The 56,018-nt window shown below is 68.6% G+C and carries 51 protein-coding genes, 11 tRNA genes and 1 other RNA gene (2 of these 63 only partly in view); 36 read left to right on the top strand and 27 right to left on the bottom strand.

The genetic code is table 11. The features are described 5' to 3' along the window. From mutS to F0415_RS03390, 3 genes are all read right to left on the bottom strand, one after another. Positions 1-678: the start of a DNA mismatch repair protein MutS gene (gene mutS, locus F0415_RS03400; protein WP_149859785.1), read on the bottom strand. The gene continues 1,905 nt to the left of window position 1, outside the view; only the first 678 of its 2,583 coding nucleotides appear in the window; the start codon lies at positions 676-678; the stop codon falls past the left edge of the window. Between the two features lie 83 nt (positions 679-761). After that, a complete protein-coding gene (locus F0415_RS03395; RefSeq protein WP_149859784.1) occupies positions 762-1,889 on the bottom strand; it encodes a TonB family protein in 1,128 nt (375 codons plus the stop codon). Then, entirely contained in the window at positions 1,879-2,247 is a 369-nt protein-coding gene (locus F0415_RS03390; protein WP_149859783.1) for a BlaI/MecI/CopY family transcriptional regulator, read from the bottom strand. The genes F0415_RS03395 and F0415_RS03390 overlap by 11 nt, the downstream gene beginning before the upstream one ends. Positions 2,248-2,682: 435 nt before the next feature. Between F0415_RS03390 and F0415_RS03385 the strand changes: the two genes are divergently transcribed. Further along, positions 2,683-2,904, top strand: a complete 222-nt coding sequence (locus F0415_RS03385; protein ID WP_149859782.1) for a hypothetical protein — start codon at positions 2,683-2,685, stop codon at positions 2,902-2,904. 51 nt (positions 2,905-2,955) lie between these two features. Here the strand turns inward: F0415_RS03385 and F0415_RS03380 are convergent, their stop codons facing one another. From F0415_RS03380 to F0415_RS12845, 16 genes are all read right to left on the bottom strand, one after another. Continuing rightward, positions 2,956-4,044: an IS5 family transposase gene (locus F0415_RS03380; RefSeq protein WP_149859781.1), complete on the bottom strand. Its 1,089-nt coding sequence runs from the start codon at positions 4,042-4,044 to the stop codon at positions 2,956-2,958. A 149-nt stretch (positions 4,045-4,193) separates the two neighbouring features. Continuing rightward, positions 4,194-7,346, bottom strand: coding sequence for an efflux RND transporter permease subunit (locus F0415_RS03375; protein WP_149859780.1), 3,153 nt, complete (start codon positions 7,344-7,346; stop codon positions 4,194-4,196). A gap of 1 nt (position 7,347) precedes the next feature. Then, a complete protein-coding gene (locus F0415_RS03370; protein WP_149859779.1) occupies positions 7,348-8,895 on the bottom strand; it encodes an efflux RND transporter periplasmic adaptor subunit in 1,548 nt (515 codons plus the stop codon). Next, on the bottom strand, positions 8,892-10,214 hold the full coding sequence (locus F0415_RS03365) for a TolC family protein (protein WP_246149842.1): 1,323 nt from the start codon (positions 10,212-10,214) through the stop codon (positions 8,892-8,894). Before F0415_RS03365 ends, F0415_RS03370 begins: the two co-directional genes overlap by 4 nt. A gap of 129 nt (positions 10,215-10,343) precedes the next feature. After that, the gene (locus F0415_RS03360; RefSeq protein ID WP_149859778.1) at positions 10,344-10,766 is read right to left on the bottom strand and encodes a hypothetical protein; all 423 of its coding nucleotides are present in this window, start codon (positions 10,764-10,766) and stop codon (positions 10,344-10,346) included. A 44-nt stretch (positions 10,767-10,810) separates the two neighbouring features. Next, positions 10,811-13,234: a heavy metal translocating P-type ATPase gene (locus F0415_RS03355; RefSeq protein ID WP_149859777.1), complete on the bottom strand. Its 2,424-nt coding sequence runs from the start codon at positions 13,232-13,234 to the stop codon at positions 10,811-10,813. Between the two features lie 61 nt (positions 13,235-13,295). Next, positions 13,296-14,225, bottom strand: coding sequence for a copper homeostasis membrane protein CopD (copD, locus tag F0415_RS03350; protein WP_149859776.1), 930 nt, complete (start codon positions 14,223-14,225; stop codon positions 13,296-13,298). Positions 14,226-14,235: 10 nt separating this feature from the next. Next, positions 14,236-14,619 carry a copper homeostasis periplasmic binding protein CopC gene (copC, locus tag F0415_RS03345; protein ID WP_125077099.1) on the bottom strand — a complete coding sequence of 128 codons (384 nt, stop codon included), beginning with the start codon at positions 14,617-14,619 and terminating at the stop codon, positions 14,236-14,238. Positions 14,620-14,781: 162 nt separating this feature from the next. After that, positions 14,782-15,132, bottom strand: coding sequence for a four-helix bundle copper-binding protein (locus F0415_RS03340; RefSeq protein WP_024889951.1), 351 nt, complete (start codon positions 15,130-15,132; stop codon positions 14,782-14,784). A gap of 69 nt (positions 15,133-15,201) precedes the next feature. Continuing rightward, complete coding sequence (locus F0415_RS03335; protein ID WP_246149841.1) at positions 15,202-15,726, bottom strand: DUF411 domain-containing protein; 525 nt, start codon at positions 15,724-15,726, stop codon at positions 15,202-15,204. A 14-nt stretch (positions 15,727-15,740) separates the two neighbouring features. Further along, positions 15,741-16,250, bottom strand: a complete 510-nt coding sequence (locus tag F0415_RS03330; RefSeq protein WP_149859775.1) for a nuclear transport factor 2 family protein — start codon at positions 16,248-16,250, stop codon at positions 15,741-15,743. Continuing rightward, positions 16,247-16,522, bottom strand: a complete 276-nt coding sequence (locus tag F0415_RS03325) for a hypothetical protein (RefSeq protein ID WP_188310273.1) — start codon at positions 16,520-16,522, stop codon at positions 16,247-16,249. The genes F0415_RS03330 and F0415_RS03325 overlap by 4 nt, the downstream gene beginning before the upstream one ends. A 123-nt stretch (positions 16,523-16,645) precedes the next feature. Then, positions 16,646-17,809: a copper resistance protein B gene (locus F0415_RS03320; RefSeq protein ID WP_425457816.1), complete on the bottom strand. Its 1,164-nt coding sequence runs from the start codon at positions 17,807-17,809 to the stop codon at positions 16,646-16,648. 5 nt (positions 17,810-17,814) lie between these two features. After that, a complete protein-coding gene (locus tag F0415_RS03315; protein ID WP_149859774.1) occupies positions 17,815-19,617 on the bottom strand; it encodes a copper resistance system multicopper oxidase in 1,803 nt (600 codons plus the stop codon). Between the two features lie 104 nt (positions 19,618-19,721). Next, on the bottom strand, positions 19,722-20,117 hold the full coding sequence (locus F0415_RS12850) for a CopL family metal-binding regulatory protein (RefSeq protein WP_188310272.1): 396 nt from the start codon (positions 20,115-20,117) through the stop codon (positions 19,722-19,724). A 220-nt stretch (positions 20,118-20,337) separates the two neighbouring features. Next, positions 20,338-20,649 (bottom strand): HD domain-containing protein, encoded by a 312-nt coding sequence (locus tag F0415_RS12845; RefSeq protein WP_425457815.1) that lies wholly within the window; start codon positions 20,647-20,649, stop codon positions 20,338-20,340. Positions 20,650-20,891: 242 nt separating this feature from the next. Between F0415_RS12845 and F0415_RS03305 the strand changes: the two genes are divergently transcribed. The 21 genes from F0415_RS03305 to F0415_RS03205 all read left to right on the top strand — a co-directional run bounded on the left by F0415_RS03305 (position 20,892) and on the right by F0415_RS03205 (position 36,948). Beyond that, positions 20,892-21,410: a CinA family protein gene (locus F0415_RS03305; protein WP_188310270.1), complete on the top strand. Its 519-nt coding sequence runs from the start codon at positions 20,892-20,894 to the stop codon at positions 21,408-21,410. 35 nt (positions 21,411-21,445) lie between these two features. After that, a complete protein-coding gene (lexA, locus tag F0415_RS03300; RefSeq protein WP_149859771.1) occupies positions 21,446-22,105 on the top strand; it encodes a transcriptional repressor LexA in 660 nt (219 codons plus the stop codon). A 128-nt stretch (positions 22,106-22,233) separates the two neighbouring features. Next, the gene (gene recA / locus F0415_RS03295; protein ID WP_149859770.1) at positions 22,234-23,265 is read left to right on the top strand and encodes a recombinase RecA; all 1,032 of its coding nucleotides are present in this window, start codon (positions 22,234-22,236) and stop codon (positions 23,263-23,265) included. 4 nt (positions 23,266-23,269) lie between these two features. Next, positions 23,270-23,782, top strand: coding sequence for a regulatory protein RecX (locus tag F0415_RS03290; protein ID WP_149859769.1), 513 nt, complete (start codon positions 23,270-23,272; stop codon positions 23,780-23,782). A 217-nt stretch (positions 23,783-23,999) separates the two neighbouring features. Further along, positions 24,000-26,663 carry an alanine--tRNA ligase gene (alaS, locus tag F0415_RS03285; RefSeq protein WP_149859768.1) on the top strand — a complete coding sequence of 888 codons (2,664 nt, stop codon included), beginning with the start codon at positions 24,000-24,002 and terminating at the stop codon, positions 26,661-26,663. Between the two features lie 129 nt (positions 26,664-26,792). Further along, positions 26,793-27,008: a carbon storage regulator CsrA gene (gene csrA, locus F0415_RS03280; RefSeq protein ID WP_149859767.1), complete on the top strand. Its 216-nt coding sequence runs from the start codon at positions 26,793-26,795 to the stop codon at positions 27,006-27,008. 54 nt (positions 27,009-27,062) lie between these two features. Further along, a tRNA-Ser gene (locus F0415_RS03275) sits at positions 27,063-27,155 on the top strand. A 133-nt stretch (positions 27,156-27,288) separates the two neighbouring features. After that, positions 27,289-27,365: transfer RNA gene (locus F0415_RS03270), tRNA-Arg, on the top strand. A gap of 132 nt (positions 27,366-27,497) precedes the next feature. Beyond that, positions 27,498-27,574, top strand: a tRNA-Pro gene (locus tag F0415_RS03265). Between the two features lie 74 nt (positions 27,575-27,648). Continuing rightward, positions 27,649-27,725: transfer RNA gene (locus F0415_RS03260), tRNA-Arg, on the top strand. A gap of 27 nt (positions 27,726-27,752) precedes the next feature. Next, a tRNA-His gene (locus F0415_RS03255) sits at positions 27,753-27,829 on the top strand. A 56-nt stretch (positions 27,830-27,885) separates the two neighbouring features. Further along, positions 27,886-27,961 (top strand) — tRNA-Lys (locus tag F0415_RS03250). Between the two features lie 46 nt (positions 27,962-28,007). Next, a tRNA-Leu gene (locus F0415_RS03245) sits at positions 28,008-28,092 on the top strand. Positions 28,093-28,178: 86 nt separating this feature from the next. Next, complete coding sequence (gene tig, locus F0415_RS03240; protein WP_149859766.1) at positions 28,179-29,480, top strand: trigger factor; 1,302 nt, start codon at positions 28,179-28,181, stop codon at positions 29,478-29,480. A 29-nt stretch (positions 29,481-29,509) separates the two neighbouring features. Continuing rightward, complete coding sequence (gene clpP, locus F0415_RS03235; protein ID WP_149859765.1) at positions 29,510-30,133, top strand: ATP-dependent Clp endopeptidase proteolytic subunit ClpP; 624 nt, start codon at positions 29,510-29,512, stop codon at positions 30,131-30,133. 113 nt (positions 30,134-30,246) lie between these two features. Continuing rightward, positions 30,247-31,548 (top strand): ATP-dependent Clp protease ATP-binding subunit ClpX, encoded by a 1,302-nt coding sequence (clpX, locus tag F0415_RS03230; RefSeq protein WP_149859764.1) that lies wholly within the window; start codon positions 30,247-30,249, stop codon positions 31,546-31,548. A 136-nt stretch (positions 31,549-31,684) separates the two neighbouring features. After that, complete coding sequence (gene lon / locus F0415_RS03225; protein ID WP_149859763.1) at positions 31,685-34,120, top strand: endopeptidase La; 2,436 nt, start codon at positions 31,685-31,687, stop codon at positions 34,118-34,120. A 204-nt stretch (positions 34,121-34,324) separates the two neighbouring features. After that, positions 34,325-34,597, top strand: a complete 273-nt coding sequence (locus F0415_RS03220) for an HU family DNA-binding protein (protein ID WP_149859762.1) — start codon at positions 34,325-34,327, stop codon at positions 34,595-34,597. A 16-nt stretch (positions 34,598-34,613) separates the two neighbouring features. Then, positions 34,614-34,688, top strand: a tRNA-Val gene (locus tag F0415_RS03215). 15 nt (positions 34,689-34,703) lie between these two features. Next, positions 34,704-34,780 (top strand) — tRNA-Asp (locus F0415_RS03210). 227 nt (positions 34,781-35,007) lie between these two features. After that, positions 35,008-36,948 (top strand): SurA N-terminal domain-containing protein, encoded by a 1,941-nt coding sequence (locus F0415_RS03205; RefSeq protein WP_149859761.1) that lies wholly within the window; start codon positions 35,008-35,010, stop codon positions 36,946-36,948. 193 nt (positions 36,949-37,141) lie between these two features. Here the strand turns inward: F0415_RS03205 and F0415_RS03200 are convergent, their stop codons facing one another. The 3 genes from F0415_RS03200 to gloB all read right to left on the bottom strand — a co-directional run bounded on the left by F0415_RS03200 (position 37,142) and on the right by gloB (position 40,052). Further along, positions 37,142-37,933, bottom strand: coding sequence for an enoyl-ACP reductase FabI (locus tag F0415_RS03200; RefSeq protein ID WP_149859760.1), 792 nt, complete (start codon positions 37,931-37,933; stop codon positions 37,142-37,144). An 83-nt stretch (positions 37,934-38,016) separates the two neighbouring features. Continuing rightward, positions 38,017-39,285 (bottom strand): transglycosylase SLT domain-containing protein, encoded by a 1,269-nt coding sequence (locus F0415_RS03195; RefSeq protein WP_149859759.1) that lies wholly within the window; start codon positions 39,283-39,285, stop codon positions 38,017-38,019. Beyond that, positions 39,282-40,052 (bottom strand): hydroxyacylglutathione hydrolase, encoded by a 771-nt coding sequence (gloB, locus tag F0415_RS03190; protein WP_210244155.1) that lies wholly within the window; start codon positions 40,050-40,052, stop codon positions 39,282-39,284. The genes F0415_RS03195 and gloB overlap by 4 nt, the downstream gene beginning before the upstream one ends. Positions 40,053-40,094: 42 nt before the next feature. Between gloB and F0415_RS03185 the strand changes: the two genes are divergently transcribed. The 4 genes from F0415_RS03185 (at position 40,095) to F0415_RS03170 (ending at position 43,547) form a co-directional block, all read left to right on the top strand. Next, a complete protein-coding gene (locus F0415_RS03185) occupies positions 40,095-40,781 on the top strand; it encodes a methyltransferase domain-containing protein (protein WP_149859757.1) in 687 nt (228 codons plus the stop codon). 28 nt (positions 40,782-40,809) lie between these two features. Continuing rightward, positions 40,810-41,244, top strand: a complete 435-nt coding sequence (gene rnhA, locus F0415_RS03180; RefSeq protein ID WP_149859756.1) for a ribonuclease HI — start codon at positions 40,810-40,812, stop codon at positions 41,242-41,244. Between the two features lie 9 nt (positions 41,245-41,253). Next, the gene (gene dnaQ / locus F0415_RS03175; protein ID WP_149859755.1) at positions 41,254-41,982 is read left to right on the top strand and encodes a DNA polymerase III subunit epsilon; all 729 of its coding nucleotides are present in this window, start codon (positions 41,254-41,256) and stop codon (positions 41,980-41,982) included. 74 nt (positions 41,983-42,056) lie between these two features. Then, positions 42,057-43,547 (top strand): serine/threonine-protein kinase, encoded by a 1,491-nt coding sequence (locus F0415_RS03170; protein WP_149859754.1) that lies wholly within the window; start codon positions 42,057-42,059, stop codon positions 43,545-43,547. Between the two features lie 47 nt (positions 43,548-43,594). Here F0415_RS03170 and F0415_RS03165 read toward each other — a convergent pair whose 3' ends face one another. Both F0415_RS03165 and F0415_RS03160 read right to left on the bottom strand, forming a co-directional pair. Continuing rightward, the gene (locus F0415_RS03165; RefSeq protein WP_149859753.1) at positions 43,595-44,296 is read right to left on the bottom strand and encodes a PP2C family protein-serine/threonine phosphatase; all 702 of its coding nucleotides are present in this window, start codon (positions 44,294-44,296) and stop codon (positions 43,595-43,597) included. A gap of 124 nt (positions 44,297-44,420) precedes the next feature. Further along, positions 44,421-47,333 (bottom strand): autotransporter family protein, encoded by a 2,913-nt coding sequence (locus tag F0415_RS03160; protein WP_149859752.1) that lies wholly within the window; start codon positions 47,331-47,333, stop codon positions 44,421-44,423. Positions 47,334-47,440: 107 nt separating this feature from the next. On the opposite strand from F0415_RS03160, the gene F0415_RS03155 reads away from it, so the two are divergent. The 3 genes from F0415_RS03155 (at position 47,441) to F0415_RS03145 (ending at position 50,149) form a co-directional block, all read left to right on the top strand. Next, on the top strand, positions 47,441-49,438 hold the full coding sequence (locus F0415_RS03155) for a caspase family protein (protein ID WP_149859751.1): 1,998 nt from the start codon (positions 47,441-47,443) through the stop codon (positions 49,436-49,438). A 71-nt stretch (positions 49,439-49,509) separates the two neighbouring features. Continuing rightward, positions 49,510-49,600: transfer RNA gene (locus tag F0415_RS03150), tRNA-Ser, on the top strand. Between the two features lie 141 nt (positions 49,601-49,741). Further along, positions 49,742-50,149, top strand: coding sequence for a DUF6165 family protein (locus tag F0415_RS03145; RefSeq protein WP_149859750.1), 408 nt, complete (start codon positions 49,742-49,744; stop codon positions 50,147-50,149). A gap of 60 nt (positions 50,150-50,209) precedes the next feature. Here F0415_RS03145 and F0415_RS03140 read toward each other — a convergent pair whose 3' ends face one another. Beyond that, a complete protein-coding gene (locus F0415_RS03140) occupies positions 50,210-51,256 on the bottom strand; it encodes a glycosyltransferase family 9 protein (protein WP_149859749.1) in 1,047 nt (348 codons plus the stop codon). 18 nt (positions 51,257-51,274) lie between these two features. On the opposite strand from F0415_RS03140, the gene F0415_RS03135 reads away from it, so the two are divergent. Genes F0415_RS03135 through F0415_RS03110 form a run of 6 tightly spaced genes read left to right on the top strand, consistent with a single transcriptional unit; the run spans position 51,275 to position 54,952 of the window. Next, positions 51,275-52,018, top strand: coding sequence for a 3-deoxy-D-manno-octulosonic acid kinase (locus F0415_RS03135; protein WP_149859748.1), 744 nt, complete (start codon positions 51,275-51,277; stop codon positions 52,016-52,018). Next, positions 52,015-52,773: an MBL fold metallo-hydrolase gene (locus F0415_RS03130; protein WP_149859747.1), complete on the top strand. Its 759-nt coding sequence runs from the start codon at positions 52,015-52,017 to the stop codon at positions 52,771-52,773. The genes F0415_RS03135 and F0415_RS03130 overlap by 4 nt, the downstream gene beginning before the upstream one ends. After that, on the top strand, positions 52,770-53,795 hold the full coding sequence (gene moaA / locus F0415_RS03125) for a GTP 3',8-cyclase MoaA (protein ID WP_149859746.1): 1,026 nt from the start codon (positions 52,770-52,772) through the stop codon (positions 53,793-53,795). Before F0415_RS03130 ends, moaA begins: the two co-directional genes overlap by 4 nt. Before the next feature lies 1 nt (position 53,796). Beyond that, complete coding sequence (gene moaC, locus F0415_RS03120; protein WP_149859745.1) at positions 53,797-54,282, top strand: cyclic pyranopterin monophosphate synthase MoaC; 486 nt, start codon at positions 53,797-53,799, stop codon at positions 54,280-54,282. A 4-nt stretch (positions 54,283-54,286) separates the two neighbouring features. Next, positions 54,287-54,523: a MoaD/ThiS family protein gene (locus F0415_RS03115; RefSeq protein ID WP_149859744.1), complete on the top strand. Its 237-nt coding sequence runs from the start codon at positions 54,287-54,289 to the stop codon at positions 54,521-54,523. 9 nt (positions 54,524-54,532) lie between these two features. Next, positions 54,533-54,952 carry a molybdenum cofactor biosynthesis protein MoaE gene (locus tag F0415_RS03110; RefSeq protein ID WP_149859743.1) on the top strand — a complete coding sequence of 140 codons (420 nt, stop codon included), beginning with the start codon at positions 54,533-54,535 and terminating at the stop codon, positions 54,950-54,952. A 246-nt stretch (positions 54,953-55,198) separates the two neighbouring features. Here the strand turns inward: F0415_RS03110 and ffs are convergent. After that, positions 55,199-55,295: signal recognition particle sRNA small type (gene ffs, locus F0415_RS03105), an RNA gene on the bottom strand. A 49-nt stretch (positions 55,296-55,344) separates the two neighbouring features. Continuing rightward, positions 55,345-55,437 (bottom strand) — tRNA-Ser (locus tag F0415_RS03100). Positions 55,438-55,579: 142 nt separating this feature from the next. Between F0415_RS03100 and dnaX the strand changes: the two genes are divergently transcribed. Further along, positions 55,580-56,018 carry the 5' portion of a DNA polymerase III subunit gamma/tau gene (dnaX, locus tag F0415_RS03095; protein WP_149859742.1) on the top strand. Its footprint extends 1,286 nt past the window's final position, so 439 of the gene's 1,725 nt are visible here — the first part of the coding sequence; the start codon lies at positions 55,580-55,582; its stop codon lies off the right edge, out of view.

Genomic DNA, 56,018 nt, shown 5'->3' with positions numbered 1-56,018 from the left:
GAAACCGGAAAGATCGTGCAGGCCGAAGAAGCGCAGCAACTGGCGGCGGCAGGCGTCCGGCTCGAAACCCCAGGGCGGACGCCTGCGCAGGCCGGGCAGGGCGGCGAGGAAGGGCGGCCAGCCGTCTTCGTCCGGCAGCAGGGTTTCGGCGGGGTCGAGGCGCGCGAGTTCGGCGGCCAGCAGGTCCTCGTTGCCGATCTCGGAGACCAGGAAGCGGCCGCCGGCCAGATCGGCCCAGGCCAGGCCGTAGCCGCCCTTGCCGCGGCTGATCGCCAGCAGCAGGGTGTCGCGCCGCTCCTGCAGCAGGGCCTCGTCGGTGACCGTGCCCGGGGTGACGATGCGCACCACCTTGCGTTCGACCAGGCCCTTGCTGGCGGCCGGGTCGCCGATCTGCTCGCAGATCGCCACCGATTCGCCCAGGGCCACCAGTCGCGCCAGATAACCCCCGTAGGCGTGCACCGGCACGCCCGCCATCGGAATGGGCTGGCCGGCCGAACTGCCGCGCTGGGTCAGGGTGATGTCGAGCAGCCGTGCCGCCTTGCGGGCGTCGTCGTAGAACAGCTCGTAGAAATCGCCCATCCGGAAGAACAGCAGGATGTCCGGATACTCCGCCTTGGCGGCGAAGTACTGCTTCATCAGCGGGGTGTGCTCGGACGAGGTCTTGCTGGAGCCGGACATCGGGCGGCGGACGGCCTGCGGGTGGCGAAAGGCCGCCCATTGTGCCGGAACCGGCGGCCGCCTGCCGCCGGTTCCCGGAGGCTTCAGTTGGCCGTTTCCGGCGGCATGCCGTCGGCGCGGAAATCCACCGGCACCTCGACCCAGGCCTCGACCGCCTGGGCGTCCTTGCTGCCCGGGTTGAACTGCCACTGCCGCGCCGCTGCCAGCGCGGCCTGGTCGAACACACCCGACGGCTCCGAATTCACCACCTTGACGTCCTTGACCGAGCCATCGGTCGCCACCAGCACGTGCAGCACGACCCGGCCGCTCAGCTCGGCTTCCAGCGCGGAGGCCGGGTAGACCGGCGGCGCCAGCTCGCCCTGCGGCGAGGGCATGGCGTCGACATCGCCACCGGCCCAGGCGGTGAGGCTGGTGGCGGCGGCGAGCAGGGCAACCAGGCCGAGGCCGGTACGGCGGCGGGCGGCGCCGGGCAGGGAACGCTTGAGCATGGCGAGTCTCTCCTTGAGGGGATGGCCGGATTGCCAGGGGCAGCCGACGGCGAGTCCGAAGTCGGCCAGTTCGGTCTTGAGCAGCGCTTCCCCGTAACGGCGGCGTGCGCCGGGATGACGGGCCAGCACGGCGGCATCGCAGGCCAGCTCCTGGTCGAAGCGCAGGCGGGCGGCGGCCAGGTGCGCCAGCGGGTTGAACCAGAACAGGCAGCGCAGGGCCGCGAACACGGCCTGCACCGGCAGGTCGCGGCGGCGCAGGTGTTCCTGCTCGTGCGCCAGCACCAGCGCCTGCTCTTCGGCGCTGTAGCGGTGGGCGAAATCGGCGGGCAGCAGGATGCGCGGGCGCAGCAGGCCGATCACCGCTGGTCCGAGGTCGGCCGACAGGCGTCGTTGCCGCAGCGCGAACAGCGTGGCTGTCGCCAGGGCGCCGGCCAGCCAGAGGGCCAGCACCGGTGCAATCCAGCCGGAGCTGGAGGCGTGGGCGCCGGCCATCGCCGCGGTCGCCCGCAACGGCGCCACCTCGACGCCGGCAAAGACACCGGAGGTGGGCAGGGTGGGCAGGCAGGCTGCCAGCGTGGCCAGCGGCACCAGGAGCCAGGCCAGGCAGGCGATCTGCGGACCGGCCAGGCGGCGCAGCGGCCGGCGCAGGGCCAGCACCAGCAGGATGGCGCCGGCGTTGGCGAGCGCGGCGGAGAGCAGGGTGGACAGCAGCTCAGCGCCCATCGTCGAGTTCCTCCAGCAGCTTGCGCAGTTCGGCGATGTCCTTGCGGCTGAGCGCCTTGCTGCGCGAGAAGTGCGCCACCATCGGCGCCAGGCGGCCATCGAAAAGGCGGTCCAGCAGGTGCCGGCTCTGGCCCGTCACCCAGTCCTCGCGGCTGATCAGCGGGTGGTAGAGGTAGCGGCGGCCGTCCTTCTCGGCCCGCACCGCGCCCTTGCGCAGCAGGCGGTTGAGCAGGGTCTTCACCGTGCCCTCTCGCCAGTCGCGGCTGGCGGCCAGTTCCGCCATCACGTCCTCGGCGCTGCGCGGGGCGCGCTCCCAGAGCACTTCCATCACCAGGCTTTCGGCTTCGCTGATCTGCATGTTCGTTTACACCCGTAATCGTGGCTTGAGATTACGCCTGTAAACGAAGATGTCAAGCACGGCCGATGGCCGCCGGCGGGGGCAGGCCTTAGGCTTGCCGGCATGGACACCGCTGCCATCCCCGACGACGACACTCTGCACGCCCTGGCACCTAGTCACGCCACAGACGCCGTCCGCGCCCCGCTCGAACACCGCCAGCATCGGCAGCGTCGTCACCAGATCGGTTGATCACCGCGTACGCGGGGGAGCCGGTGCCTTCCACCGCCTAGCCTTCCAGCCGGCGTTCGATGGCAAGGTCGAGCCTGGCGATTGACTGATCGTGGACGACGCCGTCGCGCTCGGGGCACCCTGGCACGCCTGCGAGGCCACATTGAAACCAGCGGCGGCCGGGCGATCGGCGCGGCTGCGTTGACCGGCAGCGAGGACGGTGCGAGGATGGCGCTCGACCCCGCCACCGAGAAGCACTTGCGGGAGACTTTTGGCGATGCCCTCGAGCAATATCTCCAACAAGAATTCAGCTTCGGCGTCGCCCAACCGACTGAAGGCGAAGCGGCCCCTATCAGCCTGTTGAAATTCGACCCGGCGAAGCCCCCGACTCGGTCGGCAGCGCGGATTTCTCGCTGCTCAAGCGCTCCGCAAGCGCGTCCCGCGCTCTGAAACAAGCCCGCTTTCGGACTTCCAGGCGCACCTTCCCCGCCGGGGCCGCCATCACGCGGCCCCCGCGGCGATCAGCTTCGGCAGGCGGACGAGGTTGCTCGCCGCCATCGCCAGCTGAAACAGCACCTCGACCTTCGTAAGGCCGCGCTGCTTGACCTGACGCATTCCGGCAGCCGCCTTGAGCCATCCGAAGTGCGTTTCGATCCAGGCGCGCGTCCGCAGGCTGATCGCATACCCGGCGTGTCGGGTAGTGCGGCCATCGATGGCGCTGCGGCGGTGCGAGGTGTTCTGCGCAACGTGCGGGGTGATACCCATGGCCCGACAGCCCGCGACGAAGTCCGCCGTGTCGTACCCCTTGTCCGCGGCCAGCGTGCGCCGTCGTCGGCCGCGCAGCGAACCAAGCATCGCCAACGCCGCGTCACGCTCACCATGGCCGCTGGCCTGCGTGACACACGCTGCACGCACCAGGCCGCTGCGATGCTCCATGAGCACATGGGCCTGGTAGCTCAGCTGCGCCCCGGTATTGCCCTTGCGGTAAAGCCTGGCGTCCGGATCGCTGGCCGATTCGTGCGTTTCGTTGCGACGCTTCTGACCCTTGAAATCAGGCTGGGCGTTGCGATGCCCACCACCCGGTGGGTCCTTCGGCGTCCCATCCTTGGGACGGAAGCTCTTGTACGAGGCCCACGCCTGCAGCAGCGTGCCGTCGACCGAGAAATGCTCGTCCGACATCAGGCCCCGCTTTTCCGCCAACCGCACCACCTCGGCCAGAAACTCGCTCGCCACCTCGTTTCCGTTCAAACGATCCCGGTTCTTCGAGAACACGGAGTGATCCCAGACCGGCTCGTCGATCGCGATACCGACGAACCAGCGGAACAGCAGGTTGTAGTGGAGCTGCTCCATCAGCATCCGCTCGCTCCGGATCGAGTAGAACAGCTGCAGCAGCTGCGCCCGCATCAGTTTCTCCGGCGCGATGGAGGCGCGGCCGGTATCGGCGTACAGCGCCGAAAACAGGCCGCTCATGCGCCTGAGCGCCTCATCGGCCAGCTCCCGAATGGATCGGAGCGGATGGTTCGCCGGGACGAAGTCGGCGAGCTTGGCGACCGTGAACAACGATTCCTGAGTGACGTCTGCACCGCGCATCCCACGCCCTCCACTATGGCTGAGGTCGATATCGCAAACAGAGGGCTTGAAAGCAAGCTCTGGCGCGGGAGAATTTCAACAAGCTGCTAAAGCTTGGGTCAACGCACACGCGGACCGCCTTTGCCCTGGCGCGTTGAAGGTCGGCCACATCACGACACGTCCGCCGGCAGCGCAGCAGCCATTGGCCGCTTCCTGGCCAGCTGCCGCTGCTTGATCAACGAGTACAGTGCCGGGATCACCACCAGCGTCAGCACCGTCGACGACACCATGCCGCCCACCATCGGCGCGGCGATGCGGCGCATGACTTCCGAGCCTGTGCCGCTGCTCCACATGATCGGCAGCAGGCCGGCCATGATCGCGACCACGGTCATCATCTTCGGGCGCACGCGGTCGACCGCGCCTTCGATGATCGCGTCGCGCAGATCGCCGGCATCCAGCGAGCGGCCTTCGGCCTGGCGCTGCGCGGCGCGAGCTTCCAGCGCGTGGTCGAGATAGATCAGCATCACCACGCCGGTTTCCGCGGCGACGCCGGCCAGTGCGATGAAGCCGACCGCCACCGCCACGCTGAGGTTGTAGTCGAGCGCCCACATCAGCCAGACGCCGCCCACCAGCGCGAACGGCACCGACAGCATCACGATCAGCGATTCGGTGACGCGCCGGAAGTTGAGGTACAGCAGCAGGAAGATCAGCGCCAGCGTCACCGGCACCACGATCCGCATCTTCGCCGCGGCGCGCTGCATGTACTCGTACTGCCCGCTCCAGGTGGCGTACGTGCCGGGCGGGAACTTCACCGACTCGGCCACCGCCTGCTGCGCGGCGCGCACGTAGCGGCCGATGTCGCTCTCGCGGGTGTCGACGTAGATGTAGGCCGACAGCATCGCGTTCTCGGTCCGGATGCTGGGCGCACCCTTGCGCACCACCACCGTGGCCAGTTCGCCCAGCGGCACCTGCGCGCCGTCCATGGTCGGCACCAGCACGTTGTCGGCGATGCGCTGCGGATCGTCGCGCAGCTCGCGCGGGTAGCGCACGATCAGCCCGAAGCGCTCGCGTCCCTGCACCAGCGTGGTCACCATCTCGCCGCCCAGCGCGGCCGCCACCACGTCCTGCAGCTCGCCGGGCGTGACGCCGTACTGCGCCAGCCGCGCGCGGTCGGGTTCGACGTCGAGATAGTAGCCGCCGGTGAGCCGCTCGGCGTAAGCGCTGGTGGTGCCCGGCACCTTGCGCACCGCCGCCTCGATCTGCCGCGCCAGCGTCTCCATCTGCGCCAGGTCGCGGCCGAACACCTTGATGCCGACCGGCGTGCGGATGCCGGTGGCCAGCATGTCGGTGCGCGCCTTGATCGGCATGGTCCAGGAGTTGGCGACGCCGGGGAAACTCAGCGCGCGGTCCATTTCGGCGATCAGTTTGTCCACCGTCATCCCCTCGCGCCATTCGGATTCGGGCTTGAGGTTGATGACGGTCTCGAACATCTCCAGCGGCGCGGGGTCGGTGGCGGTGTTGGCGCGTCCGGCCTTGCCGAACACCGATTCGACCTCGGGGAAGCTCCTGATGATGCGGTCCTGCTGTTGCAGCAGTTGCGCCGCCTTGGTCGCCGACATCGCCGGCAGCGAGGCCGGCATGTAGAGCAGGGTGCCTTCGTTGAGCGTCGGCATGAACTCGCTGCCCAGGCGCGATGCCGGCCACAGCGTGGCCAGCGGCGCGACCACCGCCAGCACGAGGGTGGCGAGCCTGTGGCGCAGCACCGCGTTGATCACCGGGCGGTAGCCGGCGATCAGCACGCGGTTCACCGGGTTCTTCGCCTCCGGCACGATCCGGCCGCGCACGAACAGCAGCATCAGCACCGGCACCAGCGTGATCGACAGCAGCGCGCCGCCGGCCATCGCGAAGGTCTTGGTGAACGCCAGCGGCCGGAACAGCCGTCCTTCCTGCGCCTCCAGCGCGAACACCGGCAGGAACGAGACGGTGATGATCATCAGGCTGAAGAACAGCGCCGGGCCGACCTCGCGGCAGGCGTCGATGATCAGTTGCGCGCGGCTGCGCGTGCCGTCGTCGCGCTCGATGTGCTTGTGCGCGTTCTCGATCATCACGATCGCCGCGTCCACCATTGCGCCGATGGCGATGGCGATGCCGCCCAGGCTCATGATGTTGCTGTTGAGTCCGAGCACGCGCATGGCGATGAACGCGATCAGCACGCCGACCGGCAGCATCACGATCGCCACCAGCGCGCTGCGGGCGTGGAACAGGAATACCAGGCAGACCAGCGCGACGATCAGGCTCTCCTCGATCAGCGTGGTGCGCAGGGTCGCAATCGCGCGGTGGATCAGCTCGGAGCGGTCGTACACCGTGCGCAGGCTGATGCCCGCGGGCAGGCCGCCGCGGATCTCGGCCAGCTTCTCCTTCAGGCCGTGGATCACCGCCAGCGCGTTTTCGCCGTAGCGCGCCACCGCGATGCCGGCGACCGTCTCGCCTTCGCCGTCGAGCTCGGCCAGGCCGCGGCGCTCGTCCGGCACCAGTTCGACGTGGGCGACGTCGCCGACGCGCACCGGCGCGCCGCCCTCCGCCTTCAGCACCAGGTTCTCGATATCCTCCACGCCACGCAGGTAGCCGCGGCCGCGCACCATGTATTCGGTCTCGGCCATCTCGACCACGCGGCCGCCGACATCGCGGTTGCTCTCGCGCACCACCTGCGACACGCGCGCCAGCGGGATGCCGTACTCGCGCAGGCGCGCCGGATCGACGGTGACCGAATACTGGCGCACGAAACCGCCGACGCTGGCGATCTCCGCCACGCCCGGCGCCTTGGCGAGCTGGTAGCGCACATACCAGTCCTGCATCGTGCGCAGCTCGTCCAGCGAGTGGCGGTCGCTCTGCAGCACGTACTGGTAGACCCAGCCGACGCCGGTGGCATCCGGCCCGAGGCTCGGGGTGACGCCGGCCGGCAGGTTCTTCGAGGCGAAGTTGAGGTATTCGAGCACGCGCGAGCGCGCCCAGTAGAGGTCGGTGCCGTCCTCGAAGATCACGTAGACGAACGAGGCGCCGAAGAACGAGAAACCGCGCACCACCTTCGACTTCGGCACCGACAGCAGCGCGCTGGTGAGCGGGTAGGTGACCTGGTCCTCGACTACCTGCGGCGCCTGCCCCGGATACTCGGTGAGCACGATCACCTGCACGTCGGACAGATCCGGCTGCGCGTCCAGCGGAGTGCGCAGCAGCGTGTAGACGCCGCCGGCGATCACCGCCAGCGTCATCACCGCGATCAGGAAGACGTTGCGGACCGACCACTCGATGATGCGGCCGAGCATGTCAGCGGTCCTCCTGGCCGTCGTGCGTGCCGTCGGTTGCCGGCGCGTGGCCGGCGTGCGGATCGGATGGCGGGGGCGGGGCGTGCCCGGCGTGCGGATCGGGCGACGCGGTCGGGGCGTGGCCCGCGTGCGGGTCGGCCGGCGCCGGCGACGGCTGCGCGGGCGCCTGCGGCGTCGGTCGCGGCGTGGCCGGGGCCGGCTGCGTGTCCTTCTTCGTATCGACCGGTGGCATCGCCGGCCCATGTCCGGCGTGGTCCACCGCCGCGGGCGCGGTCGCCTGTGCGGCGGGTGCGGACCCACCGTGGCCGGCGTGCGCGCCCAGTCCCTGCAACGCCGCCTGCAGGTTGCTCTCGGCGTCGATCAGGAAGTTCGCCGCCACCACCACGCGTTCGCCTTCGCGCACGCCTTCCAGGATCTCGACGCGATCGCCGGCGCGCCGCCCGGTGCGCACCTCGCGCGGCTCGAACCGGCCGGGCGCGCGCTCGACCAGCACCACCTGGCGCAGTCCGCTGTCGAGCACCGCCGAGCGCGGCACGCTCAGCACCGGCGTCGGGTCGTCGCGCTCCAGCACGATCGCGCCGAACAGGCCGGGACGCAGCACGCCGTCCCGATTCGGCAGCGCCACCCGCACCTGCACCGTGCGCGTGGCGGTGTCCAGCACCGGCTGCACGAACGTCACCGTGCCGTCGAAGCGACGGCCGGGCAGGGTGGTGGATTCGAAACGCGCGGCCTGTCCGACCCGCAGCTCCGCCGCCTGCGCGGCTGGCACGTGCGCCACCGCCCACACCGTGGACAGGTCCGCCAGCCGCAGCACGGTCTCGCCCGGCTCGAAGCGCGCGCCCTGCACGACCGGCTTCTCGATCACCACCGCGTCCGCCGGCGAGGTCAGCACGAAGCTGCCGTCGCCCTGTCCGAGCTGGCGCGGGGCGATCTGCCAGTTGCGCAGGCGGGCCACCGCCGCATCGCGCAGGCGCGTCATCGAGGCGGCGCTGACCGGATCGCTCTGCGCGAGCTTGCGCGCCGCCGCATCGGCGACGCGGTACTCCTGCTGCGCCGCCATCAGCTCCGGGCTGTACACGCGCATCAGCGGCTGGCCGCGGCGCACGCGCATGCCGGTCTGGTCGGCGTACAGGCGCTCGATCCAGCCTTCGAAACGCGGTGCGATCGCGTACTGCCGGGTCTCGTCGATCTCCAGCGTGGCGCTGGCGCGCACCCCGGCGGCCAGCGGCGCGCGTTCCACCACCGCCGTGCGCACACCGAGCGTCTGCACCTTCTCCGGCGTCAGCACGACGGTGCCGGGTGCGGTGGCCTCCTCGCCTTCGTAGACGGGGATGTAGTCCATTCCCATCGGGTCCTTCTTCGGCACCGGCGAGGTGTCCGGAAGGCCCATGGGATTGCGGTAATAGAGCACCTTGCGTTCCGCGGCCGGCGCTTCGGCGGACGTGGCTGCGCTCGGAGCATCGTTCGTCGCGCGGCCGGCCATCCAGCCGACGGCGAGGGCGGCGAGTGCGACGCCGATGGCGAGCGACAGGGTCTGGACACGGGTCATCGGATCTCTCCTTCGATGGCGCGCACGGCGGCGGCGCCCAACAGTTCGTCACGCAGTGCATCGACCCGTGCGAGGTCGGCGCCCTGCCATTCATTGAGTGCTTCCAGCAGCGTTCCGAAGTCGACTTCGCCGACCTGGTAGCTGGCCAGGGCGGATTGCCAGGTGGCGTCGGCCTGCGGCAGCAGCGTGTTCTCGATCAGCTCGCGACGTTCGCGTGCGCTGGTCCACTGCGCCCAGGCAGAGGCGCCGCGTTCCTCCACGGCCCGCAGCGTGGCGTCCCTGCGGGCGAGCGCTGCTTCTTCGAGCAGGCGCGATTCGCGCTCGCGTTCGCGGCGGGCGCGCTGCTGGAACGGGATCTCGACCTCGAGCATCAGTTCGGTGCTCTCGATACCGTTGCCGAGCTGCATCGCGCCCACGCCCAGGGTGATGTCCGGAAAGCGGTTGCGACGCTGCAGCACCACGTTCGTGCGCGCCGCCTCGGCGCGGGCCTGCTGCGAGCGCACCGCGGGATGCGCATCGGCGTCATCCAGTACCTCGGCAAGCGAGGCGCTGTGGACGGCGAGGCGCGGCGCCTCGCCGGGAGTCGCCAGCGGTGCATCGGACCGGCGCCCCAGCACCGCGTTCAAGGTGGCGGCCGCCTCCTGCTTGGTCGCGAGGCGTTCGATCCGCTCGCGCTGTAGGCTGGTCTGCTCGACCTGGGCGCGGATGGCATCCTGCTGCGCCGCGCGACCCAGGGCGTAGCGCACGCCGGCTATTTCCTCGACCTGGCGGAGCAGGGCGATGCGGCGGTCGAGCACCGCCACCGCTTGGTCGGCGTGCCAGTAGCGGACGTAGGCGGCTTCGGCCTCGGCGAGCAGCGTGCGCGCGGTGGCTTCGCGCTCCAGCCGCATCGCCTCGGCCTCATGGGTGGCGACCTCGCGGGCCAGCGAACGCTTGCCCCAGAGCGGGAAGCGCTGGCGCAGCGCGTAGTTCACCTCGCGCTCGGCACCGGCGGTGCGCCAGGGCTTGTCCGGATCGAGGCCGCGGAATCCAACCGAGGCCATCGGATCGGGCAGGGCACCTGCGGGAAGGATCCTCGCTTCGGCGGCCTGGGTTTCGAAGTCCATGGCCCGCAGCTCGGGGTTGTGTTCCAGAACCCAGGTGCGGATCGACTCGAGGCTGTGCCCCGGGATGGGTTCGGTGGCGGTCGCGGGCAGCGCCAGCGTCCACAAGCCGCCGGCGAACACGCAGGCAAGCAGGTGCCGGAGCAGTGGCCGACGGCGGAACAGCGGGTAAGGGTGCAGGCGCCTGGCCTGCATCGGGTCGAACAGGGATGCCATATCAGTGTCCTTGGGCCGACGCGACGCAGGTCGCTCGGACGAGGGCAGGAACACATGCCGTGACGCAGCCACGGCGCGAACGCACAGGACCGCGCCGCACAGAGGTGCGGAGCAGTCAGCGTCCGGGCATCAGATCAGCAGGAGCGCCGCGGGATGGGCGGTAGGTCGGTGCCAGGCGGGCCTGGGTGGCGAATCCACCCATGTGGACGTGACGCCCCGCGCACCATCCCCGATCTCGGCGACTGCGAACCAGGAGAGCCATGCTCCGACAAGGAGCGGCGGAATCGAAGGGATGCGCCCACTGTCCGCCGAGATGTCACCCGCGGTGCAGTGCGCGTCGCACAGTGCCTTGCTCGCCGAGGGGAGCTCGGCATCGCAGCCGTGGCCATGGTCGTGTCGGGTGTCGGTGGCGGCAGCGACAAACGCCGCCGGCGTGCCTGGGAGATCCAGGCACTCGCCGTGGCCTGCCAGCGCGAACTGGGACCAGAGCAGCGCCGCCATCGCGAGGAGGGCGGTGCGCTGGAACCAATTCCGATGGCGGATGCGGACCATGACTTGAGCTTATCTCTTACCAGGACCGATGCAATTGACTCAAGTCAATCCCTGGCGAGGCCCAAGGTACGGTCCCGCACGGGTGCCGTCGGCGAGGGCGGTACGGCGGCCGACTTGGCCAGGCGAAGTGCATTGGCCACCACCGATACCGAACTCAAGCTCATTGCCAGCGCCGCGACCATCGGACTCAGCAGGATCCCGAACGCGGGGTAGAGCACCCCGGCCGCGACCGGCACCCCAAGCGCGTTGTACAGGAACGCGAAGGTGAGGTTCTGCTTCATGTTGGCCACGGTGGCCTGGGAGATCTTGCGGGCGCGCAGGATGCCGCGCAGGTCGCCCTTGACCAGGGTGATCTGGGCGCTGGACATCGCGACGTCGGTGCCCGTGCCCATGGCGATGCCGACGTCGGCGGCGGCCAGCGCGGGAGCATCGTTGATGCCGTCGCCGGCCATCGCCACCCGCCGGCCTTCGCCCTTGAGGCGCTGCACCAGCTCGGCCTTGTCCTCGGGGCGGACTTCGCCACGCACCTCGTCCAAGCCCAGCTCGGTGGCCACGGCCCGTGCGGTGGTGAGCCCGTCACCGGTGGCCATGATGATGCGCAGCCCGGCGGCGTGCAGCTCATTGATGGCGGTCGCGGCCGACGCCTTGATCGGGTCTGCGACCGCGATCAGACCCGCCAAGCGACCGTCCACGGCGAGGAACATGGCGCTAGCACCCTCGCGGCGCAGACGCTCGGCGACGTCGACATGCGCACCGGGATCGGCGCCCATATCATCCATGAGTGCGGTATTGCCCAACGCAAGCGCGTGACCCGCTACGGTTCCGCGCACACCCATGCCGGTCACCGAGTCGAAGTCCTCCACGCGGTCGAACTTGAAGTTCCGGCGTCGGGCCTCGGCCACGATGGCATCGGCCAGCGGATGCTCGCTGCCCTGGTCCAGGCTGGCCGCCAGGTGCAGCACCTGGTCGGCGTCGAAGCCCTCGAAGGCCACGACTTCCTTGAAGGCCGGGCGCCCTTCGGTGAGCGTGCCGGTCTTGTCGACGATCAGGGTGTCGATGCGGCGCATATGCTCGATGGCTTCGGCATCGCGGAACAGCACGCCCACCTGCGCCGCCTTGCCCGTGGCGACCATGATCGACATCGGCGTCGCCAGGCCCAGCGCGCAGGGGCAGGCGATGATCAGCACCGAGACCGCGTTCAGGATGGCAAAGGTCCAGGCCGGGTCCGGGCCGAAGAAGCCCCAGATGAAGAAGGTGGCCACCGCGATCGCCAGCACTGCGAGCACGAACCAGTAGGCGACGGTATCAGCCATCCGCTGCATCGGCGCGCGGGAGCGCTGCGCCTGCGCGACCAGCTGCACGATCTGCGACAGCACCGTATTGGAACCCACCTTGGCGGCACGGATCACCAGTGCGCCAGTGCCGTTCTGGGTCGCGCCGATGACCTGGTCGCCCGCGGTCTTCTCGACCGGGATCGGCTCGCCGGTGAGCATCGATTCGTCGACGCTGGAGCGGCCCTCGACCACTTCGCCATCCACCGGCACCTTCTCGCCAGGACGCACGCGCAGGTGATCGCCGACATGCACGTGGGTCAGCGGGATGTCTTCCTCGGTACCGTCGGGGTTGACCCGCCGTGCTTCCTTGGGCGCGAGACCGAGCAGGCCCTTGATCGCCGCGGAGGTTTTCGAACGTGCCCGCAGCTCCAGCATCTGGCCCAGGAGCGTCAACGATACGATTACCGCTGCCGCCTCGTAATACACACCGACGCGCCCGTGCTCGGTAAACGACGGCGGGAACAAGCCGGGTGCCAGCGTGGCGACCAGGCTGTAGCCAAAGGCGGCCGCAACGCCAATCCCGATGAGGGTGAACATGTTCGGGCTGCGGTTGCGGATCGACTGCACGCAGCGCTCGAAGAACGGCCAGCCGGCCCACAGCACGACCGGTGTGGTCAGGACCAGCTCGACCCAGGTTTGCAGGTCGATCGACAGCGGCAGGATCTGCACGCCGCCCAGCACGATACGCGGGAGGTACTGGCCGAACATGGCCAGCACGAGCGTCACCACCGTCAGCGGAAGCGTCCACCAGAACCGGCGCGAGAAGTCGCGAAGTTCCGGATTGTCGTCGTCCTCCAGGTTGGGCATTTCCGGCTCCAGCGCCATGCCGCAGAAGGGACAGTTGCCTGGACCCTGTTGTCGAACTTCCGGGTGCATCGGGCAGGTGTAGATGGCGCCGGGCCGTGCCACCTCGGGTTCGTCCCGGGACGTCAGGTAGCGCTCGGGATCAGCCACGAACTTCGCGCGGCATCGCTCCGAGCAGAAGTGAAAATGGGCGCCGGCGTGGTCCGCATGATGCGGCGTGGTGGCGGGATCTACCTGCATGCCACAGACCGGGTCGGTTACCCGTCCATCTGCAGTCTCGACAGGGACAGCGCCTGCGGAGTGATGGTCATGGGACGACGGTGAGTTCATGCCGATGCTCGCTTTAGTGGGGATGGACTGCCAAGGCAGTGTGCCATTGGGGGTTACACAGCTATTCGGGGCTGAGCGTCCCGAGCACTGAAACAACAACCAGGATCAAGATGGCCAGCGCGGCCTCAGCCGTAACACTCTGCCGCAAAGCCCGCACCTCCTGCGCGGGATCTCCGCTGGTCAGCGCCCGTCCCAGGCGCGGCACCAGCGTCCATCGGTGCAGCGCTCCCAAACCCAGCATTCCGCCGAACAGAGCCAGTTTGAACAGCAGCAACTTCCCGTAGGTGCTCTGAAACAGGGCCGAAAACGACCACGCGGTGAGATCCCCGTAGTGCACGATGCCGGACACGACGAGCGCAGCAACGAAAATCGTTCCCAGCGTCGAAAATCCATGCAGAAAGTCATGCGTTGATCGCAGACGCCCGCTGCCGGAGGCCTCCTTGCCGCGCAGGAGCATCCCCAGGAACATCAGGACCGCTGCGATCCAGCCGCCTGCCGCAAGAAGATGGACAAGGCCCGCAGCAAGCCGGACCGCGCCTGCCACGCCCTCACCAGCGGCCGCGTGGCCGTTCCATGCCAGAGAAGCGAGTGCGCCGCCCGCCAGCGTCACCGCCAGCGGGAAGGCGGGCTCCACCTTCCCGCGGCGACGATGCCATCCAAGCACAAACATCAGGGCGAGCAGCAGCGCGCCTCTCGCCATCGCTGCCCGGCCCGCGGACGTCTCGAGCAGATACCAGCCAAGCGATGCGCGATCAACGTCGGCAAGCGGCATCCCCATGATGCCCGCGGTCTTGAAGACCACATCGGCGCCGGTGAGCACGATACCGACAGCGGCACTTGCCAATAGAATGCCCATAAGTGGCCATCCGGCCAGGGCATCGGTGAGTGCCGCTCGACGCGAACCGTACCACCCGAGCAATGGGACCCCGAAAAGAACCATGAGGACTAGGTATTCCAGGAACCTCACTGCATAAGCCGACAGGTCGAGCATTTGTGGCTCCTCAGCGCACCGTGAAGCTGAAACTGCCCGTCATGGGGTGGTTGTCGCCACCAACGGCGCGGTATTCCACGGTATAGACGCCCGGAGCCAGCGGCTGGGGCAACTTGGCACGCAGGGTCTTGCCGTTGTTGACGATCTCGGTCGTGAAATTCTCGATCGGCATGGTGGAACTGCCGTGCTTCATGAGCAACTTGAGACGCGACGCCCGCGGAATCAATGTTTCGTTGAACACGAGATCGATCTGGTCTGGCGAGGCCACCACCGCATTTGCCGCCGGTGTGGACTGCTGCAGCGCGGCGTGGGCGTGCGCGATCTGCAGGGAGAACTGCCCAGCCGCAATCGCGAGGACGAGCGCGAAGGAGCGAAGGACGTTTGATGATCTCATAGTGATTAATCCTCATTGCGAATGTGATGCTAAGCCCCGTTGGGGGCCGTGCTGTGTTGGACCCGACATGCGTTGGATGTCGGGCTGTCACCGAAAACACGGTTGGTCAGCTTTGATATTGCAGATGAGGATCCCGCCTGCTCAGGTGGGATCCTCGACGCATCAAGCCGCCATGGCGCTGCAGCTTTCCGCGCAGCGGCGACAAACTTCGGCGCAGCGCGCCATCTCCGGGTCGTTCATGGCGTCGCATGCATCGGCGCACTGGCGGCAGACCTCCGCGCAGGCACCGCAAACCACGTCGTGAACGCTGGCACCGCGCAGCATCGCGTCGGCACTGGTTGCGCAGATATCGGCACACGTCGCAAGGAGTGCGATGTGCTCCGGGGCCGCGTGGGCACCTCCTTTGGTCAGGCAATAGTTGATGGTCTCCAGGCAGATCTCATGACACTGCGTGCAGTTGTCGATGCACTCGTTCATGGCCTGGGACCGGTGTGCCGCGGAATGGTGAGTCATGTGGTTCTCCTTCTTCCTCGCGGACGAGACTCGGCGCGCCCGCAACACCGCCCCTGTTGCTCCGATGGATCAATGCTGTGCGAAGGGTTCGGTGGTTCCGTCGTGACGGACCAGCTCGACCGTGTACGGCTGTTGTCGCCCGGCAGGGACCTCCATGCCCGGCGAGCCGAGCGGCATTCCCGGCAGGACCAGGCCGCGTGCGTCCGGCTTTTCTTCGAGGAGGCGCTTGATGTCCTCGGCCGGGACATGGCCCTCGATGACGTATCCGCCGACCTCGGCCGTGTGGCAGGAGCCCTTTGCATAGGGGACACCCAGGCGCTCCTTGACCGGACCCAGGTCATCCATGTCGTGCACATCCACGGTGAAGCCCGCCTTCTGCACGTGGTCGACCCAGCTACCGCAACACCCGCAGGTCGGGGTCTTGTGGACGGTCATGCGTGGCAGGGCAGCGGGAGTGGCGTCGGCTGTTTCAGGGACGACCTGTGCAGCGGGTGCGATGGTGGATTGCGCGGGTGTAGCCGCCTGGGTGCAGGCACCCAGGCCGGCGACCGCAAAAGCCACCCACGCCAGTCGATTCAATCTGTAAGCATTCATTTCGGCTTCTCCAGTCAGCGCTTGGTCCGCGAGGACCAGTGGATGTGGACGATCCGCCAGCCGTCCGTGGTCCGCTTCAGCACCATCGTCTCGGTGCTCTGGACGGTCAGTGGCTGGCCGTCCTGCTGGGCGTGCAGCTCGCTTTCGGTTCCGACCCACGCGAACTCGCCAGCGGTTCGTGCACGCTGACGGAGCAGCTGGCGATGGGCGCCCTTGAGGAACGCCGCATCGCTGACTGCGTGATGGCCCATGTATTCCTCGCGGCTGCGTTCTGCACCTCCGGACTCGAGGATGAGAACGTCGGCAGCGAGCAAGGCTTCGACCGTGGCCAGGTCGCCGCTGGACAGGGCGGTGTTGAACCGTTCCGCCACGGCGACCGCGGCCTCTGCAGTGGCTGGGACGTCGACGTCCGCAGATGGCGCGGCAGCGGGGCGATGTGCGTGCGACGGTGTCGCCTGCGCCATTGCGGGGGACACGACGGCCAGTGCCAGCGCCAGGGTGAAGGAGATTGCTGTTGCGTTCATTGCGCGGGCTCCAAGGAGATCAACGCTTTGGCCACGTCGACCTTGTGTTTACTGAGGTCCGGCGGCGTGGGATACAGGCCCTGGCTCAACTCGGTTTCGGCCATCGACGGGGCCAGGTGGCAGCCAGCGCACATCGCCGCATAGTTGCCCGCGCCCTGGACGATTCTCGCTGGATCGTCCAGGCCCGGCGGGACGTCCAACCTTCCCGCACGCGCCAGGATGGAGTGCTCGCGTGCGGTCTGGAGCACAAAGTGCACGGGCCTGGTGTGCATGTCATCCGCGGCGACGTTGTATACGCCGCCCCAGATGAAGCCGCCGTACCGGCCACGACAACCAGCGGAACCCCGATCAGCCAGAGACGCTTGCGAGTCTTCGGTTGCATACGAGTACTCCGGTCAGAACCAGATCCTCACGCCCGCCACGATACGGGTGTCGTCGACATCACCGGACTCCGCGCGACGGAAGTCTGCGGTTCCGCCGTAGGCACGCTCCCAGACGACGCCGACATAGGGAGCGAACTGCCGATGGAACTCGTAGCGCAGGCGGAAACCGGCTTCGACCTTGCTCAGTCCGCTGCCGATTCCAACCGCCGGATCGTCCTTGCTCCAGGCTTCGCCCTCGATCAGCCACTGGCCGATCAACCGGTTGGTGAACAGCATTTCGTATTCGGCTTCCGCCCCAAGCCCGACCTGGCCGGACTCGCCCACGTAGGCGGTCGCTTCGACTTCAAACTTGTACGGGGCAAGGCCGATGACGCCGAGCGCGGCATAAGTGCGCGATGGACCGCCGTCGAAACCGAAGTCATGGCGGACACCGGCGACCGCGTCCCACCAGGGGGCGATGGCCCGACCGTACAGGACTTCCACATCCCCCGACTCGGTGGATCCGCCCACCCGCTCGCCCTCGCTGCGCAGCCAGAGCCGGTTCAAGTCGGAGCCGACCCAGGCTTTCGCTTCCCAGGCCATGCCGGTGCCGTCCTCATCCGCGTCCCAGGCCTCAAGCCGGTCAAGCGACCAGTAGGAGTTGATCGATTCGCCGTGCATTACGTGCGCATCGAGGTCCGGGAACGCCGCGGCCCGATCGGCCGGCGTGACGACAGGAATAGGCTCGTGTGGTTCGGCCGTGGCCGGGAGATCCTGACTGGCACCTGCCTGGTGGCCCATGGAAGCGTGGTCCATGCCCGAGTGGTCCATGTTCGATCCATCCATTCCAGAGTGATCCATCGAGGAATGGTCCATCGTGGAGTGATCGCTGCCGGCAGGGTCCGCCGCCCCCTGTTTCATGGCGCCGTGGTCCATGTTTCCGTGGTCCATGGATCCGTGATCCTGCGTTCCATGTTCCATCGGTTCCGCCGGTGGCTTTGACGGGGTTGCGTGGTGCGCATGGTCGCTGGGGCGTGGGTCAACCGGCTTGGCCTGCGACTGTGCGGCAGTCGGCTTCGCTGCCGGATGGTGCGAGGCGTGATCTGTCTCCTGGCCCCACGCCGGCGCGACACCGGCAGTGAGGAGCAGCGCGGTGGCCAAGCCGAGGGTGAGCGGGTTGCGGCGGGATAGGGTCATGGCGTTCATTCCTCCACCCGCACTTCGCGGAACATGCCGGCTTCCATGTGGTAGAGCAGGTGGCAGTGGTAGGCCCAGCGGCCGAGCGCATCGGCGCGCACCCGGTAGCTGCGCTTGGTGCCTGGCGGCATGTCGATGGTGTGCTTGCGCACCATGAAGTTGCCGGATTCATCCTCGAGGTCGCTCCACAGGCCGTGGAGGTGGATCGGGTGCGACATCATCGTGTCGTTGACCAGCACGATCCGCATGCGCTCGCCATAGTTCAGCCGCAGGGGCTCCGCGTCAGCGAACTTCACTCCGTCAAAGGACCAGGCGAAGCGCTCCATGTGGCCGGTCAGGTGCAGCTCGACCGTGCGGCCGGGTTCACGCCCGTCGGGATCGCGGAACGTGCTCCGCAGGTCGGCATAGGTCAGCACGCGGCGGCCGTTGTCGCGCAGGCCGACGCCCGGATCGGACAGGCGCGGCTGCGCCGTCATCGCCTGCATGTCCACCAGCGGATTACCCGCCTCGCTGGCCGGATGCGTCTGCATCCCCTGCCCTTGCCCGCGGTGCGCGGCGTGGCCGGCATGCGGATCGGGCTGCGCGGCGGCGCCGTGCGCGGCGTGATCCATCGCGGCGTGGCCGCCGCCGTGGTCCATCCCGCCGTGGCCCATGTCGGCCATGGTCAGGATCGGGCGCGGGTCGACCGCGGGCACCGGCGCGCGCAGGCCTTCGCGCACGGCCAGCGTGCCGCTGACGTAGCCGGTGCGCCCGGCGTCCTGCGCGAAGATGGTGAACGCATCCTGCCCGGCCGGTTCGACGATCACGTCGAAGGTCTCGGCCACGGCGATGCGGAACTCGTCCACCGTCACCGGATGCACGTACTGGCCGTCGGCGGCGACCACGGTCATCTTCAGCCCCGGGATCCGCACGTCGAAGTACGTCATCGCGGAGCCGTTGATGAAGCGGAGGCGGACCTTCTCGCCCGACCGGAACAGCCCGGTCCAGTTGCCGAGCGAGGTCATGCCGTTCATGAGGTAGGTGTAGGTGTTGCCGTTGACGTCCGACAGGTCGGTCGGCGTCATGCGCATGCGGCCCCACATGCCGCGGTCGGCCAAAGTCGCGCGCAGGCCCTGCGTGCGCACGTCGTCGAGGAAGTCGCCGACGGTGCGCTTGTAGTAGTTGTCGTAGTCGGAGCGCTTCTTCAGGCGCTCGAACAACCGCGCCGGGTCGAGGTCGGTCCAGTCGCTGAGCATGACCACGTAATCGCGGTCATAGGCGAAGGGCTCGGGCTCCAGCGGCTCGATCACCAGCGGCCCGTAGAGGCCGGCCTGCTCCTGGAAACCGGAGTGGCTGTGGTACCAGTAGGTGCCGCCCTGTACGACGTTGAAGCGGTACTGGTAGGTCTCGCCGCGGTTGATGCCGTTGAAGCTCAGCCCGGGCACCCCGTCCATGTCGGCCGGCAGCAGGATGCCGTGCCAGTGGATCGACGTCTGGTCGCCATGGATCGAGCCGGGGGGCAGGGCATTGCGGACCCGCAGGGTGACCGTGGTGCCCTCGCGCCAGCGCAGTAGGGGCGCTGGGATCGATCCGTTGACCGTGATCGCAGGGCGCGTGGCACCGGTGAAGTTCATCGGCGTCTCGCCGATGGTCAGGTCGAAGTCGGTGCCCGAGAGCACATTGGGGACGCCTTCGGCCTTGACGGCCCAGCTGGAGCGGGGCCACAGGCCGAGGGCTGCAACGGCGCCTCCGGCGGCAAGGCCTTGGACAAAGCGGCGGCGCGACGGGGCGGACAGCCCCTCGGCGCGGCCGAAAAGATCGGATGACATGGGAACTCCGGGAGAGTGACGAGGGCTCGCGAGGCGAGCGTTTCCCTGTCGGTGCGGAGCAGCGAACAGGGCCCATCAGCGCCTTAAAAGGCGCGCGGCGACACTTAGCCGATCGGAGGTCGGCAAAGATTGGTCAGTGCAGCGGACGCGTGCACTGACAGGAACGGTTCGACGGTTTGTCGGTACCGGACGGTGAAATCGGCGAGTGCCGACCCGGCGATTGCCGCTGAACAGTGGTGCATGCAGGCACCACAATTGCCCGTCTCACAACAGTCGCCCAACGGTGGTGCTGTCCCGGTGTGATCAGCGGCCTGCGGATGATGGTGGTCGTCGGTCACCGGAGCGATCACTCCGGCCCCGTGGCAGTCGGCCGCTGTCTGCGTCGCTGTCACGTGGGCGGCGTCACCCGGGGAGTTGCTCAGGTGCTCCGTCATGTGCATGGACGCACCAGCGATGCCCGGACCGTTAGCCAGCAAGGCTACGATCAGGAACAACCGCATCAGGAGTGCGCGCAGAGGCATGCGCCCGATTATATATACGGACCCATGTAAACGGCAGATGAATACACCGGCAACGCGCCGGTGCAGACTCAATGGTTCCGGAGGGAAAGTGCCGCTGCGAGTATGGGCCGCTTGTGTGTTCCGCCTTCCATGCATCCAACACCTGGTCACCGCAGTCCCAGCGGCTACCAGCTTAACGATGCCGCGATGACCGAAGCGGTCACGCACCACACGATGGATAGAGCACCGGCGCCCGTGTGGCCACCAGCAAGCCAAACCCAATGGACGCGCGATGGCGGCGTCCATCGGTCCTCGGATGCCTTCCGTACACACCCCAGTTGCACTTGCCGAAATCATGGAGAAATGTAATGACCGCCAGGCGATCCTTCTGGTGCGCGTCCAGGGCGCCGACGCGTGCGAGTGAACCCTGGTCGAGCAAGGTGCGAAGGACGATGGCGACATCCAGGCAATGATCCACCAAGGGGTGGAAGTTGCCGTCTGGGCTGCATTTGCCCCAAGGAACGCTTGGCATCGAAGTGGCCGAACTCATGGTGCCTGATGTGGAGGTTTGCGGAAGGTCCTCCGCGCATGGCGTAGTCATGTCGCATGTCCCTGTCTCACAGGCTGAGAATGGCGGCCGAACGGCCCTGCCTGGCCGGAGACGACGGACGGACCCCCTGTTTCGTTGAGGCCAACGACAGGGGCTGGCAATGCCGGTCATGCCCCCGGGGGCTGCGGGCGAGGGAGGCGGCCGGCCCCGACGGCAGCTACCCTATGCCGATGGACACCACCGCCATCCCCGACGACGACACCCTGCACGCCCTGGCCGCCGAGGTGGGCGGGTTGCTGCAGGCCCGCAACCAGATGCTGGCCACGGCAGAAAGCTGCACCGGCGGCTGGATCGCCAAGACGATCACCGACATCCCGGGCAGTTCGACCTGGTTCGATTGCGGCATGACCGCTTACAGCTACGAGGCCAAGCAGGCCCTGCTGGGCGTGCGGCCCGAAACCCTCACCGAACACGGCGCGGTCAGCCGGGAGACGGTGCTGGAGATGGTGTCCGGCGCCCTGGTGAACTCCGGTGCCAGCATCGCCGTGGCGGTGACCGGCATCGCCGGCCCGGGCGGTGGCACCCCGGACAAGCCGGTGGGCACGGTCTGGATCGGCTGGAAGCGCCGTGGCGGCTATCCGCGGGCCGAGGTCTTCCACTTCGAGGGTGATCGCGAGGCCGTGCGCCGGCAGACCGTCGCCGCCGCCCTGCGTGGCCTGCTGGCCCTGGCCAAGGGGGCTTGACAGCCGGGCCGGGGCGGTTAGTAGTATTGCTACTAATGAAACTGACCGAGACCCAGCAGGCCATCCTGGCCTTCATCGCCCAACGCATCGAGGCCGAGGGCGTGCCCCCGTCCCAGGTCGAGATCGCCCATGCCTTCGGCTTCAAGGGCGTGCGGGCGGCCCAGTACCACCTCGAGGCCCTGGAGCAGGCCGGCGCCATCCGCCGCGTGCCCGGTCAGGCCCGGGGCATCCGCCTGGTGTCCCGGACGCCGTCTTCTCTGCCGCTTTCGTCGTCCCCGGCCGCCGACCTCGTCCCGGTGGCCGGGGATGACCTGCTGCGCCTGCCCATCCTCGGCCGCGTGGCCGCCGGCATGCCCATCGGCGCCGATGCCGGCCACGACGGCATGGTGCTGCTCGACCGCGTGTTCTTCTCGCCGGCGCCGGATTACCTGCTGCGTGTGCACGGCGATTCCATGCGCGACGAGGGCATCCTCGACGGCGACCTGATCGGCGTGCACCGCACGCCCGAGGCGCGCAGCGGCCAGATCGTGGTTGCCCGCATAGACGACGAGATCACCGTCAAGCTGTTCAAGACCGGCAAGGACGGCATCCGCCTGTTGCCGCGCAATCCCGACTACCCGCCCATCCAGGTCCGGCCCGACCAGGATTTCGCCATCGAGGGCCTGTACTGCGGCCTGGTGAGGCCGAACCGGTGAGGGCGCAGGACGCGCTATTCCCCTACCCGCGAGCCGGGATTCCGCCGCTTTCGGCTGCATCTCGGTCCCTGAGACTCTGAGCCCCTAGAGTGGCCGCCAACCCGAACACGAACCCCGAGGACAAGACCATGGACGAGAACAGGAAGCGGGCGCTCGCCGCGGCCCTGAGCCAGATCGAAAAGCAGTTCGGCAAGGGCGCTGTCATGCGCATGGGCGACAAGGCGGCCGAACCGGCCGAGGTGGTCAGTACCGGCTCCTTGATGCTGGACATCGCCCTGGGTATCGGCGGCCTGCCCCGGGGGCGCGTCATCGAGATCTACGGTCCGGAGTCCTCCGGCAAGACCACGCTGACCCTGCAGGCCATCGCCGAGTGCCAGAAGGCCGGCGGCACCGCCGCCTTCATCGATGCCGAGCACGCGCTCGATCCCACCTACGCCCAGAAGCTGGGCGTGAACGTCGAAGACCTGCTGGTCAGCCAGCCGGACACCGGCGAGCAGGCCCTGGAGATCGCCGACATGCTGGTCCGCTCCAATTCGGTGGACATGGTGGTGGTGGACTCGGTGGCGGCGCTGACCCCGCGCGCCGAAATCGAGGGCGAGATGGGCGACCAGCTGCCCGGCCTGCAGGCCAGGCTGATGAGCCAGGCCCTGCGCAAGCTCACCGCCAACATCAAGCGCAGCAACTGCCTGGTGATCTTCATCAATCAGCTGCGCATGAAGATCGGCGTGATGATGCCCGGTCAGAGTCCGGAAACCACCACCGGCGGCAACGCCCTGAAGTTCTACGCCTCGGTGCGCCTGGACATCCGCCGCATCGGCTCGGTCAAGAAGGGCGACGAGGTCATCGGCAACCAGACCAAGATCAAGGTGGTCAAGAACAAGATGGCGCCACCGTTCAAGGTCATCGTCACCGAGATCCTCTACGGCCAGGGCATCAGCCGCGAGGGCGAGATCATCGACATGGGCGTAGACGCCAAGCTGATCGAGAAGGCCGGCGCCTGGTACAGCTACAACGGCGAACGCATCGGCCAGGGCAAGGAGAACGCCCGCCAGTGGCTGAAGGACAATCCCGAGGTGGCCAAGGATCTGGAAGCCAAGCTGCGCGAGAAGTTCGTGCCCGGCCTGGTGATCGGCGACGAAACCGCCGAAACGGTGGACTGAGGTCATGGGTGTGGCCGGCGGCAGGGCTTCCCGGGGCGGCAACGACCCCTATCAAAGGGGCTTGGGCCTGCTGGTGCGGCGGGAGTACTCGCGCCGTGACCTGGCGCGGCGCCTGGTGGCCCGGGGCTTCGATTCGCCGGAGGCCGAGGCGGCCGTGGACCGGCTGGCCGGCCAGGGTTACCAGGATGACCGCCGGTTCTCCGAGGCCTTCGCCCGGGACCGCGCGGCCGCCGGATACGGCCCGGTAAGGATCCGGGCCGAGCTGTCCCGGCATGGCCTGGGCGAGGACGACATCACCGCCGCCCTGGCCGCCTGCGAGGCCGACTGGGCGGGCCGGGCCCGGGAGCTGGTCGCCCGCCGGGTGCGGCTGGGCGAGCTGGCCGATCCGGGCCGCTGCCGGAAGTGGGTGGAGTTCCTGCTGCGCCGGGGCTTCGACCAGGATCAGGCCTGGGGAGCCGTGCGGGCGGTGGCGGCGGAAGAGGGCGTAACGCCGCCCGGCACGGAAGGTGTCGGCTGAGTCGCCACGGCACTCGCCGCCCGACGCGGCACCGGGCGCGATGCCCGGCACCTGGCCCGGCGCCGCTGGGTGCGGTTGAAGCGGTCCTGCCGGCCATGGCGCCCGGGCTGCTAATCTTGGCGGCCTCGCCGATTCGATTGCGGACTCCAGGCCCTGCCCCCATAAGGACAGGGCCGGGCCGCGCGTCGGCCTCCGATTCCGCCAGTCAGCCGCCGCAATGACCAAGACCAGCAACGACATCCGCCGGGACTTCCTCGAGTTCTTCCGCAGCAAGGGCCACGAGGTGGTCGCCTCCAGCCCGCTGGTGCCGGGCAACGACCCCACCCTGCTGTTCACCAACGCCGGCATGGTGCAGTTCAAGGACGTGTTCCTTGGCGCCGAGAAGCGCAGTTATCGGCGGGCGGTCTCGAGCCAGCGCTGTGTGCGCGCGGGAGGCAAGCACAACGACCTCGACCAGGTCGGCTATACCGCCCGGCATCACACCTTCTTCGAGATGCTGGGCAACTTCAGCTTCGGCGACTACTTCAAGAAGGAAGCCATCCTCTGGGCCTGGGAGCTGCTGACCCAGGTCTGGAAGCTGCCGCGCGAGCGTCTGCTGGTCACCGTCTACCACACCGACGACGAGGCCTTCGACATCTGGCACGAGCAGGTCGGGCTGCCCGCCGACCGCATCATCCGCATCGGCGACAACAAGGGTGCGCCCTACGCCAGCGACAACTTCTGGCAGATGGCCGACACCGGCCCCTGCGGCCCCTGTACCGAGATCTTCTACGACCACGGCGAGCACATCCCGGGCGGCCCGCCGGGCTCGCCGGACGAGGACGGCGACCGCTTCATCGAGATCTGGAACCTGGTGTTCATGCAGTTCGACCGCCAGGCCGACGGCAGCCTGGTGCCGCTGCCGGCGCCCTGCGTGGACACCGGCATGGGCCTGGAGCGTATCTGCGCCGTGCTCCAGCACGTGCACAGCAACTACGAGATCGACCTGTTCCAGCACCTGATCAAGGCGGCGGCGCGGCTGACCGGTACCGATGACCTGGAGAACAAATCGCTGCGCGTGATCGCCGACCATATCCGTGCCTGCAGCTTCCTGGTGGTGGATGGCGTGCTGCCCTCGAACGAAGGCCGCGGCTACGTGCTGCGCAGGATCATCCGCCGCGCCATCCGCCATTTCTGGAAGCTCGACGGCTTGCATGCCGATGGCCGCTTCTGGCGCATGGTCGCGCCCCTGGTCGAGGTGATGGGCCAGGCCTATCCGGAGCTGGCCGCGAAGCAGGCGCTGGTGGAGCAAGCGCTCAAGGCCGAGGAAGCCGCCTTCGCGCAGACTCTGGAAGCGGGCATGGCCCGCCTGCAGGAGTACCTGGCGGCATCGGGTAACCGCATCGACGGCGAGCAGCTGTTCCAGCTTCACGACACCTATGGCTGCCCGCCCGACCTGATTGCCGACCTGGTACGGGAGAATGCCGACAAGGGTTGGGCCCTGGCCGCGGGTGCTTTGGCCGAATACGAGACGCACATGGAGCGACAGCGTGAGCGGGCCCGCGCCGCCAGCAAGTTCACGGGTGCTGCCGCGCTGCCGGCAGAGCTGGTCGCGCAGCTGGCCCCGACTGCCTTTCTCGGCTATGAGAGTTTGCAGGTGCAGGACGCCAAGGTCGTGGCCCTGCTGCGCGGCGGCAATCCGGTTCAGGCCCTGGCCGCGGGCGAGGACGGCATCGTGGTGCTCGACCGCACGCCCTTCTACGCCGAATCCGGCGGCCAGGTGGGCGATACCGGCGAGCTGCGCGGCGCTGCCGCCCGCTTCGAGGTGCGCGACACCGTGAAGGTCTCGGGCGTGTTCCATGGCCATGTCGGCCGCGTGGCCGAAGGCGCGCTGAAGCTGGGCGACCGCGTCGCCGCCAGCGTCGACGGCGCCCGTCGCGCAGCCATCGTCCTCAACCATTCCGCCACGCACCTTCTGCACGCCGCCCTGCGCAAAGTGCTGGGCGAGCATGTCACCCAGAAGGGCTCGCTGGTCGCGCCCGATCGCCTGCGCTTCGACTTCTCGCATTTCCAGGCCGTCACCGGCGAAGAACTGGAGCGCATCGAAGCGCTGGTGAACGCCGAGATCCGCCGCAATGCCCAGGCCGAGATCCGCCACATGGGCATGCAGGAAGCGCTCGACTTCGGCGCCATCGCCCTGTTCGGCGAGAAGTACGGCGAGCGCGTGCGCGTGCTGCGCATGGGCGATTTCTCCACCGAGCTCTGCGGTGGTACGCATGTGCGCGCCACCGGCGACATCGGCCTGTTCAAGATCGTCTCCGAAGGCGGTGTCGCCGCCGGCGTCCGCCGTATCGAGGCGGTGACCGGCGAGACGGCGCTGGCCTGGGTGCGCGCCGAGGAGGCCCGCCTGGCCGAGGCCGCCGAGCTGCTGGGTGCCAACAATCGCTCCGACGTGGTCGAGAAGCTGCGGCAGCTGCTGGAGCGGCAGAAGAAGCTCGAGCGCGAGCTGGAGTCGCTCAAGGCCAGGGCCGCCGCCGGCGCTACCGCCGATCTGGCCGCCTCGGCGCCGGAAGTCGCCGGCGTGAAGGTCGTGGCAGCCCGCCTGGACGGCCTCGACGCCAAGGGTCTGCGCGAGGCGGTGGACCAGCTCAAGTCGCGCCTCGGCGACGCCGTGATCATCCTGGCTTCCGGCAACGGGGGCAAAGCCTCGCTGGTCGCCGGTGTGCAGGGCGGTGCGCTGGGCAAGGTGAAGGCCGGGGAACTGTTGTCCCATGTTGCCGGCCAGATCGGCGGAAAGGGTGGTGGCCGTCCGGACCTTGCACAGGGCGGCGGCGAGGACGGCCCGGCCCTGGCCCGCGCACTGGCGGCGGTACCGGCCTGGATCGCCGATCGTCTTGGCTGAAGCCGTTCAGCCTTCATTGCACCTGGGCCCGGGCCGGCATACCATCGGCCCGGGCCGTGTTTTTCCGGCGAAGGAACCGTGGCGAGGGGAAGCCGCGGGCCGGTGCAGGGACGTATCGGGAGGACGGGGATGTTGATTCTGACGCGTAGGGTTGGGGAGACCCTGATGATCGGCGACTCGGTCACCGTGACCGTGCTCGGCGTCAAGGGCAACCAGGTGCGCATCGGCATCACCGCGCCCAAGGACGTCGCCGTGCACCGAGAGGAAATCTTCCAGCGCATCCAGAAGGACGAAGGCGACTCCGCCGGCGAGCAGCCTTCGCCGGGTTTACCCAAGGACGGCTGAGGGCTATCCTATGCGGCCGGTTTTGCCGGAAACGGCGGGCCCGGCGAGTGTTCCGGAGTGATGCCCGAGAGGCCGAAGGGGCTCCCCTGCTAAGGGAGTATAGGGTCAAAAGCTCTATCGAGGGTTCGAATCCCTCTCACTCCGCCAGCTTCGAGATCGCCGCCCTTTGGGCGGCGATTTTTCTTGGAGGAGGCCTTCCGCCGGAAGGCCGTGGCCGGGTGCGTCATCGTGTGCCGGCTGTTGACGGATATCTGGGCCTACTCCATAATTTCGCTTCTGCGCGCCCGTAGCTCAGCTGGATAGAGCACCAGGCTACGAACTTGGTGGTCGGGAGTTCGAATCTCTCCGGGCGCGCCACCAACGCAAAACGGGTGCTTCGGCACCCTTTTTGTTCTTCGGAGGCCTCGGCGTACCGCGCGTTGCGCGCCCGCCGGGGCAGCCGTAGAGTGGAACCTCCTGTGGCGCCGGCGAGGCGCCGGGCTTGAACGCCGGGGTATAGCTCAGCCTGGTAGAGCGCCAGCTTTGGGAGCTGGATGTCGTGGGTTCGAATCCCTCTGCCCCGACCAGGCCGGCCCCGGCTTCCGGAACCCCGACTCGCGCCGGGTCCGGGCGGCGGGTCCGCCGGGTATGATTCCGGCAGGCGCCCGTAGCTCAACCGGATAGAGCACCGGCCTTCTAAGCCGGCGGTTGCAGGTTCGATTCCTGCCGGGCGCGCCAGGCGGGGGCTGAGGTTCAGAGAATCTGGTGGATGTAGCTCAGTTGGTTAGAGCATCGGATTGTGATTCCGAGGGTCGCGGGTTCGAGTCCCGTCTTCCACCCCAGTTCCGGGATGCGGCATAATGCCGCCTCCGCTGCCGGAGCGGCAGGGAAGGTCAACGGGCCGTTAGCTCAGTTGGTAGAGCAGCTGACTCTTAATCAGTAGGTCCTAGGTTCGAATCCTAGACGGCCCACCAGACCTTCCAGCCCTGCCCAAAGGACAAGGGCTGGACTCCGCGAAGCGCGAAAGTGGCGGAACTGGTAGACGCGCTGGATTTAGGTTCCAGTGGGGAAACCCGTGAGAGTTCGAGTCTCTCCTTTCGCACCATCCGGGCACGGATGCGCGGGGGCGGCTAGGCTCTGCGGGTTTTTTCGTTTTCGCGCCCGTCGAGGTGCGCGGTTGCAGGAGTGAACATGCAAGTCTCGCTTGAGAACACCGCCAATCTGGAACGCAGGATGACCGTCAGCCTGCCGGCCGAGCGCCTCGAAGGTGTGGTCGGTGCCCGGCTGCGCGAGATCGCGCGTACTGCCAACATCAAGGGCTTTCGCAAGGGCAAGGTCCCGACCAGGGTCATCGAGCAGCGCTTCGGCCCGCAGGTCCGCAACGAGGCGATGGGCGAGCTGATCCGGGAAAGCTTCGGCGAAGCCGTGCGCGAGCAGAACCTGCGCGTCGCCGGCAACCCGGAAATCAAGGCGGAGGCCCCGGGCGAAGACGGAGGCCTGCGTTTCACCGCCACCTTCGAGGTGGTGCCCGATTTCGGCACCATCGAGCCGGGCAAGCTGAAGATCACCAGGGTCACCAGCTCGGTCGAGGAGTCCGACGTGGACACCATGATCGAGACCTTGCGGCAGCAGCGCCGCAGCTGGGAGCCGGTGGATCGTGCCGCCCAGGCCGGCGACCTGGTGCTGGTCGAGACCAGCGCCACGACCGCCGATGGCCGGGTTCCGGCCGAGGGCAGCGAACGCGGCGCCACCGTGCTCGGCTCCAACGTCATGTACCCGGAACTGGAGGCCAGGCTGGCTGGCATGAAGGTCGGCGACGAGGCCGAGGTCGAGGTCACCTTCCCGGAGAACTGGCGGGTGGCGGCGCTGGCCGGAAAGCCGGCCAAGGTCAGTCTCAAGGTCGTTCGCGTCTCCGAACCGAAGTTGCCCGAAGTGGACGAGGCGTTCATCAAGAGCTTCGGCATCAGGAGCGGCAAGCTCGAGGTCTTCCGCAAGGAAGTGCGGGCCAACCTGGAGCGCGAACTGCGCGGCGCCCTCATGGCCCGCCTGCGGGCCGAGGTGGCGGACAAGCTGGTCGCCGCCTATGCCGGGGTGGAACTGCCGCCCCGCCTGGTCGAGGCCGAGGCCGCTTCCCTGGCCGCAGCCGCCGAACAGCAGGCCCGCCAGGCGGGACAGAAGGACGCGAAGTTCGACCCCGCCAACTTCATGGAGCCGGCGCGCAAGCGCGTGGCTGCCGGACTGCTGGTGGGCGAGGTCGCGCGCCAGAACGGCCTGAAGCTGGACAACAAGCGGCTGACCGAGACCCTGCAGCTGATCGCTTCGACCTACGAGGATCCGGAGCAGGTGGTTGAACTGTACCGGAACGACCCCAACCTGATGGCCGGCCTGCGCAACCGGGTGATGGAGGAGCAGGTGATCGACTGGATCGCCGAGCGTGCCGACGCCACCGAAAAGGCGGTAGGCTTCGCCGAACTGATGCGGCCCGGCGCCTGACGCGCCGGCCTGACGGGCAGGGAGAAGACATGGAACCGACCAAGGCCTTGAACCTCGTGCCGATGGTGGTCGAACAGACCAGCCGTGGCGAGCGCGCCTACGATATCTACTCGCGTCTGCTGAAGGAGCGGGTGATTTTCCTGGTCGGGCCCATTGACGACTACATGGCCAATGTCGTGGTGGCGCAGTTGCTGTTCCTGGAGGCGGATAACCCGGAAAAGGACATCAGCCTGTACATCAACTCGCCGGGCGGCATCGTCACCGCCGGCCTGGCCATCTACGACACCATGCGCTTCGTAAAGCCGGACGTGAGCACCATCTGCGTCGGCCAGGCCTGCTCCATGGGCTCCTTCCTGCTGGCTGCCGGCGCCAAGGGCAAGCGCTACATGCTGCCCAACAGCCGGGTGATGATCCATCAGCCCTCGGGCGGCGCCCAGGGGCAGGCCACGGACATCGCCATCCAGGCCAAGGAAATCCTCTACCTGCGCGAGCGCCTGAACAAGGAGCTGGCCAACAACACCGGCCAGCCGCTCGAAAAGATCGAGCGCGACGTCGAGCGCGACTACTTCATGTCCGCCGACGAGGCGCGCGAATACGGCATCGTGGACGCCGTGCTCAGCGCCCGCCCGGCGGATTCCATCCAGGCCGGCTGAGGCGCCGGGCGACCTGGCCGAAGGCGCCGCCCCCACCCCCGCCGGGCCGGGGCTGGCTGGCTGCCAGCCTGTGCTATCCTCGGCCCCGACCCACACTACCCAGGCCACCCAGCATGACCGAAGACCGCCAGGGTCGTTCCGGAGACAGCGGCAAGATCCTGTACTGCTCCTTCTGCGGCAAGAGCCAGCACGAAGTCCGCAAGCTGATCGCGGGCCCGAGCGTGTTCATCTGCGATGAATGCGTCGAGCTGTGCAACGACATCATCCGGGAAGAACTGGAGGAGAAGGCGCACGCTGCCCGCAGCCACTTGCCGAAGCCCCGCGAGATCCTGGAAGTGCTGGACCAGTACGTCATCGGCCAGCAGCGGGCCAAGAAGACGCTCTCTGTGGCGGTGTACAACCACTACAAGCGCATCGAAAGCCGGATGCGCAACGACGACGTCGAGTTGAGCAAGTCCAACATCCTGCTGATCGGGCCGACCGGCTCGGGCAAGACCCTGCTTGCCGAGACGCTGGCGCGATTGCTGAACGTGCCTTTCACCATCGCCGACGCCACGACCCTTACCGAAGCGGGCTATGTCGGCGAGGACGTCGAGAACATCATCCAGAAGCTGCTGCAGAAGTGCGACTACGACGTCGAGAAGGCACAGCAGGGCATAGTCTACATTGACGAGATCGACAAGATCTCGCGCAAGTCCGAAAACCCGTCCATTACCCGCGACGTGTCCGGCGAGGGCGTGCAGCAGGCCCTGTTGAAGCTGATCGAAGGCACGATCGCCAGCGTGCCGCCGCAGGGTGGGCGCAAGCACCCGCAGCAGGAGTTCCTGCAGGTGGACACGCGGAACATCCTGTTCATCTGTGGCGGCGCCTTCGCCGGCCTGGACAAGATCATCCAGGCGCGCAGCAGCGACGCCGGCGGCATCGGCTTCGGTGCCAAGGTCAAGAGCAGCGAACGCAAGGCCGACATCGGCAAGCTTCTGGCCGAGGTCGAACCCGAGGACCTGATCAAGTACGGGCTGATACCGGAGTTCGTCGGTCGTCTGCCCGTGGTCGCGACGCTGGAGGAACTGGACGAGGCAGCCTTGGTCAAGATCCTCACCGAGCCCAAGAACGCCATTACCAAGCAGTTCCGCAAGCTGTTCGAAATGGAGGGCGTGGAACTGGAGGTCAGGGCTGACGCGCTGTCGGCCATTGCCCGGCGTGCGCTCAAACGCAAGACCGGCGCCCGCGGCCTGCGCACCATCATGGAATCGGTGTTGCTGGACACCATGTTCGAGCTGCCCTCCCTGGAGGGCGTCAGCAAGGTCGTGGTGGATGAGTCGGTGATCAACCACCAGACCGAGCCCTACCTGATTTACAGCAACGGCAGCCAGGCCGTCACCAAGCCGGCCCCCAAAGCTGCCTCCGGCGACTGATCCGCCCGTAAGTCCTTGAATCAAGGGCCGGTTCCGCCGGCCTTTGGTTTTCTGCGACCGCCTTCCTTGCAAGCGGCCCCCCGGAGCCCCATAACGTGGACCCCGGGGGCAGTCTCGCCCCCGCCCGGAGCCAGAGATGTCCGAACCGACCTCCACCGCCCAGCGCCTCGACCTGCCCGTGCTGCCCCTGCGCGACGTGGTCGTTTACCCGCACATGGTGATTCCGCTGTTCGTCGGCCGGGACCGCTCGATCAGGGCGCTCGACCAGGCCATGGCCGGCGACAAGCAGATCCTGCTGATCGCCCAGCGCAGCCCGGATACCGACGATCCCGGTGCGGAGGACCTGCATGTGGTCGGCACCCTGGCCCAGGTGCTGCAACTGCTGAAGCTGCCCGACGGCACCATCAAGGTCCTGGTCGAGGGCACCGCCCGTGTGGCCATCGATGGTTACGGCGAGCGCGATGGCGCGCTCACCGCCAGCGGACACGTGGTGGACTCGGTGTACGAGCGCAGCGAGCGCGAGATCGAGGTCACCATGCGCTCGCTGATGAGCCTGTTCGAGCAGTATGTCAAGACCAACCGGAAGCTGCCCCCCGAGTTGCTCACGACGCTGGCGGGCATAGACGACCCCAGCCGGCTGGCCGACACCATCGCCGCGCATCTTGGCGTGCGCCTGTCCGACAAGCAGCAGTTGCTGGAGACGCTTGAGGTCGGTCAGAGGCTGGAGCTGCTGATCGGTCTGGTGGACGGCGAGATAGACGTCCAGCAGATCGAGAAGCGTATCCGCGGCCGGGTCAAGTCGCAGATGGAGAAGAGCCAGCGCGAGTACTATCTCAACGAGCAGATGAAGGCCATCCAGAAGGAGCTGGGTGAGCTGGACGACACGCCCAACGAGCTGGACGAGCTGGCCCGAAAGATCGCCGAGGCCGGCATGCCGAAGGCCGTGGAAGCCAAGGCCAAGACGGAACTGAACAAGCTCAGGCAGATGTCGCCGATGTCCGCCGAGGCCACGGTGGTGCGCAACTACGTGGACTGGCTGATCGGCGTGCCTTGGAAGAAGCGCACCAAGGTGCGCAAGGATCTCAAGGCTGCCCAGGAAGTGCTGGACGCCGACCACTATGGCCTCGAGAAGGTCAAGGAGCGCATCCTCGAGTACCTGGCGGTGCAGTCGCGGGTCAAGCAGATGCGCGGCCCCATCCTCTGCCTGGTCGGCCCCCCGGGCGTGGGCAAGACATCGCTCGGCCAATCGATCGCCAAGGCCACCAACCGCAAGTTCGTGCGCATGTCCCTGGGCGGCGTGCGCGACGAAGCCGAGATTCGCGGTCACCGACGCACTTACATCGGCTCGATGCCCGGCCGTATCGTCCAGAATCTGGCCAAGTCCGGCACCAGGAATCCGCTGTTCGTGCTCGACGAGATCGACAAGATGAGCATGGACTTCCGTGGCGACCCCTCATCGGCCTTGCTCGAGGTGCTCGACCCGGAGCAGAACAACGCCTTCAACGACCACTACCTGGAGGTGGACCTGGATCTGAGTGAGGTGATGTTCGTCGCCACGGCAAACTCACTGAATATCCCCGGACCGTTGTTGGACCGCATGGAAGTGATCCGCATTCCGGGCTACACCGAGGATGAAAAGCTGAACATCGCCCAGCGTTACCTGCTGCCGAAGCAACTCAAGGCCAATGGTCTCAGGCCGGAGGAGCTGAAGGTCAGTGAAGCGGCGTTGCGCGACATCGTGCGCTATTACACCCGCGAATCCGGCGTCCGCAACCTCGAGCGCGAGATCTCCAAGATCTGCCGCAAGGTGGTCAAGGAGATCGCCCTGGCCGGCCCGCGCAAGGGCGGCAAGGGCAGGGCACTGCATGTCACACCAAAGAATCTGGACAAGTACCTCGGCGTGCAGCGCTTCGATTTCGGCAGGGCCGAAGAGCAGAGCGAGGTCGGCCTGGTTACTGGTCTCGCCTGGACGGAAGTCGGCGGCGACCTGCTGCAGATCGAAGCGACGCTGGTGCCCGGCAAGGGCCAGCTGATTCTTACCGGACAGCTTGGCGACGTCATGCAGGAATCGGTCAAGGCCGCGTACAGCGTCGTGCGTTCGCGCTCGGAAAGGTTGGGGCTGGATTCCGAGTTCCACCAGAAGTTCGATACGCACGTGCATGTGCCCGAGGGCGCCACGCCCAAGGACGGCCCGAGCGCCGGTATCGCCATGGTCACGGCGCTGGTGTCGGTACTGTCGGGGGTGCCGGTGCGGGCCGACGTCGCCATGACCGGCGAGATCACCCTGCGCGGCCGGGTGTTGCCGATCGGCGGTCTCAAGGAGAAGTTGCTGGCGGCGCTGCGCGGCGGGATCCGTACCGTGCTTATCCCCGAGGAGAATCGCAAGGATCTCGCGGATATCCCCAAGAACGTCACCCAAGGCCTTGAGATCATTCCGGTCAAGTGGATCGACCAGGTGCTGGACGTGGCTCTGGTGCGCCCCCTCGCGCCCGGTTCCAGCGCTGGCCCGGATGCCGAACCGGTCGGCGGCCAGGGTGCAAAGGGCACCGGCACCAGCGCGATCACGCACTGAACGAAGCTTCCCGCAAGTGGCTGAAAGCCGCATGGATAGCGGGTTTCGCGTATTGCGCGCCCTATGGGCCGCTGGTATAAATCGGTGCATCCGCCGCGCGCCGCATCGTGACGCGGCGGTACAGGTGGACCGGGAAGCAGAGGGCCGCGGGCTCCGCTTCCCGGTTTTTCAGATCGCGGGTTCCACTCGCTCAGGGAGTAAATGATGAACAAAGCCGAATTTGTGAGCGCCGTCGCCGACGCCGCCGAGCTGTCCAAGGCCGACGCCGGCCGTGCCGTCGATGCCATGGTCGACGTGATCACCAAGGCGCTCAAGAAGGGCGACACCGTCACGCTGGTCGGCTTCGGCACCTTCTCGGTGCGCAAGCGCGCCGCCCGCACCGGCCGCAATCCCCAGACCGGCGACACCATCAAGATCAAGGCGTCCAAGAACCCCGCCTTCAAGGCTGGCAAAGCGCTCAAGGATGCTGTAAACTGAGCGCCTTCCTTGGGAGGGGTGCTTAGCTCAGCGGTAGAGCGTCGCCCTTACAAGGCGAGGGTCGGGGGTTCGAAACCCTCAGCACCCACCACCACCGGTTTTCGGCGGAGTGGTAGTTCAGTCGGTTAGAATGCTGGCCTGTCACGCCGGAGGTCGCGGGTTCGAGTCCCGTCCACTCCGCCACTCAGATCAGGAAACGCCCGCGGCCATGCCGCGGGCGTTTCGCTTTCCGGCCCCTGTGGCGCCGCCCCGGGTATGCCGCCGGCGCCGGCCCTGCCGCTGCGCCGTTGCTGCGTCTAGCCCCTCCCGGCGGGGGCTGATACGCTAGCGGGCCGCCCGGCGGAGCCCCGCCGGGCGGCAACGCATTCCGGCCCCCGGACCCTCCCGGGGCCAAAGACACGGCTTCCGAGATGCTGCAAAAGATTCGCGAAAGATCCTCCGGCTGGCTGGCCTTCATCATCCTCGGCCTGATCATCATCACCATGGCCTTCTTCGGGGTGGAGTCCTACTTCGCCCCCAAGGTCGAGACCTGGGTGGCCAGGATCACCGGCCCCGAAAGGCTGCTGGGTTACGGGGAGCAGGTACGGGAGATCGGACCCGAAGAGTTCCGGCGCCGTTTCGATCAGGCCCGGCTGGAGGCGCGCGAATCGCAGGGCGACGCCTTCGACGCGGCGGCGTTTGAAAGCCCGGAGAACAGGCGCCGGATCCTTGATTCGCTGGTGGACGAGGCGTTGCTGGCGCTGGCGGCGGAGCGGGCCGGCATATCGGTGCCCGAGGCCGAAGTCGCGGCCCTGCTCAAGCAGATGCCGGAGTTCCAGGCCAACGGCCAGTACAGCGCCGATCTCTACCGCCTCGGCCTGGCTGCCCGCGGAATGACCCACGCCCAGTTCATGGCGGCCACGCGCGCCGATATGGCCAGGCGGCTGCTGCCCAGCCAGGTGATCGAAACGGCCATCGCCACCGCGTCGGACATCGACGATTACCTGCGCATGAGCCAGCAGACCCGCGACCTGCGCCTTGTGGACCTGCCGACGCCCTCGCTCGAAGGCGATGCGCCGGACGAGGCGGCGTTGCGGGCCTGGTACCGGGACAATATCGGCCGCTACCGCAGCGAGGAGAAGGTGGCGATCGAATACGTCGAGATAGACGCCGGTACGCTGGATGTCCCGACCGTCGTGGACGAGGCCACGCTGCGCCAGCGTTACCAGGACAACCGCGCCCGCTACGTCAACGAACCCGGGCGCACAGCTTCGCACATCCTGGTGGCGGTACCGGCCGACGCCGATGGCGAGGCGGTGGAGGCTGCCCGACAGCGCGCCGAGGCCCTGGCTGCCCGGGCCCGCGAGCCGGGCGCGGATTTTTCCGCCATCGCCCGGGAGTCCTCCGACGACCTGGGCTCGCGTGATCAGGGCGGCGACCTGGGCGTGATCGAGAAGGGGCTGTACGCGCCCGCCTTCGAGGACGCCCTGTTCTCCCTGGAGGAAGGCCAGGTCAGCGACCCGGTACGTACCCCGGACGGCTGGCACGTGATCTGGCTGCGCGAGTTGGGCGAAGGCAGCGAACGGAGCTTCGAAGAGGTGCGCGCCGAACTCGAAGCCGAATACCTGGCCACCGAACGCGAACGCCGTTACAGCCAGTTGGCCGGCGACCTGATGGACGCCGTCTACAAGGATCCGACCTCCCTGCAGCCCAGCGCCGAACGGTTCGGGCTGAAGGTCGAGCGTACCGGCCTGTTCTCCAGGGCAGGCGGCGAAGGCATTGCAGCCTTGCCGGAGGTGGTCGAGGCGGCTTTTGCCGATGCCCAGCGCCTGGAACGCCAGGTCAGCGATGCCATCGACATCGGCGAGAACCACATGGTCGTGCTGCGGGTGGTCGAACACGTGCCGGCGGCCGACCTGCCCTTCGAGGAGGTTGCCGAGCGGGTGCGGGCCGACCACACCGCCGCGCGCCTGGCCGATGCCGCCAGGGTGCAGGCCGAGGCGCTGCTTGCCCGCGCCCTGGCGGGGGAATCGCTGGACGTGCTGGCAGCGGAGGTTTCGCGCACCGTGGCCGGCTTGCCGGGCGTCAACAGGCGGGCGCCGCTGCCGCCGCAGGTGCTCGACGTCGCCTTCTCCCTGGCACCGCCGGAAGACGGCAAGCCGAGCGTGGGCATCGCCGAGCTCGCGCCGGATCGTTACGCGCTGATAGCCGTGGACAAGGTCACGCCGGGCGATCCGGGCACGCTTGACGAGGCGACGCGCTCGCTGCTGCGAGAGCAACTGGCCCAGGCCCGCGGCCTTGCCGAGTTGCAGGAGTATCTGCAGGCCCTGCGCCAGTACTACTCGGTGCGGGTCGCCGAGGATCGGCTCTGAGAGGCTGCCGAAAAGGCTGTCGGGAACGGACGCCCCGGGCTCATTCACGGCACGAGTCCGGTACATGTCCGGACTCGCTCCCGACGAACGGATCGCACGCGCGCTTGCGTCGTCGGTGCGGCCTCCCCGGTCGCGTCGGCAGGCCGTTTTCCGCCGGCCCGCCGCGCCGCCGCTCAGGCCGGGATGGCGGCGCTCACTCGCCGCCGATGCCGGTCATCCCGAGGATGTTGTAGCCGGCATCCACGTAGGTGATTTCGCCGGTCACACCGGCGGCCAGGTCCGAACACAGAAAGGCGGCCACGTTGCCGACATCTTCGATGGTGACGGTGCGGCGCAGCGGTGCGGTCTGCTCGACATGGCCGAGCATTTTGCGGAAGTTGGCGATGCCGGCTGCGGCCAGGGTCTTGATCGGGCCGGCCGAGATCGCGTTCACGCGGGTGCCTTCCGGGCCGAGATTCATCGCCAGGTAACGCACGCTGGCTTCCAGCGATGCCTTGGCCAGGCCCATCATGTTGTAGTTCGCCAGCGCCCGCTCCGAGCCGAGATAGGTCAGGGTCAGCAGGGCGCCGTTGCGTCCCTTCATCATCGGTCGGGCGGCCTTGGCCAGAGCCGGAAAGGAATAGGCCGAGATGTCGTGGGCGATCCGGAAGTTCTCCCGGGTCATGCCGTCCAGGAATTCGCCCTCGATGGCCTCGCGCGGAGCGAAACCGACCGAGTGCACCAGGATGTCCAGACCGTCCCAGCGCTTGCCCAATTGCTCAAACACGTCCTCGATCTGGGCGTCATCACTGACGTCCAGCGGCAGCACGATATCGGAACCGCAAGCCTGTGCGGCCTCGTCCACGCGCGACCTCAGCTTGTCGTTCTGGTAGGTGAAGGCCAGTTCTGCGCCTTCGCGGTGCATGGCCTCGGCGATGCCGGTGGCGATGGATCGCTGGCTGGCGATGCCGACGATGAGGGCGCGCTTGCCCGTCAGGAAACCCATGATCATTCCTCCCGAAGCCGCGTCCATCGCGGCGGAAACGGCCTAGTTTGGCCCGCGACGGGCCATACCGCCAAGCATGGCGGTCAGGGATCGATGCGCAGGCGGCGGCCCGGGCGCAGGATGCTGCGGCCATCCAGGCCGTTGAGCAGGTAGAGCTGTTTCAGCGGCACACCATAACGGGCGGCAATCCCGGATAGCGTGTCGCCGGGCCGGATCTCGTGCTGCCGTGGTGGCGGTGCCGGCGGCAGGGTCGCCGGGTCCGGCGCGCCGGCGGCCAGGCGCTGCCGGACCAGGGGCGTCTCGGGCACCAGCAGAACGCGACCGGCGGTGGGGTGGCTGGCCTGGCCACGGCGGAAGGCCGGGTGGAGCGCGCGCAGGCTGGCGGCATCCACGCCCAGCCAATGGGCAGCCTGGTCCGGGCCGCGCACCGATGCCGGCAGCTCGACGCGAACCAGCGGGGAGAAGCGCGAGTCCACGGGCAATGCCAGGCCGTGGGCGTGCGGTTCGGCGATCAGGCAGGCCAAGGCGCGCAACTTGGCCACGTAGTCATAGGTGGTCCTGGCCAGGCCGACCGGAAGACGCTCTTCGCCGGATGCGCGGTGGTCGCCGCTGGCGCGGAAGGCCCGCAGGATCCGGTACTCGCCAGCGTTGTAGGCCATCGCCACGGCGCGCCAGTCGCCGGCGAATCTGCGGCTCAGCGTCTGCAGATAGGCCAGGGCGGCATCGGTGGATTCGGCCGGGTTGAGCCTGCCGTCGTAACCGGAGGTGATGAGGATGCCGTGATGGCGGGCCGTCGCCGGCATCATCTGCCACAGGCCGGCCGGGCCACCGGGACCGATCGCTCCGGGTCGGTACCAGCTTTCCACGATCGGAATCAGGGCGAACTCGGCCGGAAGCCCCCGCTTGCCGGTCTCCTCGGTCACGAAGGCCAGCAGCGGGAGGATTTGCTCCAGCTGCGCGGCGAAGCGCCCGGGATCGCCGGCATAGCGCCGCCGCCAGGCCAGGTTGTGTTCGCCTTCGATGCAGGCTGGCGCCTGGAAGCCGCTCGCCAGGCGCTCGAAGACCTGGCCGCCGGTGCGCAGGCGCTCCGGTTCGCCCGGAGCGATCGCGCCTTCTTCGAACGGCCTGGCCGCGATCCTCGCCGCATCGTCTGCCGCTTCGCCCGGCTTCGCGTCGTCGCGGTCGCCGGCGGCTGGCGCCGGTTCGGCGCTTTGCGGCTCCGGCGCCGGCACGCTGGCGGCGGCCGGTAGCGTTGGCACGTGCTCGTCCGTTCCCTGGCGTACCGCCCCGGGCTGGCAGGCGGCCAGCAGCAGCGCCAGGCCGGGCCCGAGAGCGACCAGGCCGGCCCTCATCCGCGAAACCCGTCCTTCCAGGCCCTCAGGGTGGCGAAGGCTTCCAGCCGGTCGCGCGGCGGCCGGCCAAGCCGCGCGCTCAGGCTGGCCCGTATGCCTGGCGACTCCAGGCGCAGGAAGGGGTTGCCCGCCCGCTCCCGGCCGATGGAGCTGGGCAGGCTGGGCCGGCCGGCGGCGCGCGCCACGGCGACCTCGGCCAGATGGTCGTCGCGGGCGGGGTTGTCCGGTTCCGCGGCCTTGGCGAAGCGGCCATTGGCTTCGGTGTACTCATGGCTGCAGCAGACCAAGGTGTCCGGCGGCAGCGACGCCAGCCGGTCCAGCGAAGCCAGCATCTGCGCCGGCGTGCCCTCGAACAGCCTGCCGCAACCGAGGCTGAACAGGGTATCTCCGCACAACAGATACCTGCCGCCGTAGTAGGCGACATGGCTCAGGGTATGGCCCGGCACCTCCATGACCTGCAGTGCCAGGCCCAGCGCCGGCAGGTCGACGCGGTCGCCCTCCCGGACCCGGATGCAGTCGTCCAGGCCTATCCGAGGTTCGACCGGCGCGTAGACCGGCAGGTCGAAACGCTCCCGGAGTTCCCGGATGCCGCCGATGTGGTCCGGATGGTGATGGGTGACGAGGATGGCCACCGGCCGCAGGCCCCGGGCGACGGCATCCAGCACCGGCGCGGCCTCGCCCGGGTCCACGACCACGGCGTCGCCGCCGGCACCCGTCAGCAGCCAGATGTAGTTGTCCTCGAGGGCGGGCAGCGGGGTTGCGTGCAGCACGGGGTGACCAGTCGGCGGCGATGACGCAGAATCGCGACCATGCCCCCGGCCCCGCATCGTCGTCAATCCGAAACCGGTCCTGGCAGTTGGTTCGCCCGCGAGCCGGCCCTGCGCCTGGTCCAGGCCGTGCAACGGGAGGCCGTTCCGGAGCTGACCCGGGTGTTCGGCCATTCCGGCCTGTTCCTTCGTCCCTCGGAACAGGTTCCGGCCCGCCTTTCCGGCAATCTGCTGGCCCAGGTGGTGAGCCTGCATCGGGCCGGCGGTGGCTTTGCCGGCCAGTTCGATTGCGAGGACATCGCCCTGCCCCTGGCGACCGGCAGCCTGGCCCTGGTGTACGCCCTGTTCGTCCTGGAAACCTCGCGCTCGCCCGGCGAGCTGTTGCAGGAAATGGCGCGGGTGCTCAAGCCCGAGGGCAGTCTGATGCTGCTGGTGCTGAATCCATGGTCGCCGATGCGTTTGCGCTGGGCCCGGCATGGCCTCAGGCCGGTATCGGGTGGCTGGGTCCGCGCGGCCCTGGCGGAGGCGGAACTGGAACTGGTCCGGTGGCGCAGCCTGGGGCCTTTCTGGGCCGGCCGCGATCGGCTCGAGCTCCGGCCCGAACGCAGAACCGGCCTGGAAGGGCTGCGTGCCGCCCGGTTGCTGGTGGCGCGCAAGCGCGAGGCAGGGCTGACTCCCTTGCGCGCTCCCGCCGGCCTTGCCTTCCGGCCGGGCATCAGCGCCGGATGAGGTGTGTGCTCATGCATGGAAGCGAAGGATGAAACAGGTGGAAATCCATACCGACGGCGCCTGCCTGGGCAATCCCGGGCCCGGCGGCTGGGCCGCGCTGCTGCGGCACGGCCGGCGCGAGCGCGAACTGGCCGGCGGCGAACCGGACACGACCAACAACCGCATGGAACTGATGGCGGCGATCATGGCGCTGGAGGCCCTGAAGGAGCCTTGCCAGGTGGCCTTGCACACCGACTCCCGCTACGTTCAGCAGGGTATCGTCGAATGGCTGCCGAACTGGATCAGGCGTGGCTGGAAGACCGCCGGCGGCGACCCGGTCAGGAACCAGGATCTCTGGCAAAGGCTGGATGCGGCAGCGCGCCGGCACCAGGTACGCTGGCACTGGGTGAAGGGCCACGCCGGCCATCCCGACAACGAGCGGGTAGACCGGCTGGCGCGCGCCGAAGCGGAAAAATTCAGGTAGACATCGCCCATGCGCCAAGTCGTGCTGGACACCGAGACCACCGGTCTTTCCTGGGAAAAGGGCAATCGCATCGTCGAGATCGGTTGCATCGAGTTGCTGGAGCGGCGCAAGACCGGCCGGCACTTCCATCGCTATTTCAACCCCGAGCGCGACCTGGAGGCCGGCGCCCAGGAGGTGACCGGCCTGAGCCTGGAGTTCCTGCGCGACAAGCCGCTGTTCGCCAGCGCGGTGGACGAGTTCCTCGATTTCATCCGCGGCGCCGAACTGATCATCCACAACGCCAGTTTCGACATCGGCTTCCTCGACTACGAACTTTCGCGCCTGGGCCCGCACTACGGCCGCATCGAGGACCACGCCACGGTGCTGGACACCCTGGCCATGGCCCGGGAGCGGTATCCCGGCCAGCGCAATTCGCTGGATGCCCTGTGCCGGCGACTGGGCGTGGACAACACCCATCGCAAACTGCACGGGGCGCTGCTGGACGCCGAGCTGCTGGCCGAGGTTTACCTGGGCATGACCGCCGGCCAGGCCGATCTGATGCTGGTGGCGGGCGGGGACGCTGGTCTGGTGGCACATGCCGGCACGGGTCGCCTGCCTGCCGTGGTGCCGGCCGGCCCGCGGCGGGTGCTGCGCGCCAGCGAGGCCGAGCGGGCGGCGCACGAGGCACGGCTGGAGAAGATCGCCGGCAAATCGGGTGGCAAGCTGGTCTGGCCAAGGGCAGAGTCGGTGCCGTCCTGAGCCGCCGCGGTCCCGTTCGGGGATAATCGGGCCCGTCCCCGGACTCCGCCCCCGGGCCCCGAAACGGAGGTCGTGTGAACGCCACCGTCCTGCTCAGCTCGGTAGACATCGACATTCCCGGCTACCGCATCGTCCGCCCGATCGGCGAGGGCGGCATGGCCTCGGTATTCCTGGCGGTGCAGGAATCGCTCGATCGCGAAGTGGCGCTGAAGGTGATGTCACCGGCGCTGGCGGCCAATGCCGAGTTTGCTGGGCGGTTCCTCAGCGAGGGGCGGATCACCGCGAAGCTGCAACATCCCAACCTGGTCACCATCTACGACATCGGCAGCCACGCCGGCATCTACTACCTCGCCGCCGAGTACATCCCCGGCGGCACGCTGAAGGAGCGCATCGCCGAAGGCGGGCTCAGCGTGGCGGAGATCCTGGACATCGCCGCCGACGTCGCCGGCGGCCTGGACTTCGCCCACCAGAAGGGCTTCGTGCACCGGGATGTGAAGCCGGCCAATATCCTGTTCCGCAACGACGGGCGGGCGGTGCTGGCCGATTTCGGCATCGCCAAGGCGCTAGACGGCAGCGGCGGCGCCACCGTGGCCGGCGCCTCGATCGGCACCCCCGACTACATGAGTCCGGAACAGGCCCGGGGCGAAGCGGTGGACGGCCGTTCCGACCTCTACAGCCTGGGGACGGTGCTGTACGAGATGCTGACCGGGCAGACGCCTTACCAGTCCACCGATCCCTTCACGGTGGCCTTGATGCACGTCACCCATCCGGTGCCGGAACTGCCGCCGCAGCATGCCTGGTTGCAGCCGCTGCTGGACGGGCTGATGGCCAAGGACGCCAACCAGCGTTTCAGCAGCGGCGCCGCCTTCGTCGAAGCCCTGCACCGCGCGCTGGCCGATGCGCCCCCGGGTGCGGTCCAGTCGCGGACGGAACGGCGCGCAGGACAGCGGCTATCCGGCGGCGCCGCCCCGACCCAGCAGCGCACCCGCGTTCGCCACGGCGAGGAGGCGACACGCCCGACATGGTTGCTGTCGGCGGCGGGAGGCACCGGCGTGCTGGCCGTGGTCCTGCTGGCGTGGACATTCTGGCCTACCGGCGAGGGTGCTCCGCGGCAGGATGCGCAGCCGCCGGCGGCCGGTATGGAAGCCGGAGCACTGCCCCCAGATTTCCAGGTGCCACGGCCGGTGGATGCCCCCGATGCCGCCGAGATCGAACGCCTGCTCAATGCCGGCGACCAGTTGCTGGATTACGGCACCAATATCGAACCGGGCCGCAAGCTGACCCTGCCCGAGGACGACAGCGCCCTGGGTTACTACCGTCAGGTACTGGCCATGGATCCCGGCAACGCTCGCGCCCGTGCCGGCATCGCCAACCTGCTGGTGTTCTACCGCAGCTATGCCTATCGCGCCTGTTCGGCCGGCCGCTGGACCCAGTGCGGCATCATCGTCCGCGCCGGTCTTGGTGTCGACGGCCGGGACGAGTACTTGCTGATGCTGCAGGATGCCGCCGCCGCCGGCGAGGCTGGCGGCAATCCGGAGCTGCCGGCAGCGCCGCCGGCGGGTTGAGCTTCGACGGGCTGGTCCGCCGCCTGCGCCACATGGCGGGGCTGCGCTCAGGTGCGACGCAGCAGCACCACGGTGACGTTGTCGGACCCCCCTGCGTCCAGTGCCGCCGATACCAGGTGGTCCACGCACTCCTGCGCCGACAGGTCGTTGCGACCGAGCAGGGCGGCGATGCCGGCGTCGTCAACCTCCTCGGTCAGGCCGTCGCTGCACAGCAGCAGCTGTTGACCCGGGCGCAGTTCACCCGACAGGGTCTCCACCTTGAGGCTTTGCGGATCGGTGACGCCCAAGGCCTGCGTGACCACGTTGCGGTGCGGATGCGCGCGCGCCTGCTCGGCGGTGATCGCTCCCTGGTCGATCAGTTCCTGCACGTAGCTGTGGTCGGAGGACAGCTGGCGCAACTGGCCATCCCACAGGTAGGCGCGGCTGTCACCAACCCAGGCCAGTTCGAAGCGGTTGTCCTGCACCCGCAATGCCACCACCGTGGTACCCATGGGCAGGCTCTCGCCGCGCTGGCGGCTATGCCGGATGATGTCCTCGTCGGCCCTGCGGATGGCATCGGCCAGGGAGCGGCCAGCCTTCACCTCGCGCACGACGGTGTCGCGGGCGAGGGCGCTGGCGACCTCGCCGAATTCGTGCCCACCCATGCCGTCGGCCACCAGCCAGAGGCCCAGCTCGGCATCGCCGTAGTAGGTATCCTCGTTCAGCTCGCGACGGAGGCCGACGTGGCTGAGGTGGCCGAACTCGATCATGCAAGGTCTCTGGCGTACTGGCCCTTGCCGGGCGACAGGTCTGCCCACATCTTGCTTGCCGACCGCGCCGGCCCGCAAGCAGGGCCCGCCGTGCGGGAAGCGATGGCGGCCCCGGCGAGCCGATTCAGAACTCCATCCGGAAGCCGAGGGCCAGGTTGTACTGGGACATGCCGTCCTTGGCCATCAGCCGCTCGTAGTAAAAGAAGCCGGAGCGGCCCTTGGTCAGCACCATGGACATGCCCAGGCCGATGCGCAGGTAGTCGGTATCCAGCTCGTCGCCACGGATGAGCATGGTGCTGCCGGTCGGATCGTGCAGGAAGCGCGCCTCGATCGCCTGCGGATCGTCCTTGAACTCGTGCTCCCATTCCAGCTGCAGGTGCGGCATCAGTACTCCCCACGCTGCGCTGTGGGTGTAGGTCAGTTTGCCGCCCAGGACGCTGGCCAGGGAAGTGAGATCGCGGCTTTCTATGCGCAGCCCCAGGCCGCTGCCGGGCACGCCGGGCAGCATCTGCTCGTTGATGGCGTCGAAACCGATCCGCGTGTAGAGCAGGCGGCCATAGGGACCGAAGCCCCAGCCGCCACGATTGAAGTCGCGGCCGAAGGTCGCGGCCGCCGAGAGCAGGTCACCGTCGGCATCGGCGACCGCCACCTGGTCGATGCTGGTGCTGCCGCCGCCCGGCGTGGGCAGGGTGTAGCGGATCCGGCGCAGCAACTCGTAGTCGTTGCGGCCCCAGGTCAGTACGCCATCCACATACCAGCTGTCGGCGCGGTACCAGGTGCTGTAGGCGGATATCGTCCAGCCGGTGGTGTCCAGGCTGCCGGCCTGGCCGGGCAGCTTGGTGTCCTGGCGGGTATGGCCCAGCGAACCGCCGATGATCCAGCTGTCGCTGTAGCGATAGTCCAGGCCCATGGTCAGGCCTTCGATGTCGTAGTCGTAGGCCGGCTCCACCTGGCCCGGATCGGCCTCGCCGCGACCGATGGTGCCGGCCATGAAGAAGCCCCAGCGACTGAAGTCGGCGCCCACCTCGGTGGCGGAGGCATCGTCGCCGGCCAGGGCCTGGGCCAGCAGCCCCAGCGACAGCGTGCCGCTGGGCGTGGTCAGGGCCAGGCCGCCGAAACTGCTGCCCTGGGTGCCGCTGCGCAGGGCGGCGATGCGGGTCTTCAGGTTCTGGAACTGCGACTGCAGGGCCGAGAAGGCGGCGTTGGCCTGGGTCAGGGCGACGTCGGCCATCAGCTGGTCGATGGCGGTCACCGTGGCATCAGGGTCGATGATCGAAGCGTCGATCAGCTCCGTGCAGCGGGCCAGCAGATCCTGCTGCTCGGGCGTAGGCGCCGGCAGCGCGGCCAGGGCGGGGCAGGCGTTGTCGATGACCTCGGCGATCTCGCGCTGGCGGTCGTCCAGACCGATGAGGGCGGAGAGGCCGGCCTGCAGGGTGAAGGTCGCGGACGCGGTGGCCAGTGGCGAGCTGGCGACCACTTCGACCGCACCGGTGTCGTCGGCGGTGACGGTGTTGCTGGCGATGCCGGCGGCGTCGGTGACGCTGGTGGCGCTGGCGAGCGTGCCGCCGCTGACGGCCCAGTTGATGGTCGCGCCGGCGACCGGTGCGCCGCCTGCATCCTTCAGTTCCACCTCCAGCGGCGCCGAGGCGACGCCCGGCACCAGGGCCTGATCGTTGCCGGAGACGATGACCAGGCTGCCCAGACCATCCACCGTCAGGTTGAAGGTGACGCTGTCACCCGAGTCCGTGCGCGTCGCGGTGACGCTGACCGAACCCGGCGTCGAGCCGGCCGTGACCGTGGCGCTGGCCTGGCCGGCGCCGTCGGTGGGACTGGTGCCGGCGACGGTGGCATCGCCGGAGACGGTCCAGGCGATCGGCACGCCCACCGCCGCGGCGCCGCTGTTGTCGGCAAAGACCACCAGCGGCGCGGCGAAGGCGAAGCCGATCGGCCCGTTCTGGCCATCGCCGCTGACGATGGACAGTCCTGGCACGGTGTTGACGCTGATCGTGAAGCTCAGCTGCGGCGTGACGCAGACGCCGCAGCCGCTGTCCACCAGCACGGTGTAGGTGCCGGGCACGGTGGCGGTGAACGTGGCGGCGCTGTGGCCATTGCCGCCGGCGATGGCGGCGCCGGTGACGGCGCCGTCGCCACCCGCCGGCTGGCCGCTGACCGACCAGGCCAGAACCGTGCCGTCCGGTGCCGGAATGGAGGTGCTTCCGTAACGGGCCACCAGGTTGACTGGAACGCCGACGGTGGTGGCAACCGACGGTGCCGACACCGCGGTGACCTCGACCGGCTCCACGTTGACGGCGAAGTTGATCGCCGGCGGCGGGCAGCCCTCCAGGAAGAAGGCAGTGGGGCAGTTCACGCTGGCGACGATGGTGTCGGGTCCAGCGCCGGTGATCAGCTGCGTGATCGAGGTGTTGCCGGCGGCGTCTGGAGCGATGTCGCCGTAGTCCACGCCGTCGGTGACGTTGGTGTAGTTGACGGTCAGCGTTGCCGGCGCACCGTTGAGCTGGTAGTTGGCGCCTACCGTGAATGGCGTGATCTGGTTGGCGACGACGGCGGTCGGACCATTGGCAGTGAACACGTGCTCGTTGTTGGTGGCGAAGGTGAGGCTCAGGCCGGCGCCGCAGGGTGTGGTCGGCGTGCAGGTGACCGTGATGGTGCCGCTGCCTCCGGGCGTGTTGCCCAGGGTGAGGGTGAAGCTGACGGTGTCGCCGCTGTTGGCGGTGAAGCTCGTCGCCGAGAGGACCGCGCCGCCGGTGGTGTCCGCAGTGATGGCGATGCTGCCGGTCACGATGCCGCCGCCGCAGGGATCGGGGAGGACCTGGAAACTGAAGTTGACCACGGTGCCCGCCGGTGCCAATTGGCTGGTGACCGCCGCGTTGAGCGTGCAAGGCGCCGCCTGTGCCCTGGCCTCCTGTCCCCAGAGCAGGCCGATCAGTGCCAGTGCCGCCAGCACGAGCGCGTGCAGGCCGGCCCGCAGTGGAAGAATCGTCGTCTCGAGCCTTGCCGCGTCGCACCAAGCTTGCATCGCTTTTCCCCTGGAATGCGGCTATAACTGCCGCTCGAGTATAGCGGCAGGCGCGCCGCTGCAAGGCCATCGGCGCGGGCCGCGGAGTTCCCCACGGAGCCAAGCCCATGACCTCGCCCAGTACCTGTCCGGTCCGCGCCCGTCTCTTCGTTGTCGCTTCTGTCTTCGGCCTGACGGTTTCCGCCGGCTTGCCGGCGGGGGCGCCGCAGGCGGCGGTGCGCAACGCCGAGGATCTGCTGATCGTCGACTGCCTGCTGCCGGGCCAGTTGCGCAAGCTGGGGCGGCAGGCCACCTACCTCACCGCCCGCCGGCCCGTCCGTACCACCCAGGCGGACTGCGAGATCCGCGGCGGCGAATACGTCGCCTACGACCGCGCCAACTACCAGACCGCGCTCAAGGTCTGGCTCGAGGGCGCCATGGCCGGAGATCCGGAGGCGCAGAACAACGTCGGCGAGATCTATGCCAAGGGCCTGGGCACGGAGCCCGACTACGGCATGGCTTTCCAGTGGTTCCGCAAGGCAGCCGATCAGGGCTACGGCCGCGCCAAGATCAACCTCGGCTACCTCTATGAACAGGGCCTGGGCGTGCAAAAGGATCCGGCCATGGCCCTGAACCTGTACCGCGAGGCCTCCGGCATCCAGGACGCGCTGATGTACGCCTCGGTGGTGCAGGTCGAGCTGCGCGCCCGCGACGAGCGCATCAGCGGCCTGGAGCAGCAGGTGCGCGAGGGCGAGGCGGAAAGCGCCCGCCTGCGCGAGCAGGTCCAGCAGCTGCAGCGAGAGCTGGCCCAGCGTCGCGCCGCGCTGCAGCAGGCCCAGCGCGAACTGGTGGACACCCGGAACAGGCTGGCCGAGGCCCGCCAGGCCCAGGACGACGACCTGACCCGGCTGCTGGAGAACCAGTTACTGGCCCAGGAGGAGCAGCTCAATGCCCAGCGCACCCAGCTGGCGGCGCTGGAACGGCGCGCCGGTGGTGCCGGCGGCGGCCTGTATTCCTCACCCATGCTGGAAATCCTCGATCCGGTCTTCGTCGCCGCCCGCGGCCGCAACACCGCCGTCTATCCGGGCGGGCCCGGCACGCGCAAGGTGGTCGGCCGGGTCACGGCACCGCATCTGGTGAGCCGGATCGAGGTCAACGGCCGCCAGGTCGAACTCACGCCCAATGGCGGCTTCAGCGCCGAGATCGAGGTGCCGGCCGGCGGCACCCAGGTCAGCGTGGTGGCGGTGGACAGCGCCGGCGACCGCGCCGAGCTGCAGTTCAACCTGCTGCCGCAGGCCTCCGGACCGGCGGCCGTGGCGGCGCCCGCGGCGACCGGCGAACTGCCACGCGGCGTGAAGCTGGGCCGCTACCACGCGGTGGTGATCGGCAACAACGCCTATCGCGATGCCGCTTTCCCGACCCTGCAGAGTGCCGCCAACGACGCCAGCGCGGTGGCCGACCTGCTGCGCAGGCGCTACGGCTACCAGGTGGAGCTGGTGCTCAACGGCAGCCGGCTGGAAATACTGACGGCGCTGGATGCCATGCGGAAAAAGCTCGGGCCCGAGGACAACCTGCTGGTCTACTACGCCGGCCACGGCGAGATAGATGGCGAAGGCCGGGGCTACTGGGTGCCCAGCGACGGTGCCGCCAATGCCAGCAACACCTGGATTTCCAATGCAGCCGTCAGCGACATCCTCGACACCATGCCCGCCAGGCATGTGCTGGTGGTGGCCGACTCCTGTTACTCCGGCACGCTGTCGCGAACCTCGGTGCCCACCTTCGATCCGGCCGAGGCCGATCGCGGCAAGTGGGATGCCTGGGTGAAGGCGGTGGCCAAGGGCCGCTCACGCACCGTGCTCAGCTCCGGTGGCGTGATGCCGGTGCCCGACGCCGGCAGCGGCCGGCACAGCTACTTCGCCCGGGCCTTCCTCAACGTGCTCCAGGACAACAACCGGCTGATGCCGGGCCAGCGCTTGTTCCAGGAAGTGTCCACCGCCCTGGCCCTGGCCGCCATTGATTCGCCGCTGCCGCAGGTGCCCGAGTACGCCCCGATCCGCTATGCCGGCCACGAGAGCGGCGATTTCCTGTTCCTGCCTGCCGGCCGCACCGCCGCCACCGGGCCCTGAGGCTGGCGGTGGTCTGTCGGGGCGCCTATAATCCGCGGCCCGGCGCCCCCGTCCAAGGCGGCGTCGGCTCCGGAGAGGTGGCAGAGTGGTTGAATGTACCTGACTCGAAATCAGGCAGGCGTTCATAGCGCCTCGAGGGTTCGAATCCCTCCCTCTCCGCCAGATGCGGCGAAACGGGGCCTTCGGGCCCCGTTTCCTTTTTCCCCGGAGGCTTCCCTGCCTGCGCCTGGTGGCGCACCCGGGCCGGCCGGGTCGGCGCGGAACGGCAGGGGTAAACTTCGCGCCATCTACCGGAGCCCCGCCATGTCCGAAATCCTGGTCCCCGTGTCCTTTGGCGAACTGCTGGACAAGATCGCCATCCTGCAGATCAAGTCCGAACGCATGTCCGATCCGGCCAAGCTGGCCAACGTGCGCAAGGAACTGGCGGCGCTCGAGGCGACCTGGGCGGCGCATCCGGCCTCGCGCACCGACATCTCGGCGCTGCGCGCGCAGCTGAAGGCGGTCAACGAGCGCCTGTGGGTGATCGAGGACGAGATCCGCCTGAAGGAAAAGGCCCAGGCCTTCGACCAGGAGTTCGTCCGCCTGGCCCGTTCGGTCTACTTCGAGAACGACGAGCGTGCCAGGATCAAGAAGGAGATCAACCTGGCCCTGGGCTCGGCCTACGTCGAGGAAAAGAGCTACCAGGACTACCGGACCGGCCAAGGGCCCTGAGCGGTCGCCGAAGCTGCCGTCCGAAGCTGCCGAGATGGGGCTCGCGGCCCGGCCCGGCGTTCACAGCCCGCGCGCGGACCGGAAGGACTCGAAGCGGGCGATCACCTCGTCCACCGTCACCAGGTCCATCACGCCCGGGAACTCGATGCGCTTGCCCCAGGGCAGGGCACTGGCCGGCCTGCGCATGAAGCGCTCGGCCGCCTCGGCGTAGCGGTTCACCGTCCAGCGGCGGTCGGAATAGGGGCCGGAGCGTTCGGCGTCGGTGCAGGCATGCAGGCCCAGCACCGCCGTGCCCATGGCATTGGCCATGTGCGCCGGGCCGGAATCGGGCGTCAGCACCAGGGTCGCCCGGCCGAGCAGGGCGAGCAGCTGCTTGAGCGTGTCCTTGCCGACCAGGTCCAGGGCCGGCGCGCGCATCGCCGCCAGGATGGCGTCGGCGGTTTTCCTTTCCAGCTCGCTGCGACCGCCGCAGATCGCCACCCGCCAGCCGCGGCCGGCGGCGTGGTCGGCCACCGCGGCATAACGTTCCGGCCGCCAGTTGCGCAGCGCGTGGCTGGAGCAGGGCGAGACCAGCAGGGTGGGTTGTTCGCCGGGCAGGTGCTGCGCCGCCCACTCATGCGCCTCGGCCGGCACCGGCAGGTCCCAGCGGATGGGCCCCGGGGTGATTCCCAGCGGCTGCAGGAACTGCCGGAAGGCGTCCTGCACATGCCAGCCGCCAGCCGGGATGCGCTCGTTGATGAACAGGGAATGGCCTTCCTTGCTGCGCGCCCTGTCGAAACCGATGCGGCGGCGGGCGCGGATGCCGGTGGAGGCAAGGCCGGCGCGCAGGGCCAGCTGCATGTTCAGCAGAACGTCGAACTCGCGGCCGGCCAGCTGCCGGCGCAGCTCACGCAGGCCGGCCCAGCCGGACTTCTTGTCGAAGACGACGAATTCGACCCCGTCCAGGCCTTCCAGCAGCTTGGCCTCGCCCTTGCCGATCACCCAGGTGATGGGCAGGCCGGGCCAGGCGGTCTGCAGGTCGCGCACCAGGGCCAGGGCGTGTACGGCATCGCCGAGCGCGGACAGGCGCAGCAGGCAGAGCGATCGCGGCGCGGAGGGGGTGGGCATTGAGTACACTGGCCGGCCATGGAAAACAGTGCCGCCGTCGTCGAGCGACTGCAGCCCGTCCGCGATGTCCGCGGGTCGGGGGCGATTGTCTTTGACCCGGCGCGGCTACGGCAAGCATCGGCGGAGATGCTGGAACCCGCTTACTGGGGCGGGGCGGCGACGCCGGTGGCCAGCGGCGGCCGTGGCGCCGCCTGGTTCGTGCGCGGCGACTTCGGCGAGGCGGTGCTTCGGCACTACCGCCGTGGCGGCCTGGCGGCGCGGCTGAGCGAACGCAGTTATCTCTGGCTGGGCCAGTCGCGTGTGCGGGCGCTGCGCGAGTTCCGCCTGCTCGGCCGCCTGCGCGAGCAAGGCCTGCCGGCGCCGGCGCCGCTGCTGGCGGGCTGGTGGCGGCGAGGCCTGGGCCATCGCATGGCCATCCTGGTCGAGCGCATTCCCGGTGCGCGGTCGCTGGCGTCCTGGTTGCCCGGCGATGTCAGCGCCGCACCCTGGGAAACCGTCGGCGCGATGCTCGCCCGTTTCCACCGCGCCGGCCTGGAGCATGCCGACCTGAACGCGCACAACATCCTGCTCGACGGCGATGGCCAGGCCTGGCTGATCGACTTCGACCGCGGCCGTCTGCGCGTACCGGCCGCCGGTTGGCAGCAGGGCAACCTGGCACGGCTGCAGCGTTCGCTGGCCAAGCTTTCCGGCGATGCCGACTGGCAATCCGGCTATGTGCGGCTGCATGCCGCCTACGCCCGTGCCATGGAGCAGGCGGCATGAGCTGGGCCCTGCGCTTCCTCGGTGTCGGCAACGCGGCGGCGGCGCCGCGGCTGGGCTCGGCCTCGGCGGTGATCGAGCGCGACGGCCGGCCGCTGCTGATGATCGATTGCGGCCAGGAGGCGCTGGATGCCTACCGCCGCCAGTACGACGCGCTGCCGGATGCCGTCTACATCACCCATGTGCACATGGACCACGTCGGCGGCCTGGAACGGCTGTTCTTCGGCACCTGGTTCGATCCGCAGCGGCGCGGCCGCGTGCGCCTGTACGTGCCGGCGAAGGTGGTGCCGCACCTGCAGGCGCGCATCGCCGACTATCCCGGCGTACTGGCCGAGGGCGGTGCGAACTGGTGGGACGCCTTCCAGCTCATCCCGGTGAGCCGCGGCTTCTGGCACGAGGGGCAATGGTTCGGCGTGTTCCCGGTCCGGCATCACCTGCCGGACAGCGCCTGGGGCCTGCGCCTGCGCGGCAGCATGGTCTGGACCGGCGATACCCGGCCGATACCGGAGATGCTGGCCGAACATGCCGGCGCCGGCGAGATCGTCGCCCACGACTGCGGCCTGCAGGGCAATCCCTCGCACAGCGGCATCGAGGAGCTCGAGCGCGAATATCCGCCCGGCCTGATGGCCCGCTGCGTGCTTTACCACTACGGCAGCGAAGGCGAGGCGGCGGCGCTGCGCCAGCGCGGCCATCGCGTGGCCGAACCGGGCGAACTGCTGGTGCTGGCCGAACCGCAGCCCGGCGAGCCGGCGCCATGAACGCCGTCATGCCCCTGGACGCGCCGCTGCCGCGCGACCGCCTCGGCCGGCCGCTGCACGACCTGCGCATCTCGGTCATCGAGACCTGCAACTACCGCTGCCCGTATTGCATGCCGGAAGGCCAGGCGGAATCGCCGTCCCTGGCGGGCAGCAGTGCCCGCCTGGGCTTCGACGAGATCGAACGGCTGGCCCGCGCCTTCGTCTTGCTGGGCGTGCGCAAGCTGCGCCTGACCGGTGGCGAGCCGCTGCTGCGCCGCGACCTGCCGGCGCTGGTGGCGCGGCTGGCGCGCATTCCCGGTGTCGAGGACCTGGCCCTGACCACCAATGGCGCGCTGCTGGCCGGACAGGCGAAGGCGCTGCGCGAAGCGGGCCTGCACCGGATCACCATCAGCCTGGACTCACTGGAGCCGGAGGGCTTCCGCGCCCTGACCGGCGGTCGCGGCGACCTGGCCGAGGTGCTGGCGGGTCTGGCCGCGGCCGAGGCGGCGGGCTTCTCCCGCATCAAGATCAATTGCGTCGTCCAGCGCGGCGTCAACGAGGAGCAGGTGCTGCCGCTGGCGGAGCGCTTCCGCGGCAGCGGCCACGTGCTGCGCTTCATCGAGTACATGGACGTCGGCACCTGCAACGGCTGGCGTCCGCAGGACGTGGTGCCCTCGGCCGAACTGCGTGACCGCATCGCCGCGCGCTGGCCGCTGCGGCCGCGGGAACCGGTCTACCGCGGCGAAGTGGCCAGCCGCTATGCCTATGCCGACGGCGCCGGCGAGATCGGCTTCGTCAGCTCGGTCAGCGAACCCTTCTGCGGCGATTGCCACCGGGCCCGGCTCTCGGCCGACGGGCGGCTCTATACCTGCCTGTTCGCCCGCGAGGGAACGCCGCTGCGGCCGGCCCCCGGCGAGGACGAGGCAGCGCTGGCCGCGCGCATCGCCGCCGTCTGGACCGCGCGCGCCGACCGCTACAGCGAACTGCGCGGCCAGGCCGGCAAGGACCGCAGGAAGATCGAGATGTTCTACATCGGAGGTTGAGATGGCCGGCAAGCGCCTGACCCATGTGGATGAAAGCGGCCGCCCGGCCATGGTGGACGTGTCCGGCAAGCAGGCGACCGCCCGCGAGGCGGTGGCGGAATGCCGCGTCCGCTTCCCGGTCGCGGTGGCGAAGCAGCTGCGCGCCGGCGGCATGCGCTCGGCCAAGGGGCCGGTGGCCGACACCGCCATCATCGCCGGCACCATGGCGGTCAAGCGCACGCACGAACTGCTGCCGTTTTGCCATCCGCTGCCGATCGAGGGCTGCCGCTTCGACGTCGGCTGGGCCAGCGACACCGTGCTGCGGATCGAATGCGCGGCGAAGACCACACACCGCACCGGCGTCGAAATGGAAGCGCTGACCGGCGCCACCGTCGCCGCGCTCACGGTCTACGACATGTGCAAGGCCCTGTCGCACGCCATCATCATCGGGCCGGCGAAACTGCTGGCCAAGCGCGGCGGCAAGCGCACCGTGGGGCGGGCAGGGTGAAGCGATGAGCCTGACGGTGCTGTACTTCGCCAGCCTGCGTGACGCCGCCGGCCGCGACAGCGAACAGCTGCCATTGCCGGCCTCGCTGCCGGAGCTGTACATGCAGCTGCGCGAGCGCTACCGCTTCCCGCTGCCGAAGGAGAAGCTGCGCGTGGCCGTGGACGGCGAGTTCGTGGCCTGGGACACGCCGCCGCGGGCCGGCAGCGTGGTGGCCTTCATCCCGCCGGTGTCCGGCGGCTGAGGCGGCGGCGTGAAACGTTTCGCCCTCAGCGCCGGGCCGCTGGACGCAATCGTCCTGCGCCAGCGGCTGTTGGATCCCGCGGCCGGTGCCTGCGCCAGCTTCGAGGGCTGGGTGCGCGACCACCACCAGGGACGCCGCGTCGCCGGCCTGCGCTACGAGGCCTATCCCGAACTGGCGGAACGGGAAGGGGAGGCCATCCTCGCCGAGGCCATGACCCGCTTCGACCTCATCGCCGCCACCTGCGTCCACCGCCTCGGCGATCTTGCCATCGGCGACCTGGCCGTCTGGGTCGGCGCCAGTGCTGCCCATCGCGGCCCCGCCTTCGACGCCTGCCGCTGGATCATCGACGAAGTGAAATCCCGCGTTCCCATCTGGAAACGCGAACACTATGCCGACGGGGATGCCGCCTGGCTGCATCCCGGGGCGTAGGTTCCTGACGCGGACAGGAAGCCGCGGATCAACGCGGATGAGCGCGGATGAAGCAGGAACAGATCAGGAGCAATCCGGTCCGCCATGGTGACGCCGGCCATCCTGCCATGCGGCAAGCATGAATAGCCCCCCTTGGTAAGGGGGGCACGCCGAAGGCGCGGGGGATTGGGAGCCCTGAGCTCGGGGCCCGCGATCTGCGCAGCAGATCGTGGGCCGCCTTTCCGGTCGAAGGCCAGAAGGGCGGCAGCCCCGCCGGCTTGTCCCGGCACCCGCATCATCCGATACCGTTGCTGCCTTCCGGCCCTGGCGGGGTTTTCGGACCAGCGTCGCGGGAGGCCGACGGGGCCACCATCGAAAGCGACGGCGCGCCGCAGGGGCGCGCCGTCAGGAAGTGGCGGAGAGAGAGGGATTCGAACCCTCGATACGGGGTTTAGCCGTATACACACTTTCCAGGCGTGCTCCTTCAACCACTCGGACATCTCTCCGCAGAGATAAGCGCCTGAATCGAGCCGGAAATGATACGCGCCCGCCGCGCAGGGGACAAGCGCGGCGATCGGCGGCTTGGACCCGGCCCGTTCGGGTTGGCACAATGCCCCGACGGATTCCGCCGCGCCGCCGAGCCCCCGAATGTCCTATCTCGTCCTAGCCCGCAAATGGCGCCCCCGGCGCTTCGCCGAGCTGGTGGGCCAGGAACACGTGGTCAAGGCCCTGAGCAACGCCCTGGAGACGGGCAAGGTCCACCATGCCTTCCTGTTCACCGGCACCCGCGGCGTGGGCAAGACCACCATCGCCCGTATCTTCGCCAAGTCGCTCAACTGCGAACGTGGTACCGGTGCCGAGCCCTGCGGCGAGTGCGAGACCTGCCAGGCCATCGATGCCGGCCGCTTCGTCGACCTGCTTGAGATCGATGCCGCCAGCCATACCGGCGTGGACAACGTCCGCGACCTGATCGACAACGCCCAGTACCTGCCGGCCCGTGGCCGCACCAAGGTGTACCTCATCGACGAGGTGCACATGCTTTCCAAGCCGGCCTTCAACGCCCTGCTCAAGACCCTGGAGGAGCCGC

This window comes from Arenimonas fontis (genome assembly GCF_008386465.1).
Lineage (GTDB): Bacteria > Pseudomonadota > Gammaproteobacteria > Xanthomonadales > Xanthomonadaceae > Arenimonas > Arenimonas fontis.
Note: the sequence above shows the minus strand (reverse complement) of the source record. Positions and strands in the feature narration are given on the sequence as shown.

Coding starts and splice junctions, on each gene's coding strand:
- F0415_RS03290 (WP_149859769.1), top strand. CDS start 23,270: ATGGGTGTGGCCGGCGGCAGGGCTTCCCGGGGCGGCAACGACCCCTAT.
- F0415_RS03195 (WP_149859759.1), bottom strand. CDS start 39,285: ATGAGGGCCGGCCTGGTCGCTCTCGGGCCCGGCCTGGCGCTGCTGCTG.
- tig (WP_149859766.1), top strand. CDS start 28,179: ATGCAAGTCTCGCTTGAGAACACCGCCAATCTGGAACGCAGGATGACC.
- F0415_RS03375 (WP_149859780.1), bottom strand. CDS start 7,346: ATGCTCGGCCGCATCATCGAGTGGTCGGTCCGCAACGTCTTCCTGATC.
- moaC (WP_149859745.1), top strand. CDS start 53,797: ATGGCCGGCAAGCGCCTGACCCATGTGGATGAAAGCGGCCGCCCGGCC.
- F0415_RS03305 (WP_188310270.1), top strand. CDS start 20,892: ATGCCGATGGACACCACCGCCATCCCCGACGACGACACCCTGCACGCC.
- F0415_RS03365 (WP_246149842.1), bottom strand. CDS start 10,214: ATGGCATCCCTGTTCGACCCGATGCAGGCCAGGCGCCTGCACCCTTAC.
- F0415_RS03355 (WP_149859777.1), bottom strand. CDS start 13,234: ATGAACTCACCGTCGTCCCATGACCATCACTCCGCAGGCGCTGTCCCT.
- csrA (WP_149859767.1), top strand. CDS start 26,793: ATGTTGATTCTGACGCGTAGGGTTGGGGAGACCCTGATGATCGGCGAC.
- F0415_RS03165 (WP_149859753.1), bottom strand. CDS start 44,296: ATGATCGAGTTCGGCCACCTCAGCCACGTCGGCCTCCGTCGCGAGCTG.
- F0415_RS03205 (WP_149859761.1), top strand. CDS start 35,008: ATGCTGCAAAAGATTCGCGAAAGATCCTCCGGCTGGCTGGCCTTCATC.
- moaA (WP_149859746.1), top strand. CDS start 52,770: ATGAACGCCGTCATGCCCCTGGACGCGCCGCTGCCGCGCGACCGCCTC.
- F0415_RS03330 (WP_149859775.1), bottom strand. CDS start 16,250: ATGAACGCAACAGCAATCTCCTTCACCCTGGCGCTGGCACTGGCCGTC.
- recA (WP_149859770.1), top strand. CDS start 22,234: ATGGACGAGAACAGGAAGCGGGCGCTCGCCGCGGCCCTGAGCCAGATC.
- clpP (WP_149859765.1), top strand. CDS start 29,510: ATGGAACCGACCAAGGCCTTGAACCTCGTGCCGATGGTGGTCGAACAG.
- F0415_RS03140 (WP_149859749.1), bottom strand. CDS start 51,256: ATGCCCACCCCCTCCGCGCCGCGATCGCTCTGCCTGCTGCGCCTGTCC.
- alaS (WP_149859768.1), top strand. CDS start 24,000: ATGACCAAGACCAGCAACGACATCCGCCGGGACTTCCTCGAGTTCTTC.
- F0415_RS03380 (WP_149859781.1), bottom strand. CDS start 4,044: ATGCGCGGTGCAGACGTCACTCAGGAATCGTTGTTCACGGTCGCCAAG.
- F0415_RS03360 (WP_149859778.1), bottom strand. CDS start 10,766: ATGGTCCGCATCCGCCATCGGAATTGGTTCCAGCGCACCGCCCTCCTC.
- F0415_RS03395 (WP_149859784.1), bottom strand. CDS start 1,889: ATGGGCGCTGAGCTGCTGTCCACCCTGCTCTCCGCCGCGCTCGCCAAC.
- F0415_RS03220 (WP_149859762.1), top strand. CDS start 34,325: ATGAACAAAGCCGAATTTGTGAGCGCCGTCGCCGACGCCGCCGAGCTG.
- F0415_RS03155 (WP_149859751.1), top strand. CDS start 47,441: ATGACCTCGCCCAGTACCTGTCCGGTCCGCGCCCGTCTCTTCGTTGTC.
- rnhA (WP_149859756.1), top strand. CDS start 40,810: ATGAAACAGGTGGAAATCCATACCGACGGCGCCTGCCTGGGCAATCCC.
- F0415_RS12850 (WP_188310272.1), bottom strand. CDS start 20,117: ATGCGGTTGTTCCTGATCGTAGCCTTGCTGGCTAACGGTCCGGGCATC.
- copC (WP_125077099.1), bottom strand. CDS start 14,619: ATGAGATCATCAAACGTCCTTCGCTCCTTCGCGCTCGTCCTCGCGATT.
- copD (WP_149859776.1), bottom strand. CDS start 14,225: ATGCTCGACCTGTCGGCTTATGCAGTGAGGTTCCTGGAATACCTAGTC.
- clpX (WP_149859764.1), top strand. CDS start 30,247: ATGACCGAAGACCGCCAGGGTCGTTCCGGAGACAGCGGCAAGATCCTG.
- F0415_RS03200 (WP_149859760.1), bottom strand. CDS start 37,933: ATGGGTTTCCTGACGGGCAAGCGCGCCCTCATCGTCGGCATCGCCAGC.
- F0415_RS03185 (WP_149859757.1), top strand. CDS start 40,095: ATGCCCCCGGCCCCGCATCGTCGTCAATCCGAAACCGGTCCTGGCAGT.
- lexA (WP_149859771.1), top strand. CDS start 21,446: ATGAAACTGACCGAGACCCAGCAGGCCATCCTGGCCTTCATCGCCCAA.
- lon (WP_149859763.1), top strand. CDS start 31,685: ATGTCCGAACCGACCTCCACCGCCCAGCGCCTCGACCTGCCCGTGCTG.
- F0415_RS03130 (WP_149859747.1), top strand. CDS start 52,015: ATGAGCTGGGCCCTGCGCTTCCTCGGTGTCGGCAACGCGGCGGCGGCG.
- F0415_RS03115 (WP_149859744.1), top strand. CDS start 54,287: ATGAGCCTGACGGTGCTGTACTTCGCCAGCCTGCGTGACGCCGCCGGC.
- F0415_RS03320 (WP_425457816.1), bottom strand. CDS start 17,809: ATGACCCTATCCCGCCGCAACCCGCTCACCCTCGGCTTGGCCACCGCG.
- F0415_RS03160 (WP_149859752.1), bottom strand. CDS start 47,333: ATGCAAGCTTGGTGCGACGCGGCAAGGCTCGAGACGACGATTCTTCCA.
- F0415_RS03340 (WP_024889951.1), bottom strand. CDS start 15,132: ATGACTCACCATTCCGCGGCACACCGGTCCCAGGCCATGAACGAGTGC.
- F0415_RS03370 (WP_149859779.1), bottom strand. CDS start 8,895: ATGACCCGTGTCCAGACCCTGTCGCTCGCCATCGGCGTCGCACTCGCC.
- F0415_RS03325 (WP_188310273.1), bottom strand. CDS start 16,522: ATGCACACCAGGCCCGTGCACTTTGTGCTCCAGACCGCACGCGAGCAC.
- F0415_RS03390 (WP_149859783.1), bottom strand. CDS start 2,247: ATGCAGATCAGCGAAGCCGAAAGCCTGGTGATGGAAGTGCTCTGGGAG.
- dnaQ (WP_149859755.1), top strand. CDS start 41,254: ATGCGCCAAGTCGTGCTGGACACCGAGACCACCGGTCTTTCCTGGGAA.
- F0415_RS03335 (WP_246149841.1), bottom strand. CDS start 15,726: ATGAATGCTTACAGATTGAATCGACTGGCGTGGGTGGCTTTTGCGGTC.
- F0415_RS03315 (WP_149859774.1), bottom strand. CDS start 19,617: ATGTCATCCGATCTTTTCGGCCGCGCCGAGGGGCTGTCCGCCCCGTCG.
- F0415_RS03385 (WP_149859782.1), top strand. CDS start 2,683: ATGGCGCTCGACCCCGCCACCGAGAAGCACTTGCGGGAGACTTTTGGC.
- F0415_RS12845 (WP_425457815.1), bottom strand. CDS start 20,649: ATGCCAAGCGTTCCTTGGGGCAAATGCAGCCCAGACGGCAACTTCCAC.
- F0415_RS03135 (WP_149859748.1), top strand. CDS start 51,275: ATGGAAAACAGTGCCGCCGTCGTCGAGCGACTGCAGCCCGTCCGCGAT.
- F0415_RS03145 (WP_149859750.1), top strand. CDS start 49,742: ATGTCCGAAATCCTGGTCCCCGTGTCCTTTGGCGAACTGCTGGACAAG.